The organism is Flavobacterium panici (assembly GCF_024499525.1).
In the GTDB taxonomy this organism is placed as follows: domain Bacteria; phylum Bacteroidota; class Bacteroidia; order Flavobacteriales; family Flavobacteriaceae; genus Flavobacterium; species Flavobacterium panici.
Genome location: NZ_CP100437.1, coordinates 5,075,087 through 5,132,757, shown reverse-complemented (window position 1 = coordinate 5,132,757; position 57,671 = coordinate 5,075,087). Strand labels below are relative to the sequence as shown.

Below are 57,671 nucleotides of genomic sequence, written 5' to 3'. Positions count from 1 at the left end.
TTGACGTTGAAAAGTCTTCGGATGACCTGTGGGTAGGGGTGAAAGGCCAATCAAACTCGGAAATAGCTCGTACTCCCCGAAATGCATTTAGGTGCAGCGCTGAATTAAGTTATATAGAGGTAGAGCTACTGATTGGATGCGGGGGCTTCACCGCCTACCAATTCCTGACAAACTCCGAATGCTATATAATGTTTCTCAGCAGTGAGGGCTTGGGTGCTAAGGTCCAAGTCCGAGAGGGAAAGAACCCAGACCATCAGCTAAGGTCCCCAAATATACACTAAGTTGAAAGAACGAGGTTTGTCTGCCCAGACAGCTAGGATGTTGGCTTGGAAGCAGCCATTCATTTAAAGAGTGCGTAACAGCTCACTAGTCGAGCGGACGAGCATGGATAATAATCGGGCATAAGTGTATTACCGAAGCTATGGATTTACAGTTTACTGTAAGTGGTAGGGGAGCATTCTAACAGGGTTGAAGGTGTATCGTCAGGTATGCTGGACTGGTTAGAAAAGAAAATGTAGGCATAAGTAACGATAATGCGGGCGAGAAACCCGCACACCGAAAAACTAAGGTTTCCACAGCTATGCTAATCAGCTGTGGGTTAGTCTGGTCCTAAGGCGAACCCGAAAGGGACAGTCGATGGCTAACGGGTTAATATTCCCGTACTACTAATTACTGTGATGGGGTGACGGAGTGATGAAAGCGCCGCGAACTGACGGAATAGTTCGTTAAAGTACCTAGCTATAGGCTCTGCAGGCAAATCCGCAGAGACTGGTGAAATACGATAGTACTCGGAGTCTTCGGACAAAGAGATAGTGCGCCTAAGGGCTTCCAAGAAAAACCTCTAAACTTCAGGTAATTAGTACCAGTACCGTAAACCGACACAGGTAGTTGAGGAGAGAATCCTAAGGTGCTCGAGAGATTCATGGCTAAGGAATTAGGCAAAATAGACCTGTAACTTCGGGAGAAAGGTCGCCCCGAGCAATCGGGGCCGCAGTGAAGAGGTCCAGGCGACTGTTTATCAAAAACACAGGGCTCTGCAAAATCGTAAGATGAAGTATAGGGCCTGACACCTGCCCGGTGCTGGAAGGTTAAGAGGAGATGTTATCTTCGGAGAAGCATTGAATTGAAGCCCCAGTAAACGGCGGCCGTAACTATAACGGTCCTAAGGTAGCGAAATTCCTTGTCGGGTAAGTTCCGACCTGCACGAATGGTGTAACGATCTGGACACTGTCTCAGCCATGAGCTCGGTGAAATTGTAGTAACGGTGAAGATGCCGTTTACCCGCAGTGGGACGAAAAGACCCTGTGCACCTTTACTATAGCTTAGTATTGACCTTGGATAAATGATGTGTAGGATAGGTTGGAGACTGTGAAGCGGCGTCGCCAGGCGTTGTGGAGTCATTGTTGAAATACAACCCTTTGTTTATCTGAGGCCTAACCCCGCGCTGCGGGGGACATTGCTTGGTGGGTAGTTTGACTGGGGTGGTCGCCTCCAAAAGAGTAACGGAGGCTTCTAAAGGTTCCCTCAGTACGCTTGGTAACCGTGCGTAGAGTGCAATGGCATAAGGGAGCTTGACTGAGAGACATACAGGTCGATCAGGTACGAAAGTAGAGCATAGTGATCCGGTGGTTCCGCATGGAAGGGCCATCGCTCAAAGGATAAAAGGTACGCCGGGGATAACAGGCTGATCTCCCCCAAGAGCTCATATCGACGGGGGGGTTTGGCACCTCGATGTCGGCTCGTCACATCCTGGGGCTGGAGAAGGTCCCAAGGGTTGGGCTGTTCGCCCATTAAAGTGGCACGCGAGCTGGGTTCAGAACGTCGTGAGACAGTTCGGTCTCTATCTACTGTGGGCGTTAGAAATTTGAGTGGATCTGATTCTAGTACGAGAGGACCGAATTGGACAAACCTCTAGTGTATCTGTTGTCCCGCCAGGGGCACCGCAGAGTAGCTACGTTTGGAAGGGATAAGCGCTGAAAGCATATAAGCGCGAAACCCACCACAAGATGAGATTTCTTTTAAGGATCGTGGAAGATGACCACGTTGATAGGCTATAGATGTAAAGGCAGTAATGTCATAGTCGAGTAGTACTAATAATCCGTAAGCTTATGTACAACCTTTTCCCCTCTCGTCCCAGACGAGAGGGGAGGAAACTTTCTAAACAAAAACTTATTTTTCTTTATCTCAGTATGTTAAAATATTTGCCCGTCGCGGGCAGTCTTTAAGTCGAAAGATTAAAGTCAAAAGTCGAAAGACTTTACAACTTTAAGACTTGTGACTTTAGACTAACAACCTTAAGGTGGTTATTGCGGCGGGGCTCACCTCTTCCCATCCCGAACAGAGTAGTTAAGCCCGCCTGCGCAGATGGTACTGCAGTATTGCGGGAGAGTATGTCGTCGCCTTTCTTTTGAAAAACCCTATCCCATATCGGATAGGGTTTTTTGCTTTACAATACTTTTGGAAACTAAATCAAAGTTGCCTTTTGTCATATTGACAAGCACAAATTGTTTTTTGAACCCCAGCAGGTAAATAGTCTATGGAATAGTGTGAATTGTTCATTTTGAATCTCCTTTTTGTGTTGGAATTTTGTTTCGAAATTTTAATCAGCATATATGAAGACTTTATTTGTTAATAGCCTGCGGACTACCTCACCATACCAGATTAAATCTTATATAACAGCTTACGGTCTTATTTTGTTAATGATATGGTATCGAAAAAAATGCTTCTTAGACAAAACACTGTAAACCATAAAAACGATCTAACAAATACAATAGTTACGATAGGATATTATGCTTTAATCGATATAAAAGACTGCAAGATAAACTGCAGCAGAATTAGTATATACAAAAGATGGAAGCATGCTGAAGAGGCAGGAGATTTAATTTTTGGCCACAACCAAATGTTAGATCTTGCCTTTTACCAGTTTAGTAAATCAGTTCGTGAATCACCAATTCTGTTTAGCTTATTGACTGAAAGGTTTACTTTAAATCAACTTTCTAAACTTACCAGCAAATTTTCGGGCTGGAAATCCATGAAATGCTATTATGCATGGGCTCCTGACTGTATTAAAAAAATGGTAAATATTATTTTTATTATCCGACAGATCAGGATAACATTGGTGTAGCCGTAATTAATCATCCATATGGGCCGTTTAAAAATCTATTAGGAAAGCCATTATTGTCACGAAAATCCAAAGGAGTTATTGCTAATAGGGATTTATTGACCTCAATGTATTTATTGATGATGATGGGCAAGCTTATCTGTTTGAAGGCCAGTTAGAGGTAAACGCTGTAAAGTTGAACGAGGAAATGATTTCTTATAAAGGTGATGTTACAATCATAAAAGGAACTGAAATACCCTGATCATTATTGTAGCAAGAAATATCTCGAATTTTTTACCGGATTATATCTCAGAAACAGCAGTTAAAATATTGCAATATATTCAGCAGAATATTTATAATCCTGAAAAATTAAAAGCGGAACAAATCAGCAATGTATTTTCTGTATCAATTGCTTATGTTGGAAGGTATTTTAAATAGCATACTAACGATACCTTACATTAGTATATCGCTAAATACAAGGTTAACCTGATCGAGCATAGAATTAGGTTTAGTGATAAACGTATGGATGAAATTGCATATGAATTTGGCTTTACGGATGTAAGCCATCTGAACAAATTTTTCAGAAAACAAAAAGGATATAGTTTAAGGGATGTAAAGAAACTTTAAACAAAAAATGATATTCATCGAATTGATTATTCAGATATTATAAACAAGAAATTATAATATTAAATTATACTCCTTGAACTCAATCAGGATTTGAACTTTCTTTTTCATTTTAATTAAGATTGCAAAAAAGTTTAAGTTTTTAAATAAATTAATCAACAAACTATTAATCAATATAATATAATTATTATATTTGTTTCATATTTTAATTTTACTAATGAGAAAATTTTACTTTTTAGCATTTTTATTATTAGGTTTTTTTATAATGCCTAGTAACACTTTTGCTTGTGTAAGTAAATCTAAAACAGGACATTCCACCACACAAATGTCTTCAACTAATAGTAAAAAAGATTGTTGTGCTGCTGGGCATATGGGTAAAAAGAATCATTGCTGTGATAATAATTGTAAAGATTCTAAATGCATTTGCGCACCATCTGCAGGTGTTTTTTTAGTATTTAATGAAACATCGTTAAAAACCAGAAATTATTATTTCGGCACTAAAAATCAAAAATTTAATCATCCTGAAAGTTCAATTTCTTCAGGTTACTCTTCTCTTTTTTTGAAACCAAAAATAGGTTAAATTCAAAAGTGACAGCCATAAGTGTATCAAATTAGCACTTAATATTCTACTGTCAAATCTTTTCTATTCAATTTTTTCAGTTAATTACTATTTACAAATTATAAGTATTTCTGTCAATATGTAATTTATTAACTTATTTGATTTTAAAAAAACAACTATATGTATTCATTAAAAAAAATAATGACAGCAATACTTTTATTGGTGTCAATCCTTTCGTTCAGTGCTAATTTTTTAAATTCAGCAAGTACATCAAAAATATTAAATAGTACTTCTAATAATATAATGATTAGTGATTCTCTGGAAAACAATCAGCTGCAGAATGTTTATGATTCCTATTTCCTTGTAAATGAATCTTTGGTAAAAACCGATAGTAAATCAGCTTCCTTAAACGCAGAAAAACTCAAAACAGCTATTACTGCTGTAAAGATGGAAAGTTTAAAAATGGAAGAACATACAATTTGGATGAAACTATCTAAAGCTTTATTAGCAGATGCCGAAAATATTTCTAATTCGCAGGATATAAATAAACAAAGAAAGGTTTTTAAATCACTATCAAAAAACCTGCACGATCTGATTAAAGTTTCAAAATCATCAGAGCCTGTTTATTATCAATATTGTCCAATGGAGGATGCTAATTGGTTAAGCAGAGAAAAGGAAATTAAAAATCCTTATTATGGAGCCAAGATGATGACTTGCGGAAAGACCATTGAAACACTTTAAAATATGAAAATACTCTATATATTATTGCTGTTTACTTTAACAGTAAATGCGCAGGGAGTCGTTCGTTATGATTTATATGTAAAAGACACTTTGGTAAACTTCACTGGTAAACCCAAAAGAGCAATTGCTGTTAATGGACAAATTCCAATGCCAACACTTACATTTACAGAAGGAGATACTGCAGAGATTTATGTACATAATGAAATGGATGAGGAAACTTCGCTGCATTGGCATGGCTTGTTTTTGCCCAATAAGGAAGACGGAGTTCCATATCTGACTCAGATGCCTATAAAACCTCATACGGTTTATAAATATACTTTTCCCATTATTCAGAACGGTACTCACTGGTATCACAGCCACAGTGGTCTTCAGGAGCAAATTGGTATGTATGGTGCATTTATAATAAACAAAAAGCTAAATGATAAAACCTTTAGAAAAGGTATAGATGATTTACCTTCAGTACCGATAGTTTTGAGCGAGTGGACCGACATGAATCCTGAAAATATCCACAGGCTTTTACACAATGCCAGTGATTGGTTTGCAATTAAAAAAGGTACTACACAAAGTTATACCGAAGCCATAAAACAAGGATATTTTTCAACCAAAGTGACAAACGAGTGGAAACGAATGAATGCCATGGATGTGAGTGATGTATATTATAATGCATTTTTAATTAATGGTAAAAATAAAAACCAGCTTTATCAATTTAAAGCTGGTGATAAGATTCGTTTACGAGTTTCTAACGGGGGAGCATCAACCAATTTCTGGCTCAATTATGCAGGCGGTAAAATAACTGTCGTAGCAAATGATGGTAATGATGTCGAACCTGTTGAGATTGATAGATTATTAATAGCTGTATCTGAAACCTATGATCTTGTGGTAACCATTCCGGAGCAAAATACATCTTATGAATTTTTGGCAACCCCTGAAGATCGTACTAAATCAGCATCTTTATATCTGGGGGAAGGAACTAAACATTCAAGTGTGCCATTACCGAAATTGAAATATTTTGAAGGCATGAAGATGATGAACGGTATGATGAAAATGAATGGCGATTTGGATGATATGGGCATGACAATGGCACTTAATCAGATGGATATGAACGCTGTTATGTATCCTGAGATAACTGACGGATCTGCTGAGATCAAGACATTAAACTATGCAATGCTGAAAGCGACGTCAAAAACTAACCTTCCTGAAAATGCACCTGTTAAAGAATTAAAATTTGAGCTTACCGGTAACATGAATCGTTATGTATGGAGTTTAGACAATAAAGTAGTATCAGAAACTGATAAAATCCTTATAAAGAAAGGAGAAAATGTTCGTATTATTTTACACAACGGTTCTATGATGCGCCACCCCATGCACTTACACGGACATGACTTCAGATTGGTAAACGGGCAGGGAGATTATGCCCCTCTTAAAAATGTGGTCGACATCATGCCGATGGAAACAGATACTATAGAATTTAATGCTAACGCAGACGGAGACTGGTTTTTTCATTGTCATATTTTATACCACATGATGAGCGGTATGGGAAGGATTTTTAGTTATGAAAATTCAAAACTAAATCCCGAAATTCCTAATCCAAAATTAGCCAAGCGTATGCTTTTTGCTGATGATAGAAAGTTTCATTTCATGGCAGAAAATGATTTTGCTACTAATGGCAATGATGGAGAAGCAATGTTTCAAAACACACGTTGGAGTATTGGAACAGAGTGGAGGTTAGGCTATAATAATATGCATGGCTACGAAACCGAAACACATATCGGCCGCTATATTGGAAAAATGCAATGGCTTATGCCATTTATAGGTTTTGACTGGAGATCAAGAAAAATGGAAATGAGCGAACAAGAGCAAAATTTATTTGGACAAACCAGCACTAAAGATAAAAGGGCTGTATTTTCTGCCGGTGTAAACTATACTCTTCCAATGCTTGTAGTAGCGCAAACGGAAATCTTTACAGACGGTAAAATACGTTTTCAATTAGAACGAAAAGACATTCCGGTTTCAAAGCGATTAAGAATGAATTTGATGTGGAATACCGACAAGGAATATATTGCAGGATTAAAATATATTGCCGGAAAGAACTTTGGAATTACAACACATTATGATAGTGATATGGGAATAGGATTTGGTCTTAACCTAAATTACTAAGATAACTTATCAACATAATTTAACTAAAAACAAGTAATTACATTTTAAATAAATTTTTAAAAATGAAATCAATAATATTAATGATAATATTTCGCGTGATACTGATGCTAAGTGCTTTTGCATGTCAGGCAAATATAAACCCTAAGGCAGATTATCAAAATAATAAAATACAAACATTAGACACTATACGAGATGAATTTAATTTAAAAAAGAAAAACATAAAAAACCTTATTAATGGTAAAAGCCCTGATGTTATGCTCAAATTTTATGAATATTATCTGCAGGAAAAAGACATAAGCAGAGCTGATTTGTTGATGGCAAGTATCTTAAAATCAAATGATGATGTTGCTTATAGATATAAAATCAGCTTGATTTCTTATAATTATACTTCAGATGCTAAATCAAAGACATTATTTGTCTCAGATGCGAATCATATAAAAGAGTATCGAGCCTACTTTTTAAAGTCTGGTATTTCATCATTAAAAACAAATAAGGATATAAGGGCTCACTACCTCGGTTTGGTTACTTTAGACTCTGCTTATTATAAAATTGCTCCTGATAGCTTAACAAAGAAACAAATGGGGATACATTATAATAGTTTGGCTTGGTACAGCATTGTAACTCAAAAATTAAATGATGTAGAGTACTATTTAAACCAAAGCATGAAGTATGATCCTGAGTCAAAATATCCGCTTTCTAATATGCCGCTCCTGCTTTTATTAAAAGGAAATTATAAGAAAGCAGAGGCTCTTTATATAAAATTAAAAGATTTGCCATTTGAAGGATCTACCTTAACTTTTAGAGATGAGTTTTTGGAAGATTTAACCTTAGTGGAGGCAGAGGGAATCAAGATCAAAAACGTAGAAAAAATCAGAAGGATATTAATTGCAAACAAAACTGTAGAAGTAAATATTAATTAGCGATGTAAAAGATGATAAGGTTTTGGTGACTGTTACAGTACCGGAAGTAAAAACTGACGAAGTCATTTATAGTATTCCTGAAACTCTTCCGGGATTTTGTGCTTTAACTGCTGTCATTACAACTAGTGATGCGAACAGGAAAAAATTTAATTTCATAATGTGATAATTGATTACTGTGATTGATTGACTATTTTTATTGGCTCACAGCGCGCACATCCGTTATAGAAAATTATTATGTTATAATGGACTATTTGAATCTAAATAGCATATATAAATATTTGTATTGTGCTATGTTTAAATTACATTGCAAATTTGTCCTATTATGAAATAAAAGGAAAGGTAGAAAAAAACCTTTCCATGATACTTTTACGCCAATTTGAGTTTTTCTCATTAATAATATTCAAGCCTAAATCTCTTTCTTGTTTTTATGGATTTTTACTTTTAAAAACACCATGAGCAGTTCCTGTTGCATGATATAACTATGGGAAATAAAAAATCACTATTTATAATGATTTTTTTGGACTTCAATACAGGTAGTTTTGAAAAAAATATCATCCCAGATCTGATGAGTATAAGTGAATGCGATGCTAAACCAATAGGAATTTTAAATATTCCCATTACTGTAATTATGAGCATTCCAAATTTTACTATAAGTATGCGTTTTGCTATGCCGTTTTTATTAAATAAGTTTATATAATATGTTAGTTGCAAGAAATTCAAATTCATTTAAACTTAAATCCAAAAAGGAGTTTTAGTTCCAAACCCGTTGTAATAACAAAACTTCAGCCGTAATGCCAAAAATTCCCCTTGAAACATTGACAGTCAAAAAAAATGAACGAAAATGAGACTACACGACTTTCACGACTGACTGCAATTTTAATACAATTGCAAACAAAACGACTTTTGACGGCAACAACTCTTGCAAACAAATTTAACGTAAGCAATCGGACAATTTATAGAGACATTAGAGCACTTGAACAATCGGGAGTTCCAATAATTACAGAAGATGGAAAAGGCTATTCACTAATGGAGGGCTACAGACTGCCTCCCGTAATGTTCACAGAAGCACAAGCAAATGCGTTAATTACCGCAGAACAATTAGTTCTTCAAAACAAAGACACTTCATTCATTAAAGATTATACTGAAGCTATTGAAAAAGTAAAAGCAGTCTTAAAATACAACATACTAGACAAAGCGAACTTACTTTCAGAAAGAGTACGATTTGACCAGAATAACAATCGGGAAAGAAACAGTAGTCATTTATCTGACTTACAATTTGCTTTGACAAATTTTCGTGTTGTAAAAATTGAATACACCAATGCAAAAAATGAACCCACAACCCGAAGCATCGAACCATTTGCCTTGTTGAGTACAGAAAATTGGTTGTTAGTTGCCTATTGTCGATTAAGAAGAAAGTTTCGTTTTTTTCGTTTAGACAGAATCAATGAATTAGAAATACTTACAGACAAATTTGAACCACACAAAATGACCCTGGAAGAGTATTTTAGCACCTATCACTAATTTATTTTTTGACCCCTGACATAAGGCTGTCACTTTCCAGATATAAGTTTGCATCATTAATAATCTTTAAAAGAATAAAAATGACAAACGTAATAAAGACAGGATTTAATCCCATCTCATTTCCTAAGGCTACAATGATTTCAGTTAATAGTGTAGTGCTGGAAGTATTTGAAGCAGGTCAACAAAATTCAGGAAAACCGATCATTCTCTGCCACAGTTTTCCAGAGCATGCATTTTCTTGGCGTTATCAGATACAGGCTCTTGTTGATGCTGGCTACCACGTAATTGTTCCAAATCAACGCGGCTATGGTAATTCATCTCGTCCGACCAAAATAACGGATTATGACATTGAACACTTAACAAGTGACCTTATTGCACTACTTGACCATTTTGGTTATAAGGATGCGGCCTTTGTGGGTCACGACTGGGGTGCAAATGTCGTTTGGAGTCTGGCACTATTGCATCCTGAACGGGTAAATAAAGTAATAAACTTGGCCTTACCTTATCAAGATCGTGGAGATAAACCATGGATTGAGTTGATGGAAGCAATATTTGGAGAGAACTTCTATTTTGTTCACTTCAATAGACAACCAGGAGTAGCAGATGCTATAATGAACAAAAACAAATCCCGGTTCCTTCGTAACATATTTCGAAAAAACATACCTCTCACACCACCTGAACCTGGAATGCTAATGATTAATCTTGCAAGAGAAGAAAAACCACTTGGAGATCCCTTGATGAGTGATAAAGAACTATCTGTTTTCATTTCTGCCTTCGAATCCTCAGGTTTTACAGGAGGTATAAATTGGTATAGAAACCTTGATAGAAACTGGCATTTAATGGCAGATATAATTCCAATCATTCATCAACCGACTCTTATGATATATGGTAATCGGGATACGATTCCAAAGTCTGAAAACCTAAAAAATATCGTTCCTAATTTAGAGGTTGTTACTCTTGATTGTGGTCATTGGATTCAGCAAGAAAAGCCTGAAGAAACTAACCAATCAATTTTAAAATGGCTGGAACAACAGGATCATTAATAAGGAAACAGAAACATATTTCGGGTATTTTATAAAGTTTGAAACTGTCTTAAATGAAAAAAGCCTGCGAATCTTACGATTTGCAGGCTTTATCACTTTTTTGAAGGTTTTCAAAAGATTGGAAAACTTTCGTTTTCACTTCTTTTACCCTTTTAGTGGGGAGAGCAGGATTCGAACCTGCGAAGTTCACACAGCAGATTTACAGTCTGCCCTCGTTGGCCGCTTGAGTATCTCCCCGATCTCAATTTGTTGTGCTTTGTTGTTCTAAGCGGTGGCAAAGATAGCAACGTTTTCTAGATTTGCAAACAAAAAAAGAACTTAATTTTAAGTTATTTTAAAGTTATTTTTTAATTCATTGGAATTGAATAAAATAAAAAAATCTCCACTAGGGAGATTTTTTAACTTTATTTAAAAAGTAGGATTATTTTGCTAATAATTCTACGATTTTTGCTTTCAATTCTGGACCTCTTAAGTCTTGAGCAACCACTTTTCCTGATGCATCAAGAATAAAAGTTGCAGGAATAGATTCAACATTATATTGTTTCGCAATTGGTTCATCCCAGAATTTAAGGTTAGAAACATGTGTCCATGTTAAACCATCTGCTGCGATAGCTTCTTTCCAGTGTTCAGCATCTTTGTCTAAAGAAACGCCAACAATGTTTAATCCTTTTGAATGTAATTCTTTGTAAATCGCTACAACGTTTGGATTTTCTTTTCTACATGGTCCACACCATGAAGCCCAGAAATCAACGATAGTAACTTTACCTAAACTTTCTTTAAGCGAAACTACTTTTCCCTGCGGATTTGGCGCAGAAAAGTCTGCTCTTCATTTAGCGCTGCCAACTGGAGGAGCTGATGCACCAACCGCAGGCAATTTAGCTTGACCTAGTCTAGTTTTGATTTCTTTACCAGGAGTTGTGTTTTTTACAGATTCGTCTAAAGCGTTGTATAAACTCTCTGTTTTTTTGATATCATTGCTTGGATCATTAATCATACTTTGAATGATCAAGGCAGAGATATAAGATTTTGGGTGTCCTTCAGCGTAAGCTAAATATTTCTTTTTAGTACTAGCTTGTACTTCTGTTTGGATTTCCATGTATTGTTTCATCAAGCTGTTGATAGTTGCTGTATCTTGAGCTTGCTGAGCTTGCTGCATTTTTTGAGTATTCTTTTTCTGAAAATCAATTAAGTTTTTTTGAGTTTTTGTAAGATCATCATTGAATTTTACATACTCGTCATTATTGTAAGTTCCAGAAATTTTAGATTTGTGGATGCTGTCTTTGTCAATTTCAATATTGATTTCTCCAGTTTCTAAGATAAATGGGATTGGTCCGTTAGCACCTTGAAGTATTAATGTATGGAAAGCTGGTTCTTTAACTTTTCCTTTAATTTCAAATTTTCCATTTTCAACTTTTACAGTATCTAACGCAATTGTCATTCTTGTAGCTGGATCTTGTCCTTGTAGAATGATAGTTTTTCCGTTTTCGATTCCTTTTGCAGTACCAGTAATTAGGTATTCTCCGTCTTTAACTTTACTGCATGAAATGATAGCTGCAGAAGCTGTAAGTAAAAAAAGTATTTTTTTCATTATAAAAAATTAATTAGTTAATTGATTTGTGCAACAAAAGTATCTAAAATTATAAAACATATAGAATTTTGTAACCTAAAATTTTGTTATAGTTTTTTCGTGTCTAAATGTCCTGTAATCAAGTGTTTTGAAGCGTTTAATTGATTTAAAACTCTTATTTATTTATTGTTTTGAATGCTAATATAGAGTTTTTTTAATACTAAGCCATAAAAAAAGCACTCTGTAAGAAGAGTGCTTTTTGAATTATTTTTGAATAAATTTATTCTTGATTTGTTTTCTTTCTCCAGGTAAAAGAGTTCAAAATGTGTCTTTTTGCGAATCTTCCAGGAGAATCAGCATTTACCATTTTCACGTAAGTAGCTTTAGGAACACTAATGTATTCGTAAACACTTCCGTTAGAAAAATCAATAATCAAACGCCCTTCTACAAATTTGTAATCTGTAATCGTGCAAGTTGAAATTGTTTCTGTATATTCAGGTAAATTAAGTTTAATAGTATCAGGGTGAATACTTACTAAAAAGTGGTAAGCTTCAATGATTGTTTTGCTTTTTTCTTCTGCCTCTTTTAAACCAGCGTCGTCTCCTACAAATTTATCAGGATGAGATTCTTTCATCGCATTACGATAAATTGTTTTTAAATCTTTTAACTCTGCAGTTTTTTCTACGTTTAGTAACTTGCGGTATTCAACTATTTTTTTCATAAATAAAAGGTAACTACTTGTCTATTAGTTTGAAATCGATATTAATTAGTTCAAATCGACAAATTTTTTGCAAAGGTACACTTTTTTTTAACTTTTCACTTTTGATCGAAAAAATATTCGGTAGAAGTTATAGGTTTTATAATGTTAGGACGATATTTTAACGCAAAGTACGCTAAGATTTTTTATTGTAGTGCGGATAGTGTTGAAAATAAAAGTTCGCAAAGCTTTATCAACACAAAGCTTTGCGAGCTTTGCAATTTTATAAAAATCAGACATTCAGAAAAAATCTTAGCGTACTTTGCGTTAAAATATTCTCATTTCAACTTGAAACATTAAACATTAAACCTGAAACAAAAAACTTATTCCGGCTTATGATTCGCCTTATCGAAGTTTTTAGATTTCTTTGGATATTTATCGTAGCTAATGTCGCTTGGATTCTCAATTACAGATTTAATGGTAACCCAGTCTCCAATATTAAAGTTAGTATGAGCAATTTTATAATCTAAAAGATATTCACCACAGAAATAATTGTTGTTTTCATCTTTTTCGATAATGCCGGTATAAACTCCTTTTTGCGGCATTTTTTCTTGTGAATCTTTAGACATAGTTTTTTATTTTAAAATTGAAGTCGCAAAGTTAATCAATTTAGGTTTGTTTTAGGGAGTTCGCGACAATCTCAGTATATTTGCACATGCAGAAAAATTTTAAGCCACATCCAAATTCTTTTAAGAATACCTTTTGTGTTTTTAATGAAGTGCTTCCAAATGAAATAGAAGGTTTAAAAAAACAGTTTGAAAGCAAGGCAGGAAGTTCTTATTATTATACCGAAGCCGGAATGTATCGCGTATCCAATCATTGGGGAAGATTAGCCAACAGTAAATGGCGTTTAATTGCGCGTGAACCGGAAACCGAATCGAAAACAAAAATTGGTTTTGCTGCCTGGGAAGAATTTTATCCTGATAATGCCGAAGAAAAACTATATTACATAGAAGCCGATTTTGAAAAGAATCTCGCCAATTATCAGCATAAAAATAACCCGAATTACGACGGAAAAGCAATTTTGAGAACAAGTTTTGAAACCACAAAACGCTTAAAACAAATTAGAAATCTGCAGCAATTAACTTCGTGGGCAAAATATTTTGATTATGAAGATATAGCCGATTTAAGAAAGCAGATTATCAACGAACTGATTTTTACTGAAAGGAGTTTAGAAGAAATTAAAAGAGAAATATAATGGGACGCAATAACGAACGAAATATCAAAATTCACAATGACAAGTTGCACAAAGCTCAGGCAAAGAAAAAACAAGCCGAAGTTTCCCGCAAAGAAAAACTGAAAGAAATTGTGAAGAAATTCAACGAAGATAAAAAGGAAGAAAACTAAATATATATTTTTTGCCACGAATTTCACGAATTAACACGAATTATTTTTTTAAGCTTTGTGTTCAATTCAAATTAAAAATTCGTGTTAATTCGTGAAATTCGTGGCAAACAAAAAAACACGCCTATATTATGAATACAAAATTTGAAAGTTTAAAAGCGAGTGTGCAGGAAATCATTGATTTAATTGCTGCGGGAGATTCCAGAGGAGCAAATAATAAATTATTAGATGTAAGTGAAGTATTAGACGAAATGATTGATTTTGCTGAAGAAGATGAAGAAGTTAGAGAAATAAGCAGATATCAGGTTTTATTAAACCAGCTTCATGTAAAACTTAACGGAGAAGAAGAAGTAGATGGCGACGCATAAATGCTTTTGCGATACAGGATTACAGTTTGAAAATTGCTGCGGATTGTATCTCGAAAATAACCAAAAAGCGCCGACAGCTTTGGCGTTAATGCGTTCCAGATATTCGGCTTATGCTACTCATAATGCTGAATATCTTTTAAAAACAACCTATATTTCAGAAAGAAAATATTATTCGAAAGCAGAAATTCTAAAATGGGCTACCGCAAATAAATGGCAAAAATTAGAAATTCTGAGTTTTACAGAAAATACAGTGAAGTTTAAAGCCTATTTTTTAAACTCTGATAATAAACCACAGACTCATTATGAGTTTTCAACCTTTAAATTTGAAAATAATGCCTGGTTTTATGTCGATGGAAAGTTTGAATAATTATTACATCTAACACTGTTAGCTGCGAATTTTGGTTAAATATTTTAACTAAAAATTAATAAACGTTTCTATTTTCATAATTCCAAAAAGACTTAATTTTAGAATTATGAAAAACGAATTTAAAAAAGGTTTTTATTTTAAGTCGTACGAAGCCCCGTTTCAGTCTCCGTTTGAAAAACTTTTTGGTATTTTCAAAGAGCTAATCACCCATACTTCGGGGGATTTTGACGAAGCAATCAACTGGCTTCGGGAATTAGATATAGAATATAAACTAACAGATGAGAACTACACGATCGATGATTTTATCGAAGATTTAAAAAAGAAAGGTTACATAAAAGACGAAGTCAAAGAAGATGGAAGCGGCGGTTTTGGAATCACTGCTAAAACAGAACGCGCAATTCGTCAGCAGGCTTTAGATCAAATTTTCGGAAATCTGAAACGATCCGGAAACGGAAATCATAAAACAAAACATGCCGGAAATGGCGATGAACATACGGGAGAATTTCGCGAATTTAATTTTGGCGATGGTTTAGAACGTATTTCATTGACCGAAAGTCTGCGAAATGCCCAAATTAATAATGGGGTTGAAGGTTTCATGCTGACAGAGAATGATTTGGTTGTCGAAGAAACGCAGTACAAAGCACAAATGAGCACCGTTTTGATGATCGACATTAGCCACAGTATGATTTTGTATGGCGAAGACCGAATCACACCAGCGAAAAAAGTAGCAATGGCTTTGGCGGAATTAATCACAACCCGTTACCCAAAAGATACGCTTGATATTTTGGTTTTTGGAAATGATGCCTGGACAATCCCAATTAAAGATTTGCCGTATTTGCAAGTTGGCCCGTATCACACCAATACAGTTGCCGGATTGCAATTAGCAATGGATATTTTACGCCGAAAACGAAATACGAACAAGCAGATTTTCATGATTACCGACGGAAAACCAAGCTGCGTGCGCGAAAGGGACGGTTCGTATTATATGAACAGCAACGGTCTCGACGAATATATTGTAGATAAATGTTACACGCAGGCACAACAAGCCAGAAAATTACACATTCCGATTACAACTTTTATGATTGCAAATGATCCGTATTTACAGCGTTTTGTCAATCATTTTACAGAAGCAAATCAGGGAAAAGCATTTTATACAGGACTAAAAGGTCTTGGTGAAATGATTTTTGAAGATTATGAAACGAATAGGAAAAAAAGGGTGAGGTAAGTGTTCAGTGTAGAGACGCACAGCAGTGCGTCTACGCAAAGTAATGACACAAAGTTGATTAAAAAAGGTTCAAAGAGGCAAAGGTCCAAAGTAACAAAGGCTTTAAAATAAATTTACACACAACGCAACAACACAATATTTGCCGTTAAAAAAAAACAATAAACAAAATAGATATTTCATAAAATGGAAATTAATAATATAAAAACATTAGGACAGTTAAAAGCTGCAGGATATAAAAGCATAAGTATAAAGGACGAATTGCGAAATAATCTTCGGGAGAAAATAAAATCAGGGAAGCCGGTTTTTGAAGGCGTTCACGGATTCGAAAATACCGTAATTCCAGAATTGGAGCGTGCGATTCTTTCTCGTCACAATATCAATTTACTAGGACTTCGCGGACAAGCTAAAACACGTTTAGCCCGTAAAATGGTCGAATTGTTGGATGAATATATTCCGTTTGTAACTGGTTCAGAAATCAACGACGATCCGCTGAATCCAATTTCACGTTTTGCAAAAGATTTAATCGAAGAAAAAGGAGATGAAACTCCAATTTCGTGGCTACACAGAAACGAACGTTTCTTCGAAAAACTGGCAACGCCAGACGTTACTGTAGCCGATTTAATTGGAGATGTTGACCCAATTAAAGCCGCAAATTTAAAACTATCTTATGCAGATGATCGCGTAATTCATTTCGGAATGATTCCGAGAGCAAACAGAAGTATTTTTGTTATCAACGAATTACCAGATTTACAAGCCAGAATTCAGGTTGCATTATTTAATATTCTGCAGGAAGGCGATATTCAAATTCGTGGATTTAAATTAAGAATGCCGCTTGATATGCAGTTTATTTTTACCGCAAATCCAGAAGATTATACAAACAGAGGAAGTATTGTAACGCCGCTTAAAGACAGAATTGGTTCGCAGATTTTAACGCATTATCCTGAAACGGTTCAAATTGCAAGAACAATTACACAACAGGAAGCAAAACTGGACGAAAACCAAAGCGACGTAGTTTATGTTCCAAATTTAGCGAGAGACATTTTAGAACAAATAAGTTTTGAAGCCCGTGAAAGCGAATACATCGATAATAAAAGTGGTGTAAGTGCGAGAATGAGTATTACAGCTTTTGAAAATTTAATTAGTACAGCAGAACGTCGTGCTTTAAAATCCGGAGTTAATAAAACAAATCTTCGCTTATCTGATTTTATCGGAATTATTCCGGCGATAACTGGAAAAGTAGAATTAGTTTATGAAGGAGAGCAGGAGGGAGCTGCTTTTGTAGCGCAGCATTTAATAGGAATGGCAATTCGAACTTTGTTTCCAACGTTATTTCCTAAAATCGAAAAATTAGAAAAACCGGGAGAAAAAACACCTTATTCTGATTTAATTGAATGGTTTTTTGCAGAAAGTGGTTTCGAATTATTAGATGACGCTACTGATGCTGAATATCAGGCTATTTTAGACGAAGTTACTCCTTTGGATATTCTATTGAAAAAATACCAGCCGCAATTAGATCAAAAAGATCAATATTTTGTAAAAGAGTTTGTGCTGTGGGCTTTGGTAGAATATAAAAAACTAAGCAAAGACCGTTTTGCACAAGGACACCAATTTAAAGATATGTACGGAAGTTATATTAGTAAATTATAAATTATTAGTTGTTAATTGTTAATTCAGCAGTAGTTATCAAACCCGGCAAGTTTTTAAAACCTGTCGGGTTTATTATTTATAAAAACAGCATTACCAGTTTTAAATAATCTACCTTGCTCCGTTGGCTGTATTTGCAGTTTGCCTAAAAAAACGATGGATGATAGTTTTGAGGATTTGATAGCAAGTTATATAGAGAATAAAATTGGAATTTCGGAACGGTTTATAAGTGATGAATTATCCAATAATCTCAAGCAAAACTTAATTGATTTAAATGCTGCCAGTTTGCTGTTGACGGCTGGAATTGGAAATTCTGAAAAACTTTCTTTTGACGGGAAAATTAGAAACGACGCTATTTATTGGCTCGATAAAAAGCATAATAATGTTTTTGAAAATGAATTTTTCGATAAAATCGATGCTTTTGTACTTTACTTAAACGAAAGCTGCTTTGCCGGAATTACAGGTTACGAATTTCATTATTCGTTATATGAAAAAGGAGATTTTTACCTCAAACACTTGGATCAATTCAAAAATAATTCAAGTCGTAAATATTCGATGATCAGTTATTTAAACAGTAATTGGAAAGAAAGTGACGGCGGAGAATTAATGATTCACCAAAACAACAGCGAGCAGAAAATATCCCCCATTCAGGGTAAAACCGTTTTCTTTAAAAGTAATGAACTGGTTCACGAAGTTTTAGTTACGCAAAATACCAGAATGAGTATTACAGGATGGTTAAAAAGTGACTAATATGTTTTTTAGGAACATTCATTATAAGGAGATAAACGTTATTTTTGTATTCAAAATTTAATCCTATGTTATTTCTTGTTTTAAGCATTTTATGCAGTGTAACGGTTGGTGTTATCTTCAAAATAACCCGTAAATACAATGCAAACCCAATTCAGATTATTGCGTTCAATTATATAATGGCAATATCGCTTTGCTATTTTACTTTTAGCCCGGATTTAAATGTAGTTCATACAGATGCACCGTGGAATATATACGCAGCGGTTGGTGTTTTACTGCCAATTGTTTTTCTGTTTTTATTCACTTCCATAAAACATATGGGAATTGCAAAAACAGATGCCGCACAGCGTTTATCTCTTTTTATTCCGATAATTGCGGCGTGGCTTATTTTTAAAGAAGAATTCAATTCGTATAAAGTTATTGGACTGATAATAGGATTTATAGCGCTGTTATTCATCTTAAAAAAACAATCAGGAAACGATCCAAACAAATGGATTTATCCGGCAGCTGTATTTATAGGTTTCGGGATTATCGATATCCTTTTTAAGCAAATTGCACTTTTTACCGCTTTACCTTACACAACTTCATTGTTTATTGTTTTTGATATTTCATTGGCTGTTTCTTTACTCGTTGTCGTTTATGATGTTGCTGCAAAAAAAGTAAAACTGAATTATAAAAATATTCTTTTTGGAGGTTTAGTTGGAATCTTCAACTTCGGAAATATATTGTTTTATTTAAAAGCGCATAAGGCTTTCGCCGAAAATCCATCTACTGTTTTTGCCGGAATGAACATGGGCGTGATCGTTTTAGGAAGTCTTGTTGGAATGCTTTTCTTTAAAGAAAAATTATCTAAAATCAATATTTTAGGACTTGTTTTAGCCTTAATTGCCATTGTTTTCATCGTAAAATCACAATTTTAGTACTTTTTTTAATTTCTTAAATCATTAATTTACAAGGGATATAATGTTAAATTTATATTTTTCTGAAATAAACCCGACTAATTCTATAGAGTTTATAAATATATTTTATAGATTTGCAATGACAATGAAAAACTATAGTCTAAATATCATCCCGTTTATGTGCAGTTTGACGATGTGCTGCATGTCGACCTATGCGATGAAATGGCGTTAATAGAGAAAGTACTTGTTAGTTATTTTTTTTTTAGCCTTTCATGCACCATGAAAGGCTTTTTTTAGGAACTATTAAATAAAAATAAAATGAGATCGAATAGAAACATAAATAGTATGATGCATTGCTGCCAGATGAAAATTCCGTGTTGCATGTGTTGTTGCTGATTTTATTCAGAAGAAACATTTTATTAAGCCCAAATCGATAAACCAAAAAATTAAAAATAAATACTATGAGTGCAGAAATTATAAAACAGAACCCCTTTCAATCTATGATTGACAGGTTTAATATAGCAGCCGATATTCTTAAATTAGATGAATCATTAAGACAAAAGCTGCAGCGTCCGGAAAAACAAATTGTGGTCAATTTTTCTATAACACTAGATAATGGAACCGAACAAAATTTTGAAGGATACCGTGTCATTCACAATACAGCTTTAGGCCCGTCAAAAGGCGGAATTCGTTATGATAATGCTGTTAATCTTGATGAAGTAAAAGCACTTGCCGCCTGGATGACCTGGAAATCTGCTGTAACCGGAATTCCGTTTGGAGGAGCAAAAGGCGGTATTATTTGTGATCCAAGAACACTTTCTAAAACAGAATTAGAAAGAATAACAAGAGCGTATACAAAAGCTTTAGCCGATATTTTTGGGCCGGAAAAAGATGTTCCGGCACCTGATATGGGAACAGGCCCAGACGAAATGGGCTGGTTAATGGATGAATTTTCATTAGTTCACGGCAAAACAATTCATGCCGTTGTAACGGGAAAACACCTGCATTCAGGAGGTTCATTAGGAAGAGTAGAAGCAACAGGAAGAGGAGTAAGCATTATTACGTTGCTTGCACTTGAAAAACTAAAAATAAGACCAGCAAGATCAACTGCTGCGATTCAGGGATTTGGAAATGTTGGTTTACATTCAGCTTTGTTTTTATATGAAAAAGGAGTTAAGATAGTTGCTGTAAGTGATGTTTCTGAAGCGTTTTTCAATCCTGAAGGAATCAATATTCCGGAGTTGATTTTATATTACAACCTGAATAACAAAACTATTAAAGGTTATCCAAACTCAGTTGCGATCAAACATGAAGATTTATTGCTTTTAGATGTTGATGTTTTGATTCCGGCTGCAAAAGAAGATGTTATTACACAAAAGAATGCCAAAGATATTCGTGCCAAAATAATTATTGAAGCTGCAAATGGACCTGTTTCTTCTGATGCTGATAAAATTTTACACGAGAGTAATGTTTTAGTAGTTCCGGATATTTTAGCAAATGCCGGAGGTGTAACCGTTTCTTATTTTGAATGGCTTCAAAATTCATTGTTAGAATCCTGGAGAATTCATCAAATTAATAAACGTTTAGAAGATATATTAGAAAAAGGTTTTGAAACTGTATTTAGGGTTGCTGCTAAACATAGTGTAACGCCGCGAATTGCTGCTTACATTATTGCTTTGAAAAAAGTGGCAGACACGCAATCTGTTAAAGAAGTAACTCTGGAAGCTGATAATTTCAAACAAAACTAGATTTTCTAAAGGAAATTCAAGACTATTTTCATCGGTTAATATCAATATATTTGTATCTGATATTGGTTGATGAAAATAGCTGTTTAGTTTAATTAATTGTAGTTTAGTTTCTTAAAATCGATAAAAAGTAATTTTTAAAAATGAAAAACATTAATTTTCTAGCCTTTGCAATGCCTGCTTTCTTTCTATTTTTATTCCTTGAATATAAGCTGGCACAACGAAAAAAGAGACCTGAAATTTTTAATTATGAAAGTTCTGTTTCTAATATTAGTATTGGAATTGCAGAACGATTGATTAATTTGTTTGTTGCCGCAAGCTTTTACCAATTGTACTATTTGATTTATGATGATTATAGGATTTTTGAAATTCCGAGTAATTTTCTAGTCTGGATTGCCTTAATTCTTGCCACAGATTTTGTGTGGTATTGGTATCACAGATTAGGACATGAAGTCAATTTTTTCTGGGCAGCACACATTGTACATCATCATAGTGAAGAATTCAATTTTACGGCCGCAGCCAGAATTACCACTTTTCAAGCCATAGTTCGAACGGGATTTTGGTGTATTCTTCCTTTTGTTGGGTTTCATCCCACAATGGTAATTACCATGCTTATTGTTCACGGAGCGTATTCTTTCTTTACGCACACGCAGCTCGTAGGAAAAATAAAATGGCTCGAATATATTTTTGTAACGCCTTCTGTCCACGGTGTTCATCACGCATCTGACGAAAAATACCTTGATAAAAATTACGGCGATATGTTTACGTTTTGGGATCGCCTTTTTGGAACTTTCCAGGAAGAAGAAGAAAAACCAAAATATGGATTAACGCATCCGCTAAAAAGTTATAGTTTTCTTTGGCAGCATTTTCATTATTATTTTGAAATATATGAATTGTGGAGACGCTCAAAAGGATTTAAAGCAAGATGGAAAGCCGTTTTTGGAAGTCCGGCGCACATGGATCAGGATATTCGTCCAACTTTAGAAAAACGCTTTCTGCAGGATAAAAGCAATCCGCACCAAAGACTTCGGTTTAGAAATTACCTTTATATTCAATTAGGAATCTCTACTTTATTGCTAACCGTTTTTACCTATTATTTTGATCATTTAGAGGCGTACGATAAGATTTTTGTATTGTCGATTATCATTATCACTTTGATAAATTGCGGCGCTATTTTAGAGCAGCGCAAATGGATTTATTATCTCGAATATACCCGTATTTTTATGATAACGACGTATTTTTTATACGAAAGAGATCTAACCATATTTTTCTTCGTTCCGCTGGCCGTTATGATTTTTGCTGAGCAATTATTCTCGTTGAGTAAATATTATCAAAATATGATTTTGCAGTTAGAATCTGCAGAGTAAAAAAAGTTAGCCACGAATTACACAAATTTCCACAAATCAGTATGCTCAATTCATTCGTGAATTAGTGACGTTTTTTTTGCCACAGATTAAAAGGATTAAAAAGATTTTAACTGTGTGTGTATTTTTGCTCGAATTGTACGAATCTTTTTTATCAATTTACAGCATAAAAAATTAGAGGAAATTCGTGTAATTCGTGGCAAACCTTTTTAGTAAGTACACTCTACATAAAAAAATCTTTTTAATCCTTTTAATCTGTGGCTAAACCTTTTTTTATATCGTTTTTATCGCCATAATTTTCTCTTCAAAAGTATCTTTAAAGTCTGATTTGCTTTTAATTCTGGTTTTGTATGTATAAATGGTAGCTACAGAAAGTTCCAGAAATTCAGCCATTTGACTGCTGTCCTGAATTCCTAATCGGTACAAAGCAAAAATGCGGAGTTCCGTATTCAAAAGCTCACCTTTCTTTACAATACACTTATGATCATTCGGAAACAAATGATTAAAATCGGTCACAAAAGTGGGGAATAATTTTAGGAAAATTTCATCAAACTGATGGAATAAATTTTCTCTTTCTTCCTTTACATTATAGCGTTTTAAACTCGCAATAACTTCATCTGTTTTCTTGGTGATGATTTTATGAAGCGTACTTTTTTGGATATGATCAATCTTATTAATGAAAGCCGAAGTTGCTTTAATAAAATATGTAATATATTCCTCTTTAATAGCATTTGCCTCGCTCAAACTAATATTCATTTCCTGAAGCTGAGCATACGACGAAGCCATTATTTTTCTCGCTTTATTTTTCTCCTTTAATTGTTTGAAAATAATAATCGAGAACAAAATGATTATCAGCGTCAGGATCGTCAATAAAATAATGATCTTTTCCAGTTTATCATTTTTATCTTTTACGTTATTTAACTGCGCTTTTTCGATAATAGGTAATATGGACGAGATTTCAATTTTACGATGCCTGGCGTTGTAAAAAGTAGCGTCATCCATTGCGATATTAATATACTCGTTTGCTTTATCCAGATAACCCATTTTAAAGAGTTCATTGGCAAGATTTCTGAGTGCGACAGTTTCTTTCGTCGCATTTTTAACATCGGCAATAGCGGCGAGTGCGAGATAATAAATCGCTTTTTTAGTATATCCTCTTTCAGAATAAATATAACCGAGACTCGAAGTAGCGATTCCGTAATAATCCGGCGGTAAATCGTAATTGTTAATCCAGTAGCTGAAAGCAAATTCGGCGCCGCGCCAATCTTGTTGTTTTAAACGTTTTAAACTTTCGGCGGCCCAATATTCATTAGAATTAGTTCCAATTAATTCTAAAGCCTTTTTAAGGAAATGATTTCCCTGCTGTACATAATGAATATTAAAACGCTGATCACGGTTATAATCGGCTAAATCATAGTATGCGCGGGCTTTGATGTTATAATATTCAAATTTGTTTTTCTGATCCAGTTTTTGATCGTCAATGACATTAAGCGTATCAATAGCTTCTTTAAATAATCCAGAAGAAAGAAGTACAAAACCTTCCTTAATTCGGCTTTTAGCCAAATATTTAGGATCTTTTAAAACGATGGCTTTGATTTTAGCTTCTTCTAAATAATAATAAGCTGAGTCATATTTGAATGATTTGTATTCTTCAAACAATGACATATAGGTATGATACAATTGCTCATTATTTTGGCTGACAGTAAATTTTGAAACATTCTTTTTTAAAGTTTCAATTTTGCGATATTTCTGTTTTAAGTAAACTTCTTTTTTTAGCAGTACATTGTCTAATTCTTCAAGAATTGGATTTGTCTCTTTCGCAGTTAGAGAAAAACCCGCAATGAAAAAATACAGTACAAATATTTTTTGCATGGTTTGGTTGTGGTTTTAAGGTAAGGTAATTTATGGTTGAGTTAATTCGTTTAAAAGCAAAATTAATTAAAAACTGATGATTAACAGTTTTAGAAATAGGAGAGTACTGATTTAAGATTTTTTTTCGAAATGCCTTAGTGTGAGTATCTAAAAGGCCTTAAAATGTTAAAAGTACTCTAATAATTTGCAATTATACAATAAAAAGCGGTTATATATATGTATAGTGAAAAAATATTCACATAAAATTTCCATATTGTCATATTTACCATTATTCTATAGGTACTTTGCGTCTATACAAGACCTTGATTTTTGTGTTTTTAGTAAAATTTTAAAGCATTGATAATCAATTGATTATTTACGAAAACGTTTGAATTATATCTTGATTTTTTACAGATATTTTTTTTTAGATTTATTTAACATCTAGTTTCGTACTGTCCTTTTTAAGGGATGAAAAACTAACAAAAACCAAAATTTATGAGAAGTAAAAGTTATTACTGGTTAGCTCTGTTTATTTGTTTTTTTGCCATTAGCTGCGATAATACAGAAGACGGAAGCTACGTTGATCCAATTACGATTTATGAAAAAGTAAACGGAAATTGGGGATTAACAAATCTAAAAATGGTTGACGAATTTGCAAAGGCAAATAAGATCGAACCAAGCGAGGAAAACTTGAGTACTTTTTTTAACTACGAAGATTTTAAAATCAATTTTAGCGTAGACGAAAAAAACAAACCTACAAGTTATGAAGTGACGGGCAATGTTCCTCCTTTATTTGCTCCAAAAGGCTATTGGGAATTAAGCTCAGATTTTCAACAGACTAATGCAAGCGCAGTAAGAATCTACTTGTACAGCGACGCCGCAAAAACTCAAAAAACAGACGAACTTAGAGTAACATCTGTTCCTGGAAACAATGACGAAATGGAATTTCAGTTAGTGCATTCTTCAGGAGGAACTCCGTTTGTGACTTATGTATTTAAATTAAATGCTATTAATTAAAAGTAATATGAAAAAATTTCTATATACAATTTTACTTGCCCTTTTGATGGCTCCAACATTTACAAAGGCACAAGAAAACGCGGGAGCTGTGGGACCTATGTCATCATTTCCGGTTGTTTACAAATATGATGAGCAAGTTACATGGTACTTTGATCTTTCTGGAACTACGTTTGCAGAAAATCAGGATTTATACATCTGGATTTGGTCACCATCTGAACCAGATGCGGGAAATTGGGAGAATTCATCTGATTTCGCAAAACTGCACTATGAAGGAAATAAAGTGTGGAGTTTTACTTTAACTCCAACAGTATATTTTTCTAAAACCCCGGCTGAAATTGCAGCAAGCGCAGGATTTTGGTTTCGTTTAAAAGACAAAACGGGATCTAAACAAAGCGACGTGGCCAATATGCCATACACTGATTTTTCTTCTTTTTATACTGCGAATGAGCTGATCAGAGCTTATCCAACAAAACCAACTTTAGACAAAGGAGTAAGTATTTTATTTAATGCCAATTTAGCTCCGGGATTTGCAGGCGCAACAAGCGTTCACATTCACAGCGGATTGAACAACTGGGATATTAAACAAGAATACCAATCATGGTTACCGGACATTGTTGAAAAAACCAAACTAAAAGATTTAGGAAACGGATTCTACAAAATGGATCTTGTTCCAAAAACATACTACAATGCACCAGACGGTTATGTGATGGAAAATTTAGTTTTCCTTATGGTAAAAGACGACTGGGCAGGAACAATTCCGGATCAGGTTTTATATGCAGGAGCTTATGAGCCGCCGCCGGCACCAATATTTGGATTTTTTCCTTTACAAATCAGCCAGAAAGATTTCTTAGGTATCTACAGAAAAAACAACGAGCCGGGAGTAAACAAATTGCTTTACACGATTACGGCTGGTGCAAAAACAATTTCTGGTGAGTTTAGCGGTGGAACTGCAGAGATAAAAGGATTTGTCAATTTGGTTTCAGAACTTAAGGATTCTCCTGTTTTAAGTGAAATTCATGTTTTAGTTAAAGACAACAAAGACAAAACAATTTCAGATACGACGATTCCGCTTAAAACCTTAGACAAATAATTCACTATCAAATTAAAACATCATTCTAATGAAATGAGCATAATCCTAAAATTAGTCATTGAACAAATAATGGATATGCGAATTACATATGACTGATAGAAAAACAATAAATAACTACATATGAATAGTAAAAATAAAAGAATAGTCCTGCATCAAATGTGGACTACTAAATCGCTGGTATTCATGATTTTCATGCTTTTTCTTTCGGCAGGAATGTTTGCTCAGGGAAAAAAGCTGGTAACGGGTACCGTTTATGACAATACAGGCACTGTGTTGCCGGGAGCTTCGATTATCGAAACTGGAACAAGAAATGCAACAACAACAGATTTTGACGGAAAATTTAGTTTAGAGGTAGCCGTAGGAGGTTCAATCGAAGTTTCATTCATCGGTTCAACCACTCAAAAAGTACAGATAACAGCATCTTCTTCAAAGTTAGAAGTTCGTTTACAAAACGACGGTTATCAATTGGCAGAAGTTCAGGTTGTTTCTGTTGGATACGGGACACAAAAGAAATCTGATTTAACCGGAGCTATTTCAACTGTTACGGCAGATAATTTAGTAAAAGGAACAATTTCTTCTACAGAACAGGTTTTGCAAGGAAAAGTTGCCGGATTAAATATCATTCGTCCTTCGGGAGATCCTGCTGCGGGTGCAACACTTCGTTTACGTGGAGGAACTTCATTAACAGCAAGCAACAGTCCGCTTATTGTAGTTGACGGAATTGCTGGTGTTGATATTAATGTGGTTCAGCCGGCAGATATTAAATCGATTGACGTTCTTAAAGATGCTTCGGCGACAGCCATTTATGGTTCAAGAGGAGCAAACGGAGTTATCATTATTACAACAAAATCCGGGACAAAAGGAGTTTCTGTAGTATACAGCGGTTTATCAAGCGTAGGTTATGTTGCTGATAATTTAGACCTTTTATCGGCAAACCAATGGAGAGGTTATGTTCGTCAAACCGGAAACATGGATGCTGTTGATTACGGCGGAAATACAAACTGGCAAAAAGCAATCGAACAAACGGCTATTTCACAATCTCATACTTTAAGTATTAATTCTGGAAAAGTGGACAGCGGTTTTAGAGCTTCAATCGCTTACTTGAATAACGAAGGTGTTATTAAAAAATCTGGTTTAGAAAGAATTAGCGGAAACGTTAGTGCATACCAATATCTTGGAGACAATAAAGATGTAAAATTTGATATGGGTTTATTTGCTAATATCGACAAATGGCATCCTATTGATTACAGAATTTTTGAACGTGCTTATAACTTAAACCCAACAATTCCGGTTTATGATGCTAATGGAAACTTTACATCTGTAGGAGGAAATATCTACGAAAACCCTGTTGAGATTTTAACTAACAGAACGGTTGATAACGAAAGACACAGACTTTTAGGATACTTTAAAACTGAGGTTAAATTCTTAAACGATTTTCAGGCAGTTGCTAATATTTCATTAGAACATAATGCAGTAGCAGGTGGAACTTACAAACCAACTTACGCTATTATGGAAGGTAGAACTGAGGCTGGATATGCGCAAAGAACATACGCAGAATATACAAACGCACAAGGCGAACTTTATGTAAATTATTCTAAAGTATTTGGAAAACACAGCGTTAGTGCATTGGCAGGTTATTCTTATCTGGAAAATATTTATCAAGGTTTTGGAGCACAAAGAAGCGGATTTGTGAGTGATGCTTTTGGCTACAATAACTTAGGAGCAGGTTACAACTATCGTTTAGGAGACGTTTATTCTTATAAAGGAAAATCAAATTTAGTTTCTTTCTACGCTCGTGCAAACTACAATTATGATGGAAAATATTTGCTTACTGCAACAGTAAGACGTGATGGTTCAAGCCGTTTTGGAGAAAACAATAAATGGGGAACTTTCCCATCTGCATCTGCGGCGTGGAAAATTTCTAACGAGGATTTTATGAGCGGTACAAAAGACTGGTTAGGATCTTTAAAATTAAGAGTTGGTTATGGAGTTACAGGTAATCAGGACGGAATTGGTGAATACAAATCACTTTCTATTTTAGGAGTTGGAAACGATAGTTACTACGATCCGGTTACAGGAACCTGGAGTTTAGCTTATTCTCCAAAACAAAACCCAAATCCTGATTTGAAATGGGAATCTACAAGACAAATCAACGTGGGTATTGATTTTGGTCTTTTTGACAGAATCACAGGTTCATTTGAATGGTACCAAAAAAACACAGACGATTTATTATACACTTATGAAGTTCCTCAGCCTCCATATTTAGTAGGAACAATGTTAGCAAACGTGGGTGAAATGTCTAACAAAGGAGTTGAACTTACTTTGAATGCTGATATCGTAAGAGGAGATAAATTTACGTGGAATGCTAATTTAACACTTGGACACAACATCCAAAAAATTGAAAAATTATCAAACCCAACCTATAAAACTGATGTTATTTACAGCGGTTCATTACACGGTTTAGCAGGTATGTCTGGTCAATATTCTCAGGTTATTGCAGAAGGATATCCGGTTGGAACTTTCTGGGGATTCAGAAATGCTGGTCTTGATGAAAACGGAAAAATTCAGTACTACAATGCAGCAGGAAATGTTGTGGCAGAAAGTGCTTTAGTTGACGCTGACAAAACAGATTTAGGAAATATTCAGCCAGATTTGACTATGGGTATCGGAATGAATTTTACTTACGGAAATTTTGATCTTGGTATTACAGGTTACGGAATGTTTGGACAAAAAGCGTTGAATGCTACAAACATGATGTTGAACGATCCAACAAGATTACCATCTTACAATGTGCCGGATGATTTCTTAGGAAGCGGAATTACTTCTTCTCCTAAATATTCAGATTACTGGATCGAAGATGCGTCTTTCTTTAGATTACAAACACTTTCTGTTGGATACACAATGCCATTAGGCTTCAAAAATTCAAAATTGAGAATGTACATCATGGGAGAAAACCTTGCTGTATTTACAAAATACAAAGGAGTAGATCCGGAGATTGGTTTAAATGCACAGGATGGTGTTGACCAAACAGGATTAGCAGCGCCTGGTATCGATAAATACAACAATTATCCAAGACCGACTACAATTTCTGTAGGATTAAATTTCACGCTGAATAACTAAGCGATTAACTCAAAAATATAAAAAATGAAAATCAAAATAACAGCAGCAATATTAGTAAGCATGCTTTTTACGATATCATCATGTACCGATCTGGATGAACAATTATATGATAGAGTAGAAGATGGAAATTTTGGAAATACTCCAAAAGAAATTGATGCATTAGTGGGCGGGGCGTATTCTTCTTTAAGAGGTTTTGCAGATGGAATTTCAAACAATTATCCAACCTGCGAATACGTATTCTTTTTGAACGAAACGGTTTCTGATGAAGCTACAATTCCTACCAGAGGAACAAACTGGTACGATGGCGGGCAATATCAGGATGCACAAAAACATACCTGGAAAGCAGACAACCGTATGATTCTTTCGGCTTGGCGTTACAACTATACCGGAATTGCAAAAATCAACTCCATCATTTATCAAATCGATAAATCGTCGTTGACAGCTAATGCAAAAGCACCAATTTATGCAGAATTAAAAGCGTTAAGAGCGTATTACTATTACAATCTTTTAGACTTATTCGGAAATGTGCCAATTGTTGTAGATTTTGCAGATACAGCACTTCCAACAAATTCTACAAGAAAACAAGTTTACGATTTTGTTGAAAAAGAATTAACAGACGCCATTCCGCATTTAACTGGAAATGTAGTGTATTCAAAAATGACAAAAAATGTGGCTTATGCTCTTTTAGCAAGATTATATTTGAACTCAAAAGCTTTTATAGGAACAGAGCGCTGGCAGGATTGTATCGACATGTGTCAAAAAATTTCAGGTTACACATTAGCTCCTGATTTCTTTGCCAATTTTGCAACTCAAAATGAGAAATCTCCTGAAATTATTTTCGCAATTCCTTACGATTCAAAAGCAGGAACAGTTGGAAATTACATGAGTTCAATGTCTTGTCATTACCTTCATAAATTGACAATTTCTCCAGTAGGGGATTATCCTTGGAGTGCAAACGGAATGTGCGCGCAGCCGGGAGTTTATTCTGAATTTGCGGATACAGACAAAAGAAAAAAATGTATGGTTGCCGGAGATCAGATCAACTTAGCAACTGGAACTGTAATTACAATGGACAACGGAGAACCGTTAACCTATACAGAAACAGTTACAAGTGTTGCCGATGCTAAAGAAAATGAAGGTGTTCGTTTAGGAAAATACGAAATGAAAGCCGGAGAAACCTGGGAACGTGACCACGATTTAGTAGTAATTCGTTATGCCGAAATTTTAATGATGCAGGCAGAATGTTACGTTCGTTTAGGATCAGCAGATTTAGCAAAACCATTTGTACAACAAGTTACAGCACGTGCCGGAGAAGAAATGCCGGCAACAATCGATCTTAACTTTATAGATAAAGAATTGCTTAAGGAATTTACTTTTGAAGGAAGAAGAAGAACAGACAACATCCGTTTTGGAACTTTCTTCCTGCCATGGTGGGAAAAAGGAACAACAGAAGCTTACAAAGCAATTTTCCCTATTCCAAGTACCGTTTTAACAACAAATAAAAACCTGAAACAAAATCCTGGGTATCCTTTGAATTAGGTTCTAAAATGTCAGTCTTCCATGTTGGTTAGTCGTGGAAGGCTGACATGTTTATAAAAATAATTTTTGCCACAGATTAAAAGGATTAAAAAGATTAAAAAAATGTTTCACGCAGATTTTGCAGATTAAAGCAGATCTAATTTTAATGTATAATAAATCTGCGCGATCTGCTTAAATCTATTTAAATCTGCGTGAAATAATTTAATCACAGATAGTGAGCAAATAAAAATGCCATAAAAAAATCATTTTAATCCTTTTAATCTGTGGCAAAAAATAAAAATTAAATCAATATGAAAAGATATATCACATTATTGTTTTTTGGGATACTGAACATTGTAATCGTTTCCGGATGCAGCAGCGATGACAAAAGTCCCAATGAACCAGTAAAACCAGAAGTACTTAAACCCGTTGCCGTTGAAAAAACAAACAGCACCAAAATTTATGTACACTATATGCCCTGGTTTGAAACCAATGAAAGCAGTGCCGATAAAAAATGGGGATACCACTGGACAATGGCAAACAAAAATCCGAATACTATAGGCGCAAACAACCGCAGGGAAATTGCCTCTTACTATTATCCTCTAATTGGTCCATATCATTCGGGAGATAAAAATGTGATTGAAAATCATTTATTATTGATGAAATATTCAGGAATTGATGGTGTTTTGATCGACTGGTACGGAACTTACGATGTCAACGATTACAGAATGGTAAAAGAAAACACAGAACAGCTTATTGCCATGCTGGATAAAGTGGGATTGGAATATGCCATTGTTTATGAAGACAGAGTTACAACAAACGTTGTCAATGCCGGAAAAGCAATTTCTGTAACCAGTGCAGCAAAAACAGATTTAGCTTATATGGAGAAAAATTATTTTGTTGATGCAAATTATATCAAAGTAAACGGAAAACCATTGTTATTAAATTTTGGACCAATTGTATTGCAAACGCCTGCCGAATGGACAAACGTTTTCAATAGTATAACGACAAAACCAACTTTTTTAACCCTTTGGGACCAATCTGTAGAAGCCGGAGCAAATGCATCTGGAGAATATGCTTGGGTTTATAAAAACAGTACCTATCTAACAAATTTTTATACCAATACAAAACCAAAACTTTCTGTATCAATTGGAAGTGCTTATCCTGGTTTTAAAGATTTTTATGCCGAAGGCGGAGGCGGAGATGCAATTGGATGGACAATTGAACACAACAATGGCGCAACGCTTGACGAAACACTTTCTATGGCTAAAAATGCCAATTTAAATTACCTGCAGTTAATTACCTGGAACGACTTTGGAGAAGGAACCATGTTTGAGCCAACAGTTGAATTTGGTTACTCGTACATTGAAAAAATAAAAGCATTTGCCGGAGTTAAAAATACCGAATCTGTATTTCCGGATATAAGCAAAATGTACAACCTGCGAGTAGAAAAGAAAGGCAATGCCGATGCTCAGAATAAACTGGATCAGGCTTTTAATTATTTTGTTTCCATGCAGCCCGCAAAAGCAAAACAGTTAATAAACGAAATAAAATAAGAGTTGTAATTAATACAATTAAATAATGAAAAACATAAGATATAGATACTGTATAATTGCTTTAGCGTCAATATTGATTTACGCCTGCAGTGCTGGTACTAAAAAAACATACAAAATTAATTCGCCGGGAAAAGTAACCGAATTAGTTTTTGAATTAACTGTTTCAGGTCAGCCTCAATATAGTTTTACTTCTAACGGAAAATCGGTTATAGAACCTTCGTTAATGGGATTTGAATTTCAGGGAATTCAAAAAATGACTGAAGGTTTTGAAGTGGTTTCGACTGAAGAAAAAGCTGCCGATGCAACTTGGGAACAGCCTTGGGGAGAATTCAAAAAAGTTCGCGATCACCATAACGAATTGATTGTTCACTTAAAAGAAGCAAAAGGAGAAGAGCGTTTAGTTGATATTATTTTCAGGGTTTTTGATGATGGTGTAGGATTTAGATATGAATTTCCAAAACAGCCTAATTTAGGAAAAGTGAAAATTTCAAACGAAATCACGCAGTTTACTTTTAAATCAAATAATGATGTTTGGTGGATTCCGGTGCACCGCGAAAACAGTTATTATGAAAGTGAATACCGTAAAACGCCAATCAGCAAAACAGATACAATAAATACTCCGGCAACTTTTGAAACAAAAGAGAATTTATACGTTGCGATTCATGAAGCCAACTTAACTGATTTTGCTTCGATGACACTTTTAAAAACAAGTGATAAACAATACAAAAGTGATTTAGTGCCTTGGGCTGATGGTGTAAAAGTATATGCCGAAACGCCTTTTAAAACGCCTTGGAGAACGGTTGTTGTAGGGAAAACTCCGGGAGAAGTTGCAACTTCGACTATTATGCTGAATTTGAACGAACCTTCAAAAATTGAAGATCTTTCGTGGATTACGCCTTCAAAATACATTGGAATTTGGTGGGGGATGCATTTGGAGAAATTCACTTGGGGACAAGGCCCAAAACACGGTGCTACAACAAAAAATACAAAAGAATATATTGATTTTGCTGCGAAAAACAATTTTGACGGCGTTCTTGTAGAAGGCTGGAACGAGGGCTGGGACGGCGACTGGACTGCCGATGGCAGCGCCTTTAGTTTTGTAAAAGCATATCCGGATTTTAATCTGGAAGAAATTACAAAATATGCTGCCATAAAAAATGTTCGATTAATAGGTCATCATGAAACGGCTGGTGCTTCTAAACATTATGAAGGCCAGCTTGAAGATGCCTTTAAATTGTATCAAAAAATGGGTGTAAACTCAGTTAAAACGGGTTATGTAAATAAATATTTGGATAAAAAAGAATGGCACGACAGCCAGTATGCGTCTCGCCATTACAGAAAAGTAATCGAAACGGCGGCCAAATATCACATCATGATCGACAATCACGAACCGATAAAAGGAACCGGAATTCAGCGTACGTATCCAAACTTTATGTCACAAGAAGGCGGAAGAGGTCAGGAATATAACGCTTGGTCTGTAGACGGCGGAAATACGCCTCAGCATTTAACAACATTGCCGTTTACAAGAATGCTTTCTGGTCCGTTTGATTACACACCGGGGAATTTCAATTTTGATTATAAAACGCCTTCTGGAGCAAGAGTACAAACTACTTTGGCAAATCAGCTGGCATTGTATGTGATTATTTTCAGTCCGTTGCAAATGGCTTCAGATTTACCGGAGAATTATGTTGATAAACCTGAATTTCAGTTTATAAAAGATGTTCCGTGTACGTGGTCTGATACTAAAGTTTTGGATTCTAAAATTGGAGAATACACCACAATCGTTCGTAAAGATTGGGACGAGAAAAACTGGTATTTAGGTTCTATTACAAACAAAGATGCAAGAGATCTTAAAGTTACATTATTTTTCTTAGACAAAGGAAAAGAATACGAAGCCGAAATTTATGCCGATGGAGCAGGAGCAAACTATAAAACAAATCCTTATCCGGTTAAAATTTCAAAACAAAAGGTAAATAACCAAACCGTTTTAAATATCAAATTGGCAGCTGGCGGAGGAACAGCTATAAAATTCACTCCAATCGAGAAATAAGAAAGTTTAGATTATTTTGAGTTAAGTTTGAGTGGATGAACCCGATATCTTGAAAAAGGTGTCGGGTTTGTTTTTTTAAACCATATAAGTTATATAAGTTCATTTAAATGTATTGCGGTTTTTTTTAACGCATAATTTTTTTAACGCAAAGAGCGCTAAGTTTTTTTGATATAGATTGCGTTTAGAATGCCCAAAGTTCGCAAAGCTATATCAACACAAAGCTTTGCGAACTTTGGTTTTATAAAAACCTACCTTATTAAAAAAACTTAGTGCTCTTTGCGTAAAAATCTTTGCGTTCTTTGCGTTAAAAAATTACCCGCATAGATCAAAACCTGAAACAAAAACTCAATGTTTATAAAACTTTACATGATTTCCAAAGCTGTAGGTTGCCGCCAAAGTAGGACCATTATAACCCCATTTAAAGAAACCGTCTATTCTTGGTTTAGTTACATCGAGCCTGAAATTTAAACCCGTATAACCTGCCGTAAGACTGAAATTTTTATAAACGTTATATAAAACCGATAAATTATAACTGATAATTCGGCCGTCGATATCATTTATTTTAAGAGCAAAATAATTTATATTCGCATATAAACCCACTTTTTTTCCAAGTACAAATTCACCCCAGATTCCAACATCAGGTAAAGGAGCGGTGAAATCAACATTATCTCTGTATGATGCTTCTATCGTGTTTCCTACAAGTCCTATTCCAACATCAGCAAGCATTACGTGCGCACCAATTAATAAACCAAGTTCGTATTTTGGTTTAGATATTATGGCATATCCATAAGCAAATCGAATCATTTGATTGTCTAAAAAAGCAGAAACTCTTGCGTCAACCGGATAAGTATGGTCCTGAAATTCAATTTCTTTTTGAAGTGTTTTTTCCGAATTTCTTTTTAAATAAAAATACTCGAGATTAAAGCGGGATCTTCGGGAAGCGCGCCATTCAAAAGCGCCAAAAAAGGAAACCGTATTTGTTTCAAAACCTAAATCTTTTTCAAAATCAATATCAGTTCCAATTCTTCCGCCTGTTCCATTAACTTCGACTTCGGTATTGTTTACGGGAAAAAATACACCAGCGGTTGCTTTAAATCGCCTTCCATGCCACGGAAGATCATCTGCAGCATAATTCTGGAATTCATCTGAACTATTTTTTACAGTAGTTAAAGTATTTTCGTCTGTTATTTCGGCGGTTGTCTGTGCATTTGCCGAAAAAAAGGAGAGAGGAATTATCAAAAAATAAACTAATTTTTTCATGGTATTGAGGTTTTAGGTTTATTAATGAGATTACAATCATTAAAGTTAACAAAAAAAATCATGCAAATTATTTTTATTGAATTTTATTGTTTTGATTTTCAGGTATGTATAAAAATATTTATCAGATAATACTTATTTATAAAGGAGATTTAAACACCTTGTACAGACCAAAAATTAAGATTGAGTCTTGTCATTGCCATTGCGATTGCTTATATTTGAGTATAACCCTTAAGATATGAACAAAGCTTTAAAGCAATACCTCGTTAAGTCTTTTATAATTTTAGCAGTAATTCATTTAGCCTATTTTTTATATGGCTATTTTACTTTTGAAGGAATTAAGAAAATTGATATTTATTCAGAGTTTTACCGATTTAAGTTTTATGATGATGTATCGATTTCCCACTTTTTTATAAGCGGTTTATTTTTGCTTTTCTTTCTTATTTTTTTATTGAAGAATCATGCAAGACAGCGTTATTCTTTTGGAAAAGTGCTACAGATTGGTTTTTTCTTACTGCTGATTTCGTTTGTGAGTTTAACCTTTTTTATCAGTTTTAGTTTTGGGCAAAATGCAAAGCTGAAAGGAGAATTATCAGAGAAAAGTTATAACAAAGACAAAGAATTACTGAATGTTTTGAATCCGTTTTTATATAATTCAAGCTCCTATTATTCAGAGAAACTATTTAATTACGAGAATATCTTATATCCAAAACCTTATCCCGTAATTAAAGAAGAAAAACAAGAATTGATTTATCACGATCAATTTGGAACAGTAACGACTTATTACAGTATTGATACGCTAAAAGTTTTAACCGAAACTTATAATAAAGTTTCTAAAAAGGCAGATTCAATTTTCGATTTTGTCGGATTGGATGTAAATATTGTAAAAGACAGGATAATCAAACAAACAGTTGTTGGAGACAGTACACAAATCGTATTTAAAGGAACCGAAGTCAGCCCGGAATATGATAAAGATATTTGTATTTTCATTGAAAACAAATCGCTTTATAAGCCTGTTAACGGTGAACCAATTGATAAGCAGCAATATGAAGCTGCTGTAAAACGATATAATTTGTTGTATAAATTCAAGCAAGATTCGTTGACAAAACAGTTTCAAAAACTCGATACTTTATTTAAAAAATATAATATCGAGACACATATTGTCCCTAAAAAATTAACGTCTCAAGTTTTCTATTACACCAAAAATCAGGAAAGACGTTTAGAAGGAATAGAAAATTATTTCGACAGAAAAACCCTGAATGAAAAATTCCAGACTTTAGAACGTTATTTTTATCAGCCAAATTATCTTCATCCTAATATTTTACCCCTATTTATTGTTGTAGTGTTAGTGGTTTGGTTAGGCTTGTTTTTATTTTATATTCCATTTAATTATATGAAGGGTAAAAAGTTATGAGTTATGAATTATAAGTTATAAGGCTTTTAAAATAATTTAATTCATTGACGTTCCTGCAAGGTTTTCAAAACCTTGTAGGTTTCTATATCAGATCAATTTACGTGAAATATTTATACCTACAAGGTTTTGAAAACCTTGTAGGAAACGAAAAACCGTAATCAAGAGAATCTAAAATCTGCAATCTAAAATCCCTTCCTAAACTCTATTATAATCTGCGCGCCAGTGCACGATAGCTTTTTTTATGGCGTCGCCTGTCAGGTTATTTTTTAATGCATCCTCAAGTAACGGAAGAAATTCGTCATCTGGAGCAAATCGTAACGCAAATATTTGATCATCGGTTAATTTGTGTTCAAATTCTTCCAGTCTTTTACCCGTTAATGTAAAGTAGCGATAACGAAGTTCTAAGCGTACAATTCGGTTTTGTAAAATAAGCGCATAATGCTGGCGAAGCATATAAGCAAGGAAAAATAAAAACACAAAAACAACGCTTATAAAAGACCAAATAAGAGTATCATTTGTAGTAGAAGCAAAGTAAATACTAAATACAAGAAATACCGTTAAAACAGGATAATACACAAAATGGTGCGGAGTGTAAAACCGAATATGATTGTAGTAAGTTTGAATTTTCATAATTGGAATTTTATGTTAAATGTAAAAAAAAAGAAAGCTACCCTAATAATTTAGAATAGCTTTTTTCTCAAAAATAAACTAACATAACCAATGTTCTCTTTATAATCTAAACTTGTAAAAAGTTTGTCTTAATAATATCTATAATTTTTAAAAAGCCTCTTCTTCATCAATCCTTTTAAACCGGGGCTTTGATTTCTAAATTGTAAAATTATAGCACGTTGAGAAATTTCGTGTTATATTTTAAAGTTCAAAAGTTATATTATTTCAATATTTAATGTTTTTTAAATAATTTCTTCAATAACTTTCCATTCCTCTAATTTTGACTGAAACGATTTGCCAGCGTTTGCCGGACTTGTGGACGGAAGTGTAATTAAGGTATATTCTTTTTTTAAGTGTACATATTTTTTAAAGAACGCTGCCGCTTTTTGTCCGTTAAATAATATCGTATTTATTTTTGGATGTTGTTTCAGGAATGTCTCAAAATCATTGGCAATTTCATTTTTTATAGCACTGTCTAAACTTCCTACGCGGTCGCAATATTGCAAAACATCCCAAAGCGCAATTTTGTTTTTCAGCAAAAGCGCTTTTTTGGTTTCATAATCATTTGAGAAATCCTCATTAAAAATAGAAAACAAAAACTTCCAGAAATTATTCTGATTGTGTCCGTAATACTGATTGAGTTCTAACGATTTTGTTCCGGGCATTGTACCTAAAATCAGAATTTTAGAATCATTTGAACTTATAGGAGAGAAGGAATAGCTTTTCATTGATTGAATTAAGAAATATTTTATTTGAGTTAAACTTATATAGATAAGTAATTATAAAACAATTGTAGAAAATTATATAACATTTTTGGTTTGTGATTGAGCGAACTTTGAACATCTGCTTTTTTAAACAAATGTGTTGGTTTAAGAATCATTTAAAATTACAGAATTTAAATCGAAACAAAATGAAAATAGTTACTATACATACAGAGAAAATTCAAAACATATTTGAAGAGTTGAATAAAAACTTCGGCGGAAAAGTAACTTTTGACGTTGATGAATATACACTTGAAGTAAATAATAATTTTGCAAAAGGCTTTATTAGCGGTGCTTCTTTTAATGACAATATTTCTTATGTTCAGTTTGATATGACTTTTTCAGTTGATTTAAAACTGAATATTAATAACGGAATTTCATCACCATTATATTTTGCTTATTGTTCTAAGGGAAATCTTTCGCATAGTTTTGGGGTTCATGGTGAAGAACATAAACTAAAAACTTTTCAAACAGCGATTGTAACTTCAAAATTAAACCAGGATAATGTTTTGCTTTTTGAAAAAGATAAAAAAACAAAATTCACTTTAATAATTGTGGGAACACAATCAACTCAGGCAAATTCTTTAAACCAAATGGTTAGGGAAACATTTTTTGAAGAAAACCTTAATGGAGAATTCTTTTATGCCGGTTCATACAATTTAAAAATTGGTGAAAAAATCGAACAGTTAAACGCCGTAACACAAACCGGAGTAGTTAGAAATTTATTGAAAGAAGGTATTTTAAGAATCATTCTGGCAATGGAAATCCAACAGCATACAGACGACTTAAATTCATTTTCTAAAGAAGCAAACTGCTTAACTTTAAGAGAAATGGAAGAAATAAAAGAACTTTCAGAAACTATAAAAGCAAATCCGGAAGAACCTTTTACCATTAAATCATTAAGTAAAAAATCAGGTTTATCGCCAAATAAACTTCAGGAAGGTTTTAAAATGATTCACAACAGAACCGTAAACGATTATATCACGCACATGCGCGTTCTAAAAGCTGAAATCCTAATAAGAACATCAGACTTAAATATTTCTGAAATTGTGTACTGCATTGGTTTTACAAGCAGAAGTTATTTCTCTAAAATCTTCAAACAAAAATTTAACTGCAGTCCAAAAGAGTATAAATTTAATTTGAATCCGTTGGCAGTAACAGCCTAATAAAGTTGCTGAGGTTCTAAGATACTAAGGTGCTAAGTTTTTTTTCTTAGCAACTCAGAAACTTAGCCACTTAGCATCTTAAAAAAAATAATGTCGTTAGCTATTAAGCAAGATATATATACAAAATGCTAAGATTCTGAGTCGCTGAGGTTTTAAGTTAACTTAAAGGCTCCAACCAAACTTAGAATCTTAGTTTTTTTTATAAAGTTACAAAGGTTCAAAGGAGCAAAGTGACAAAGGTTTAAACTTTGAGCCTCTGCACCTTTGAACCTTTGTCCCTAAATAAATTTTTGCCAAAAAAGATTTTTTTTATACATTTGCATAACTGGTTATATAATTAATTATTATATGGAATTTTTCAACAAAGTAGGTAAAGCGGCTTTAGGAAGTCGTTTACGATTAATGACTGCGGTTATAACAGATGATGCTTCTAAAATTTATGAGTTATACGGTGCAGATTTTGTTCCGAAGTGGTTTCCTGTGTTTTATACGCTGGCAGAAGAAAGAGAATTAACGATTACAGAAATTGCAAATGAAATTGGACATTCGCAGCCTTCGGTAAGCAAAATTATTCAGGAAATGACAGCTGCGGGATTGGTTCAGGAAAGTGTGAAAACAGATGATAAACGAAAAAACAATGTCGTTTTGACTGCGAAAGGACTTTTGCTAGCGAAAAATATCCAGCAGCAATTAAAAGATATTGATGTTGCGATAGACGGTTTAATTGCCGAATCTAAACATAATCTTTGGGCCGCGCTTGAGGAATGGGAATTTCTATTGGAACAAAAATCAATGTTTAAAAGAGTAAGCGATCAGAAAAAAATCCGCGAAAGCAAAGATGTCAAAATCGTAGAATACAAACCAGAATATCAGGAAGCTTTTAGAGCCTTAAATGTAGAATGGATTTCAACGTATTTTGAAATGGAAGAAGCAGATTATAAAGCGCTGGATAATCCCGAAGAATATATCTTAAACAAAGGAGGAAAAATTCTTGTGGCTTTATATGAAAACGAACCCGTAGGAGTCTGCGCTCTTATCAAAATGAATAATCCGGAATACGATTTTGAAATGGCAAAAATGGCCGTTTCACCAAAAGCACAAGGTAAAAATATCGGCTGGTTATTAGGACAGGCAATTGTTGCAAAAGCAAAAGAACTTGGAGCAAAAAAGATTTATCTGGAAAGCAACACGATCTTAAAACCCGCCATAAACTTATATTATAAATTAGGTTTCGAGAAAGTATTTGGTCTGGAAACACCTTATAAAAGATGTAATATTCAAATGGAACTTAAAGTAGAGTAGCTTTAGAGGTGCAAAGGTTCAAAGCGACAAAGATTTAAACTTTGTGCCTCTGTACCTTTGAACCTTTGTACCTTTGTACCTAAATCAGCGTCCAAACCTATAAAAATCTAAATCCGGATTTTTTTTATTTTTTATGGAATCAACAATAGAATTCATTCCAATTACGCTGAAAGTGATTCCGTTGCCTCCGAAACCTAAAACGTAATGAATATTTTTTTTCGGGTCTGGTTTTCCAAAATAGGGAAGGCCATCTTTAGTTTCGCCAAAAGTTCCCGCCCAGGAATAATCTAATTTGAATTGTACATTCGGGAATCGTCTTTTAAACTGGCGCATTAAAGAAGCTTCTTTTTTTGGAATCAGTTTATCACGTTTTTTGGCATCTCTGAATTCTTCATCACCGCCGCCCATAATAATTCGGTTGTCTGCGGTGGCGCGATAATAATAATACGGAGAAGAAGTATCCCAAATAACCGCATTTTTTAAAATTGTAGGTAATTCAGGAACGATTTCAGAAGCCAGCGCATACGTACTTTTTAAATCAACGATTTTTTCTTCAATAGTTTCAGTGCTTTCATAACCGCTGCAATACACAACATGATCTGCAGTTATCGTACATTTATTTTCGGTGTGTGCAATGCATTTTCCTTTTGTAGTCTGGACAGAAGTAATATTCGTTCTGTCAAAAATCTGCATTCCGTTTTGATGGCAGTAAGACAATAAATCGTTTGCCAGTTTAAACGGATCCATAACTGCGGCAGTTTTAGATTCGATTGCTGCAATGGCGTTTAAACCCATTTTTTCGAGCTCGTATTTATTGAGCCAGGTTACATCAAAATCGCGCTGTTTTCTGGCTTTAAACTCGTTCTTTAAAAACGGTATATCTTTTTTATAGGATGTAAAATAAATACTTTTTTTGAACTCAAACCCGCAGTCGCTTTCTACGGTATCAATTATATTTCGCAAATCAAAAATAGCTTTCTTACCATTTCTGTAACTGTCTACGGCACATTTTTCGCCTCGCAGTTTAATCAGTTCGTGTAACGGAACATCAATTTCATATTGAAGCAAAGCGGTACTGGCGGCCGTGCTTCCATTTGCTACGTCGCGGCGGTCAACTAATACTATTTTTTTTCCTGCGGTAATTAATTTATAAGCCATTAAAGCCCCTGTTATTCCTCCGCCAACAATCAAAATCTCAGTTTTAATATCAGAATCAATGGAAGGATAACTGGTATTCATGGCACTTATAAGAGGCCAAAAGGTTTCTGTAGAGCGTAATTTCATTTCTTAGTCGTATTTCGTGAAGCACGATGTTTAGTTCTGTTTTTATCTTTGTACTCATGCTGAGAATGCGCTTCGGTCAGCGAATGAGAAGTGCGGATGCTTTCGTCTTTCTTTGCAAGTTCAGCCAGGTGGCGATAAAACTTCTGGACAATAATCATTTCTTCTTCTGTCATATTTTCAATATCAACCAGACTATTGCTTGAATGTTCATTTGAAGCCACGAGTTCGTTTAGTTTTAACTGAATTGCCAGTGAATCTTTGTTTTGTGCTTTTTGAATTAAAAAAACCATCAAAAAGGTTATGATTGTTGTTCCGGTATTAATAACCAGCTGCCATGTTTCAGAATAATCAAAAATAGGTCCCGAAACTGCCCATGCTAATACAATAACAAAAGCACTTATAAAAGCTGTTGTGCTTCCGGCAGCTTTAGACGTTTTTGATGCAAATTTTTCAAATGTGCTTCCGCCATTTTGTTTTTTCTTTTTCATTGCCTTAATAAATTAGGTTTTCTTTTTGCTGACTTTTTCTTTTTTAATCACTTTATTGTTCTTTTCATCATAAACAGCATCATAAATTTTCTGCCCTGTTTTACTGAAAATTTTAATTTTAGGATCTTCATGAGTTCCGGTTATTACGATTGGAAAACCAATTATTCCGCCCGGCGGAAGTCCTAAACGCATTCGTAAATCCAGCAATCCGTCAAAACTGGTAGTTCCTTTTATGGTAGGTCTAAAACTCGCCACACTAAAAGTAAAAGGCTCAATATGAATTAAATTATTATCAATGTTTGATTTGATTTCGATTCCTTCCATTTTGGGATCGCCTAAACCATCTTGTCCTGTTTTAGAACTTACACCTTCAAATAATTTTAAACCTTTAATTTTTACATCACGCAGATTAATAGTTCCGCCGCCTTCAAGCGATTCATAAATAGGTCCCATATTTCCGTTTAAATCACCTTTAATTTTATAATCAACAGAAATAATTCCCTGCGCTTTTTCTGCCGCCGTAACCATATCATGAAACATTGGAATTTCTTTGTATGCACGCTGAACGCTGAAATCTTTGGCATTAAAATGTGCATCAAAATGAGCTGTTGTTGGCGTCTCATCTTTGTATCCGGCATTAATGCCAACAATACAATCGATAATATTAAAAGTGGTATTTTCTAAATATAAAGCGCCTTTGGAAATCCCTACTTTTCCGGTAAGCTTATTTAAGTTCAATCCGTTATATTCTACTTTATCAGCATTTGCGGTAAGCGAAACATTTAAATTTTTAGGAACCAAAACTACACCGCTCATTTTTGGGTGGTCTTCTTTAGCATATTCTACTTCGAGTTTTCGGTCTTTATTTTCACCTTTTTCCAGTGCCATAAATTCATCAACATTGATCAGTTTTGATTTTAGGTTGAAGTCTCCGCTTAAAGTTCCATGAGATTCAAGGAAATAATTAATCGTATTGAGAAGATATCCGTTAATATCAAAATCAGATTTCCCATATGATGCATAGAATTTTTCAAACCACATTTTTTCATTTTGAAAACGGAAATTTCCCTGTTTAATAAAAAAGGATTTCGGAAATAATTCTGATGTTGCTTTTATGTTTTTCAACAGAATTGTTCCGCGATTATCCAGTTTACTATATTGTCCTGTTGTCGCGTAACTTTGTTTTCCTTTAAGAGATAAATCAGCTTTTGCATAACCCGTTACATCAAGGCCTTTTTGAGAAAATACCTGATAGATTCGGCCAACATTCAATTCGCCTTTAATTTTTGCATTATAAGCCAAATCACTAAAATCAGATAAAGTGGCGTTTACATACATTGGATTTCCTTCAAAAACAAATGATGCAGGCGCAACGGCAACGATCAAATCTTGAAAAGTTCCGGCTTTGTTCAACACATTGGCAATAAAAGTAATATCAGTAATTGGGTTAGGATAGGAGTCTGTTTTCAGCCAGCCATTTCTAAGCGAAATACCGCCAATTGTTTTAGGAAATAATTTTTTTGAAGTACTAAAAAGTCCTCTCGCCTGAATATTGGTTTTTAAAAGCCCTTTTAATTCCACAGTATTTAAACCTATTGCAGCATCGACAACGGCAAGATCAAGCGCACCTTTTACACTTGCGTTGATGTTCATTTCGCTTAACCCTTTACTATGTAAATAGGCGTTGAAATAATCTTTTTCGCCTACTTTAAATCGTAAAGTCCTAAGATTTACCAATAATTGTTCTGTATCAAGAGAAGGCAGAATCGCGTTCAAATCCATTTGAAAATCAGTTAACGGAACGGGCGCGTTTTGATAATTAATCGCTCCATCTTTAACTTTTAGATTGAAAGCTAAATTGGGTTTCTGTTTTTTCGAAACGTTATAATCTCCTTTAAAAGAAAGTACCAAATCACTTTTTCCGGAAATTTCGGTTTCATCCAGCCAGGTTAAATATTCCGGTGGCATTACAGAAAGTAAATCTTTTACAGTTGTATTTTCTGAAGCGGCTTTAATATTTATTTTATAACCGTCTCTTAAAATGGTAAATAAACCGGTAAAGGTTAAAGGCAGTTTATTAATCTGCAATTCATTTTTTTGAAGAATAAATGAAAGTGCGTGTGTGTTGATTCTGGTAATTAAATCAGCGCGTACGGCTTTTTTTCTAAGATAAGCTGTTCGGTTATAATAGAAATCTAAGGTGTCAATTTTAGCATCGGTATTTAAATCAAAAATATCTTCGCTTAGATTTCCTTTTCCGATATAATTAAAGCCTTTTGCGTCGACCAAAATCTTAGCCGAGCGATCATTGTATTTAACATGACAATTTTCTAAATCAATTCGTTCCAGTTTTATTGCCGTTCCTTCTTCGGGAGCATTTGGATCTTTTTTTTCGTCTTTTCTGTCTTCTGGCGCGACATAAATATTGTAATTGGCTTGTCCTTTTTCGTTGACCATTACATTTATCAAAGCATTCGAAACGTATAATTTGTTGATTTTAACTTCACTGTCAAAAATCAGTCTTTTTAAATTTATCCCAAACGCAACCTGATCAGCTTTTAGTAAAGTATCATTGCTAAAAGGTTTAGAACCTGTCATCGATATATCATCAAGTGAAACAGTAAGCGATGGGAAATGGGTAAAAAACGAAAGTTTAGATTTCGAAAACTCGAGTTTTGTGTCTAAACGTTCGTTGGCAATTTTTTTAACTTCTGAGGCTACTTTTCCGGGAAATAGTAATGGAACCAAAAAAAGTAACAGCAGGATTCCTGCTATTACTATTCCCGTCCATTTGAGTATTTTAAGGCTTATATTTTTAAACGAAGTTTTCATGGCGTAGAGTTTTACTATTTCTTTTCAGCCTCTTTCTTGGCTTCTTCAGCTTTTTGCTTGTCTTGCTTTTCTTTCTCTTCTTTGGCTTTTTCCTGTTTTTCTTTTTCTTCCTTGGCTTTGGCTTCTTTTTCTTTAGCCGCTTTTTCCTGCTGTTCTTCTTTTTTCTCTTTTATTTCTTCTTTCTGTTTTTCTTTTTCCTTTTCTTTTTTCTTAAAGTAACCTCTAAAAAGGAAATTGCTTTTTGCGGCTTCCATATTTTCGCTGAAACCTTTTGTTCCGGTTTCTAAATTTGAAAGCGTATTCGAAACGCTGTTTGCCATTTTATCATCGCGGACTAATCGTGCCAATGCTCCGTTTCCGTTATTCATACTATGGCTGAAAATCGCAAGTTCATCAGATATAACGCCTACATTATCAACGCTCTTTTTAACGCTTTTCATAAGGTCAGCCATTTCTATTCCGTTTACAGAAGCAATTGCTCCGCCATTTTCAACAATTTTCTGGGATTTTACTCCCGGAGAAATGGTTAAAACTTTATCGCCCATTAATCCGTCAGAACCAATGCTGGCGCGCGCATCTGTTTTTATAAATTCGCGGACTTCATCTTTTATGACCATCGATACTACAACCGATGAATCATTTATTAATCTGATTTCTTCAACGGTTCCTATATTGATTCCTGAAAAACGGACATTGTTTCCAACTTCTAAACCGCTTACGGTTTTAAATTTTGAGGTTAGGTTAAATGTTGAGCCAAACAGATTTTTTTGTTTTCCGATGAAATAAATGGCCATTATAAAAAGCAGCAGCCCAACTGTTACAAACATTCCTAATTTCCAAGTATATCCAGATTGCTTCTCCATGATTTCTAGTTATTTATTTTTGCTGTTTATTCAAAAAATGAGCGTACCCATTCGTCTTCGTCTTTTTCTAATTCTTCGTAGGTTCCTTCGGCGTGAATTACGCCGTCTTTAAGCACCATAATTCTGTCGGCAGTTAATTTGGCGCAGGCCATATCGTGCGTAATAATGATTGATGATGTTTTTTGTTTGTTTTTGATATCCAGAATTAATTCGCTGATTTCTCTTGATGTAATGGTATCTAAACCCGTTGTAGGTTCATCATACAAAATGATTTCCGGTTTTAAAATCAGGGTTCTTGCTAAACCAATTCTTTTTCTCATTCCGCCTGATAATTCTGCAGGCATTTTTTCGATTGCATCGCCTAAACCCACACTTTCAAGTGCTTCCAGAACTTCTTTTTCTACTTCTTCTTCGGTTAAATCTCTTTTGTGTGCACGAAGCGTAAAAGCAAGATTTTCTCTAACCGACATAGAATCGTATAAGGCGCCACTTTGAAATAAGAATCCAATTTTGACTCTCATTTTGTTTAATTCGTCTTTAGAAAGAGCAAGTAAATCTTCGTCAAAAACTTTTATTTCGCCTTTGTCAGGTACAATTAAGCCCACAATACATTTTATGGTTACCGATTTCCCTGAACCGGAACGCCCTAAAATCACTAAATCTTCTCCTTTATTTACGGTAAGACTTACGCCTTTTAAAACCGTATTATCTTTGCCAAAAGTTTTATGTAAATCCTTAATCACAATGATTGGAGTCTTTTTTTTATCTTTTGATTTTGGTTCGATATTTTTTTCTTCTTTAATCATTTCAAATAAATTAAATCGGTTAATTGTACTGCCACCATATCAATAATAAATATGCTTAAAGAAGCTGTAACTACGGCAGAGTTTGCAGCGCGTCCCACACTTTCTGTTCCGTTTGCGGCATTAAATCCTTTATAGCATCCAATCATTCCGATGAAATAGCCAAAGAAGAAAGTTTTTACCGTTGCCGGAATTAGATCTGAGAATTCTAAAGACTGAATAATCTGCGTTAAATAGCGATAGAAATTAACGTCGCCGTGAATGTTTATTCCGGCGTAACCGCCAACAATTCCAACTGCATCAGCAAAAATTACTAATAGCGGAACCATTAACGTACAGGCTAAAATTCTCGTTACGACCAAATAATTATAAGGATTAATAGCCGAAACTTCCATAGCGTCTATTTGCTCCGTTACTTTCATAGAACCTAATTCGGCTCCAATTCCCGACGAAATTTTTCCGGCGCAGATTAAGGCCGTAATAACGGGTGCAATTTCTCTAATTAAGGACAGTGCCACCATTCCGGGAAGCCAGCTTTCGGCACCAAATTTCACTAAAGTTGGTCTGGATTGAAGCGTGAGCACTAATCCCATAATAAAACCTGTAATTGCCACCAAAGGCAATGACTTGTAACCGATGATGTAACATTGTTTCAAAAACTCTTTAGCCTCATAAGGAGGAACAAAAACCTCCTTAAAAAACCTCTTGGCAAACAATGTTGCGTCTCCAATTTGTGCGAATGTATTTTTTAGGCTGAGAATCAAAATGTTTAGTTTTTATAGTTAGGTGTAATTTGAAAATCAATTATTTAACAGTTTATGGTACTTTTTAAATTATATATGAAAGTTACTTCTATACTTGTTAAAATACTTTACACAACTTTTTTTGAGGCTTATATAATTTTCATAAAATCACAATATTTTTATGAATGCTGCGTTACAGGAATTCTATAGAAAACAAAAGGGCTGTCTCAATTTTAAGACAGCCCTTTTATGTATCCGGTTATTCATTCCATAGGAATGTTTCGTAGGTAGAAAAAAATAAAGATCAACCAAATTTACGTTTCGTAGGAACGTTTGATTTTGAAATCGTTTTTAATCTGGCGTATCAAACGTTCCTACGGAACGTAAACAATAATAATATAATTTTTCTACCGATGAAATGTTCCTACGGAACAAAAAAACATATAGAATAAATGTGACTGTCTCAATAATCGAGACAGCTCTTTTTGTATATCCAGTTATCATTCCATAGGAATGTTTCGTAGGTAGAAAAAAAATGCAAATCAGCGACATTTACGTTCCGTAGGAACGTTTGATTTTGAAATCATTTTTAATAATCTGGCGTATCAAACGTTCCTACGGAACGTAAATAATAATAACAATATATTTTTCTACCGATGAAATGTTCCTACGGAACAAAAAAACATATATAATAAATGTGACTGTCTCAATAATTGAGACAGCTCTATTTGTATATCCAGTTATCATTCCATAGGAATGTTTCATAGGTAGAGAAAAAATGCAGATCAACGACATTTACGTTCCTTAGGAACGTTTGATTTTGAAATCGTTTTTTAATAATCTGGGCGTATCAAACGTTCCTAGGGAACGTAAATCATGGTAACAATATTATTTCTACCGACGAGATGTTCCTATGGAACATGAAAAAATATAAAATAGAATGGGCTGCTCTAAATTTTGAGACAGCTCTATTTGTATATCCAGTTATCATTCCATAGGAATGTTTCGTAGGTAGAAAAAAATGCAAATCAGCGACATTTACGTTCCGTAGGAACGTTTGATTTTGAAATCATTTTTAATATCTGGCGTATCAAACGTTCCTACGGAACGTAAATAATAATAACAATATATTTTTCTACCGATGAAATGTTCCTACGGAACAAAAAAACATATATAATAAATGTGACTGTCTCAATAATTGAGCAACCCCTTTTTTAAATGAAATATTTGTAATTTTTTATTCTTCGAATTTTTTAAAGATGGAACTGGCAACGTGACCTCCAAAACCAAAAGTATTGCTCATCGCATAATTCACTTCTCTGGATTGTGCTTTACCAAGTGTCAAATTAAATTTATCTGCAAATTCCGGTTCTACATCTTGTGTATTTATTGTTGGCGGAACAATATTTTCCTGAACCGCTTTTATACATGCAATCGCTTCAATTGCTCCGGCACCGCCAAGTAAATGTCCGGTCATTGATTTTGTAGCACTGATATTCGCATTAGGATTTGCACCAAATACTTTTTCCACAGCTTTAAGTTCACTTAAATCTCCGGTAGGAGTTGAAGTTGCATGGGCATTAATGTAATCAATTTGATCTGGAGAAATTCCGGCTTCTTCAAGCGCAAGTTCCATTCCTAAAACAGCACCTTCACCTTCAGGATGTGTTCCTGTTAAGTGGTAAGCATCTGCTGCTAAACCTCCGCCTACAATTTCGGCTAGAATTACTGCGTTTCTTTTTACAGCATGTTCGTAGCTTTCTAATATCACAACGCCGGCTCCTTCGCCCAAAACAAATCCGTCTCTTGTTGCATCAAAAGGACGTGAAGCTTTGCTGTAATCATCATTTAAGGTAGACAATGCTTTTGAAGCGTTAAAACCGCCAATTGAAGATTCTGTAACCGAAGCTTCAGAACCGCCGGTGATCATCATATCTGCTTTTCCCCAACGAATATAATTAAAAGCATCTATAATGGCGGTATTGCTGGCAGAGCAGGCTGCAGCCGTTGTATAGTTAATGCCGCGAAGTCCGTATTTAATAGAAATAACGCCTGAAGCTATATTCACAATTCTTTTCGGAATAAAAAACGGACTAAATCTTGGTGTGCAATTTCCTAATTTATATTCTCCAATTTGTTCTTCAAAAGTTGAAATACCGCCATCGCCGCAGCCCCATATCACTCCAATTCGGTTTTTATTTAAAGAATCAAAATCGATATTGGCATTTTTTACGGCTTCGTCTGCGGCGTACAATGCGTATTGGGTAAAAAGATCGTATTTTCTGATTTCGTTTTTTTCAAAAATAGCCGAAGCATCAAAGTTTTTAACCTCGCATGCAAATTTAGTTTTGAATTGTGTGGTGTCAAATCTTGTTATAGGAGCAGCACCGCTGACTCCGTTAATTAATGAATTCCAAAATTCCTGAACATTATTTCCAATAGGAGTTACTGCTCCTAATCCTGTTACTACAACTCTTTTCATTATTTTTTAGGTCTTAATTCTGTTAATATTGTTTGTCTTACCAAGTCAAAATCACTATCGTTAGTAAGTCTTGAAAGCTGTACAATCGCAACCATATTGGTTATAATCATTATGGCTTTTGTTCTTGGTTCCATTTCAAAATCAAATATTTTGAGTTCTTTTCCTTCAATTAAAACTTCCGTCAGCCAGGTAATTACGATTTGTGCAAAACCCTGCAGTTCTGTTTTTATGGATTCGTCGAGCGTATTTAAATCTGTTGCTAGTGAACCTACAATGCAGACTTTATTTTCTTTTTTTATTTGTGCCTGTATCTCTAAAAAAGCTTCCAGTTTTATTAGAGGAGATTCATTGGCTACTCTTTTCTTTAAAGCCTCTGTTCTGGCAATATGTTCTTTTATGGTCGCTACGCCAAGATCAGATTTAGTAGGGAAGTGGTAATGAATAGAAGCGGTTTTTATGCCAATATCATTTGAAATATCTTTAAAACTAAAAGCATTGTAGCCTTTGTTTCGAATAAACTGATCTGCTTTTTCTATAATATTTTCCCGTGTTGTCATGGCTGTAATTTTTTTGACAAAGATACTACCTATTAGTAGATAGGCAAATTTATTTAATTTATTTTTAAGATTAATTATTGCTGTAAACAAAAAATCCCTTTCATTAAGAAAGGGATTTTCCGGGTTTAATAGAATTTTGGTCAGTCTATTACGTTATAAAATTACAAATTTTAAATTTCAAATCCCAACTTTGGAATTTGGAATTTTTCAATTGGAATTTTTCTATAATTTTTTTAAGAATTGATCGCTACTCCGGTTCTCAATTTATTTAAAGGAATAACTTTAGATTCGTCATGAGCAAATTTTTCCATTATTAATCTTGCGGTTAAGTAACATACGGTTGATTCTGCTCCTTGATTTAAGTTTACATTGTTTTTTTCAAGACCGTCGTAACCGCCGCCGCTTACGGGATTATACATAATTTGATTTAAATGATTTTTTCCTAAAAACCAGTTAAATGCAATTTTCATTTTCTTTCTGTATTCCGGAGTTTCAAATGTGTTATAAAAAGCATTTAATGTCTGAATTGTATAGGTAACATCAATTGGCTGTTCTCCATATTCCTGTGGTTCTGAACCTTTGTGATACCAGCTTTGATTTGAGATTGCTTTAAAATTCCCGTCAACAAATGTTTTCGACAATAAGAAATCTAATGAATCTAAGGCTACTTTTTTGTAAACTGGTTTGTTTGTAATTAAATATGCGTACAACATAGATTCTGGCAGAATTCCGTTTCCGTACGTTAAATAATTTTCAAACCACTGCCAGTCTTCAGTAGCTGTATCTTCGTAATTTGCCAGCAGTTTTGCATTTAGCTTATTGATAATGGCTGCCACATATAAATTTGGAACAGCATTATGATACAAATACAATCCTTTTGTTGCAAAACCAATAGAACGAGGCGATTGAATATTTTCTGCCCATTTTAAGGAATTAAGGAAACATTTTGCTGCTTTTTTAGAAATGTTTTCAGGAAGGATATCTGAATTTGAAACTACAGTTCCTAAAGCCCAGATTGCTCTTGCATTTGAATCTTCTAAATTAACTTCGGCATTTTGCTCAATATGTTCACGGTTTTCCTGATCAACATAATTGATGAAATTTCCTTTTGGTTTTTGGCATCTTTCAATAAAATCCAAATAAATTAAAATATACGGAAGATCGTCTTTGTCCCTGGTTAATTTATAGTGTGCACAAAATGCGATTAAAGCGCGGGCATTGTCATCTAAAGTATAACCGGAATCCAGATCCGGAACTGAAATTTTACTAAATTGAATAATTCCAAGATCTGTAGTTAATCTTTTAATATGTCTTAACTGAATATCAGGATAACTGTATTTTACATCTGATGGGTTTTCGATTAACTTTTTATAAGTATTCATGAGTGTTAATGCGGCATTTTCCCAAGATGAAGCTCTCATTTTAGTGAATGCATTGATTCCCATTTCACGTCTTAAATTTTCATCAGAAATCAATTTTAAGGTTTCTTCTGCAAATTGATCCACATTTCCAATATCAACGAGAACACCACAGTCTGAAGTTAAAACTTCTTTTGTATGTGCAATTTTTGATGCGACCATAGGGCAGGCACAGCTCATTGCATAAGCAAAAGTGCCGCTTACAGCTTGGTTTGGATCTTTTGAAGTAAACAAATAAATATCAGTTGCTTTTAAATATTCTAAAAGTTCATCTGTATCTAAATATTGATTAATGAAACGAACATTGTTGTGTAAATTTAATTCGTCAACAAGTGCTTCCAGTTTATCTCTATAAGTATCAACTCCGTCTTTAATTAAATTAGGGTGTGTTTTGCCAATAATTAAATACAATACATTTGGTTCTTTTTCGACAATTTTTGCCAAAGCCTGTAAACCTGTTTCGATATTTTTTCCTTCGCCCAAAAGTCCAAAAGTTGAGAGTACAATTTTGTTTTGAATATCAAATTTTGCTTTTGCTTGTGCCGGTTCTTCATAAATTACAATATGCGTTCCATGCGCCACTGTTGTAATTATATCTTCGTCAATGTTGTAGTCTTGTATTAAAATTTCTTTTGACTGATTTGTCATTACAAAAACAGAATTGCTGTAGCTCAAAAGTAATTTTACAAAAGTTTTCAATTCGTTATTCGGGTTTGGAATAACGGTGTGAAAAGTATAGGTTATAGGTTTTTTTACTGCATTTAAAAAATCTAGTAAATGATCACCATAATTACCGCCAAACAAACCGAATTCATGCTGAATGTGAACTAGTTTCACATTTTTATCTTTATTAATTTCTTCGGCAACTTTTGTGTACTCTGCTCTTTCTTTTGTGTTTAATGTAAAGGCCTGTGTCGAATTTGTCTTTGGATTGTCTACTAATTCACAAATTTCACAAGTTATTGATTTACCAAAAATGTCGGTAATTCCTTTAATCGTATCCTGAGTATAAGTTGCTATTCCACATTGTGTTGGAGGAAATGTTGAAAGAAAAACAATTTTCGATTTATTTGATATCTTCTTCATGGGGATTCTGTTTTAGTTCTGTTAATAAGTCGTCAAGGTTCAAAGTAGCCGCCACAATTTTTTATTGGCGACACCATAATAATGTTATACTATTAAAAATGACTTTTTGTTAAGAAAAATACCTAATTTATATAACAGTATCTTTTATAAGATTCAACTGAGCCAGTTTTTAATTTTGAATAAAATTACCTTGGGAACGCAGCGGTAATTAACTCAATCGATCAAAAAATTAACTCTAAAGCTTTTGGATGGGAATTGTATAACGTTGAGGCCAAAATTCTAAAAGAGGCTGATAAATTTATGATTTGTAATGGATTGCGATAATAAATATACCGTTTGAGTTAATTGTTTTTGTAAGTAAAAGAGAACTTTGAGAGACAAACAAATCAGACTTGTAAAAGTCACATTTTATAACTTAAATTTTAATATTATGTTACGTTGGACAGTCACATTTATTATTCTAGCTATAGTAGCCGGAATTTTTGGTTTTGGAGGAATTGCTGCCGGAGCCGCTAGTATCGCAAAAATTTTATTCTTTATATTCTTAGTTTTATTTATTATCTCATTAATAAGCGGAAGATCAAGAGTTTAAAATTTCAAGTTTATTAAAAAAAGCGAAATTAACTGTTGTGTTGATTTCGCTTTTTTTTTGTTTTTAATCTATACTTATAATTTTAACGCAAAGCACGCTAAGATAGTTTTAACGCAAAGCACCCTAAGATTTTTAATAAGTTAGTTTTTTACTAAAACTCAAAGTTCGCAAAGCATGATGAACACAAAGCTTTGCGAACTTTAGCATTGAAAATGCAGCCTTTCAAAAAATCTTAGCGTGCTTTGCGTTAAAATTATTGCGTTAAGCTCATAACTCATAACTCATAACTTTTCTTAGTTACAAAAGCAATTGGCAAACCAATGCAGACGATTAAAATTAAAACAGAAATGATTAAGGGAAGATCAAATTCTTTTGATGGAAGTTTTGGAAATACAATTGGAAGCACAATAAGGTTCATTACAATCCAGACAAAAATTCCATAGACAATTCCCGAAATAACAATATTCTTTTTCAAAATAGGAACGTGCGGATATATCTTATAATAAAAATAGGCAAAAGCAAATGCGATAAAGTAATGCAGTAATAAACCATAGAAAACCATTTGTGTGCCGCCTGTATATGCATGCTGTTTAAAAATGCCACTTGCAATAGACTGGAGAATTTTTTCGGCAGTTGTTTGATGTAATATAACAGAGTAAACTAATATTGCCGCAAGAATATCTAAAGTTCCTGCCAGTAAACCAGAGAATAAAATAGTTTTAGATTTTGATATCATTAATTTAAAGCTTAGTTATGTGTTGAAAAATAGAATTTAATTGATGCGTATGTCTTTGGGTGTGAACTAATGCAAAATCAATCCATTCGTACATGGTGAATTTGTCAAAGCCCGGAACCTGAAAATCTAAGCAGGTTAGGGTTAAATCGTATTTTTCGGCACAATCTAATAACTCAGATTCAAGTCTGAGTAATTCTATGTTTAATGCATTTTTATTGTATTCTTTTTTCTCAGGTTTCAGAAATACAGGAGCATCCATTTTTATGTTGAAGTTTAAAAACAGCCCTTCAATATCTTTAATTTTTTCGTCGGGTTTTCGGGTTGTTTTTTCCGTATTTCCGGCAAATAATTCGGGAAATCCGGAACAGGCTAAAATAATATGCTGCACAACTTGTCCGGGAGTCCAGCTTCCTTGAAACGGAACCTGATTTAATTCGTTTTCAGAAAATTTTGATAGAATATCATTTAATTTTTTGAATGTTTCAACAATATCTTTTTGAACGTCTGTCTTCATATTATTGATTTTTAAAGTTTAATTTACGGAAGTAATCCACCAGACATTTCCAAAAGGATCTGTTACGCCGCAGGTTCTGCCGTAATCCTGATCGCTTAATCCCATTAAAGAAACGGCGCCGTTTTCTAATGCTTTTAGGTAGGTTTTATCGGCATTAAGAACATAAACAAATAAGTTAGCCGTTTGTTTTGACCAGTCTTCGGTTTCATCGGTTACCATAATTGTGCTTCCGTTTAAAGTGATTTCGGCATGCATTATGGTTCCGTCTTCGCGGACTGCCTTCGAATGTGTCTCTGAAGCTCCGAAAACATTTTTTGTAAAATCTATAAATTGCGATGCGCCTTTCAGGATAAGGTAAGGCATTACGGTTTGATGTTCTGCAGGTAAATTCATTTTTTATGGTTTAGATGTTAGTATCTCAAAAGTACGATTTTTATTGCAATATTTTGTAAATCAATAAATTGTGAATTTACGGAAGTGCTTCGCAATGAAAACCATGCGAATTTAGAAGTTCAATTATTTTATGGTTTGCAATAGAAGCAGCGTGAACCCGAAGAATTTTATCGCAGTCTTCGAGATCAAAATTGACGATGCTGTTTGGGAAATGTTCAAGAAGTTTCCCAACAATCATTACTGATTGCTCAACTTCCTGAACATTTGTTTTAAAAACTTCTATCATCGCAGGAATGTTTTACAAAGCAATATTTTTGTATCGCTCGATTTTATGATAATAGATATATGAGATTGCCAAAATCACTAAAAAGATTAACGGAAAGAAACTTTGAAAGTTAATGCCATCAACCGCAAAATGACTTATAGAAGCAAATATAAAATCGAAACCAAATCCGGCGTAAGCCCATTCTTTTACATTTTTAGGAACAGACGGAATTACTAAAACGAGAACTCCCAGAATTTTGAAAATCACCAATGCATTTCCAAAATACTCAGGATAACCTAAATGTCTGATTCCTTCTTTAGCCATTTCAGACTGGGAAGTCAAAGCCGGCATAACGCCTTCGAATAGAAAAATAATAGTAGTTGCAATCCAAAAAATAATTTTTGCTTTTTTCATGTGGTATATTTTAAATAGTTATTAGTTAATGTATTACAAATATACTATTCTTGTTTTTTCATGAAATAGTTATTTACGACTATTTTAGGGGCATTTGGGACAAGTTTTTTGATTTTAGATTATTTGCCACAAAGGCGCGAAGGCGCAAAGTTTTCTTTTTTGACTTGTATGAGACAGAAAGTATGTCTTTGCGAGGGCTTCGACTTCGCTCAGACTGACAAAAAATGAGAATAAAAAAGCTCTCGCAGATTTTGGAGATTAAGCAGATAAAAATCCTTTTAATCTGAGTAATCTGTGGCATAAAAAAAATCTGGTCAATCTGCAAAATCTGCGAGAAACTTAAAAAAACTTAGCGCCTTAGTGCCTTAGTGGCAAAAAAAAAACTAAAAAACGCCATGAAACCTAAGTCTCACAGCGTTTTCCTCTCAAAAAATAAATAATTAACGGGTAATGTAACAGGGTATTATTTCCAGCCTCCGCCTAGAGCGCGGTACAATTCAGTATTAGCTGTAAGTTGTTGTCTTTTAACATCAGCAAGTTCCAGTTCGCTTTGCAATAAATTTGCCTGAGCGGTTAAAACTTCAAGATATTCTGCCATACCATTTTTGAATAAAAGGTTAGCATTTTTAATTGCTTGCTGTAAAGTTTTTACTTTTTCTTTCAAGAAAGTTTCCTGTTGTTGTAATTTCTCTACTTTAACTAAAGCATCAGAAACTTCGCTTACAGCAACCAAAACAG

General features: G+C 34.1%; 51 protein-coding genes, 1 tRNA gene, 2 rRNA genes and 1 pseudogene (2 of these 55 running past the window's edge). 31 read left to right on the top strand and 24 right to left on the bottom strand.

The annotated features are described in order from the left end of the window. The 11 genes from NLJ00_RS21465 to NLJ00_RS21420 form a co-directional block, all read left to right on the top strand. Positions 1–2,114 (top strand): 23S ribosomal RNA (locus tag NLJ00_RS21465); it begins 768 nt to the left of the window's first position. Between the two features lie 181 nt (positions 2,115–2,295). Then, positions 2,296–2,405 (top strand): 5S ribosomal RNA (gene rrf / locus NLJ00_RS21460). A gap of 314 nt (positions 2,406–2,719) precedes the next feature. Further along, positions 2,720–3,124, top strand: coding sequence for a hypothetical protein (locus tag NLJ00_RS21455; RefSeq protein ID WP_123924591.1), 405 nt, complete (start codon positions 2,720–2,722; stop codon positions 3,122–3,124). A 441-nt stretch (positions 3,125–3,565) separates the two neighbouring features. Beyond that, positions 3,566–3,727, top strand: coding sequence for a helix-turn-helix domain-containing protein (locus NLJ00_RS25130; RefSeq protein WP_408611653.1), 162 nt, complete (start codon positions 3,566–3,568; stop codon positions 3,725–3,727). Between the two features lie 214 nt (positions 3,728–3,941). After that, positions 3,942–4,304 carry a hypothetical protein gene (locus NLJ00_RS21450; protein WP_256635349.1) on the top strand — a complete coding sequence of 121 codons (363 nt, stop codon included), beginning with the start codon at positions 3,942–3,944 and terminating at the stop codon, positions 4,302–4,304. 159 nt (positions 4,305–4,463) lie between these two features. Further along, the gene (locus tag NLJ00_RS21445) at positions 4,464–5,024 is read left to right on the top strand and encodes a DUF3347 domain-containing protein (protein WP_256635348.1); all 561 of its coding nucleotides are present in this window, start codon (positions 4,464–4,466) and stop codon (positions 5,022–5,024) included. 3 nt (positions 5,025–5,027) lie between these two features. Further along, on the top strand, positions 5,028–7,181 hold the full coding sequence (locus NLJ00_RS21440) for a multicopper oxidase family protein (protein WP_256635347.1): 2,154 nt from the start codon (positions 5,028–5,030) through the stop codon (positions 7,179–7,181). A 62-nt stretch (positions 7,182–7,243) separates the two neighbouring features. Further along, positions 7,244–8,101, top strand: coding sequence for a hypothetical protein (locus NLJ00_RS21435; protein ID WP_256635346.1), 858 nt, complete (start codon positions 7,244–7,246; stop codon positions 8,099–8,101). Positions 8,102–8,582: 481 nt separating this feature from the next. Beyond that, positions 8,583–8,798 (top strand): hypothetical protein, encoded by a 216-nt coding sequence (locus tag NLJ00_RS21430; protein ID WP_053474410.1) that lies wholly within the window; start codon positions 8,583–8,585, stop codon positions 8,796–8,798. A gap of 134 nt (positions 8,799–8,932) precedes the next feature. Then, a complete protein-coding gene (locus tag NLJ00_RS21425; RefSeq protein WP_053474411.1) occupies positions 8,933–9,622 on the top strand; it encodes a helix-turn-helix transcriptional regulator in 690 nt (229 codons plus the stop codon). 80 nt (positions 9,623–9,702) lie between these two features. Then, on the top strand, positions 9,703–10,665 hold the full coding sequence (locus NLJ00_RS21420; protein ID WP_256635345.1) for an alpha/beta fold hydrolase: 963 nt from the start codon (positions 9,703–9,705) through the stop codon (positions 10,663–10,665). Between the two features lie 156 nt (positions 10,666–10,821). Here the strand turns inward: NLJ00_RS21420 and NLJ00_RS21415 are convergent. The 5 genes and pseudogenes from NLJ00_RS21415 to NLJ00_RS21400 all read right to left on the bottom strand — a co-directional run bounded on the left by NLJ00_RS21415 (position 10,822) and on the right by NLJ00_RS21400 (position 13,558). Continuing rightward, a tRNA-Tyr gene (locus tag NLJ00_RS21415) sits at positions 10,822–10,902 on the bottom strand. Positions 10,903–11,086: 184 nt separating this feature from the next. After that, a pseudogene (locus NLJ00_RS25125) lies at positions 11,087–11,473 on the bottom strand (peroxiredoxin family protein); the annotation flags it as partial. Between the two features lie 18 nt (positions 11,474–11,491). Further along, positions 11,492–12,253: a DUF4369 domain-containing protein gene (locus NLJ00_RS21410; RefSeq protein WP_053474413.1), complete on the bottom strand. Its 762-nt coding sequence runs from the start codon at positions 12,251–12,253 to the stop codon at positions 11,492–11,494. Between the two features lie 259 nt (positions 12,254–12,512). Then, positions 12,513–12,953: a KTSC domain-containing protein gene (locus tag NLJ00_RS21405; protein WP_053474414.1), complete on the bottom strand. Its 441-nt coding sequence runs from the start codon at positions 12,951–12,953 to the stop codon at positions 12,513–12,515. Between the two features lie 359 nt (positions 12,954–13,312). After that, the gene (locus NLJ00_RS21400; RefSeq protein WP_053474415.1) at positions 13,313–13,558 is read right to left on the bottom strand and encodes a hypothetical protein; all 246 of its coding nucleotides are present in this window, start codon (positions 13,556–13,558) and stop codon (positions 13,313–13,315) included. 86 nt (positions 13,559–13,644) lie between these two features. Between NLJ00_RS21400 and NLJ00_RS21395 the strand changes: the two genes are divergently transcribed. From NLJ00_RS21395 to NLJ00_RS21350, 10 genes are all read left to right on the top strand, one after another. Beyond that, positions 13,645–14,187 (top strand): hypothetical protein, encoded by a 543-nt coding sequence (locus NLJ00_RS21395; protein ID WP_180856777.1) that lies wholly within the window; start codon positions 13,645–13,647, stop codon positions 14,185–14,187. Further along, on the top strand, positions 14,187–14,336 hold the full coding sequence (locus NLJ00_RS21390; protein ID WP_256635344.1) for a hypothetical protein: 150 nt from the start codon (positions 14,187–14,189) through the stop codon (positions 14,334–14,336). The genes NLJ00_RS21395 and NLJ00_RS21390 overlap by 1 nt, the downstream gene beginning before the upstream one ends. Positions 14,337–14,464: 128 nt before the next feature. Further along, the gene (locus tag NLJ00_RS21385) at positions 14,465–14,701 is read left to right on the top strand and encodes a hypothetical protein (protein ID WP_180856776.1); all 237 of its coding nucleotides are present in this window, start codon (positions 14,465–14,467) and stop codon (positions 14,699–14,701) included. Beyond that, positions 14,688–15,068 (top strand): YchJ family protein, encoded by a 381-nt coding sequence (locus NLJ00_RS21380; RefSeq protein ID WP_256635343.1) that lies wholly within the window; start codon positions 14,688–14,690, stop codon positions 15,066–15,068. The genes NLJ00_RS21385 and NLJ00_RS21380 overlap by 14 nt, the downstream gene beginning before the upstream one ends. Before the next feature lie 106 nt (positions 15,069–15,174). Next, positions 15,175–16,293 (top strand): vWA domain-containing protein, encoded by a 1,119-nt coding sequence (locus tag NLJ00_RS21375; RefSeq protein ID WP_256635342.1) that lies wholly within the window; start codon positions 15,175–15,177, stop codon positions 16,291–16,293. A gap of 183 nt (positions 16,294–16,476) precedes the next feature. After that, a complete protein-coding gene (locus tag NLJ00_RS21370; RefSeq protein WP_256635341.1) occupies positions 16,477–17,940 on the top strand; it encodes an AAA family ATPase in 1,464 nt (487 codons plus the stop codon). Positions 17,941–18,093: 153 nt separating this feature from the next. Further along, a complete protein-coding gene (locus NLJ00_RS21365; RefSeq protein WP_256635340.1) occupies positions 18,094–18,687 on the top strand; it encodes a 2OG-Fe(II) oxygenase in 594 nt (197 codons plus the stop codon). A gap of 65 nt (positions 18,688–18,752) precedes the next feature. Next, positions 18,753–19,604 carry a DMT family transporter gene (locus NLJ00_RS21360; protein WP_256635339.1) on the top strand — a complete coding sequence of 284 codons (852 nt, stop codon included), beginning with the start codon at positions 18,753–18,755 and terminating at the stop codon, positions 19,602–19,604. Between the two features lie 440 nt (positions 19,605–20,044). After that, complete coding sequence (locus NLJ00_RS21355; protein WP_256635338.1) at positions 20,045–21,331, top strand: Glu/Leu/Phe/Val family dehydrogenase; 1,287 nt, start codon at positions 20,045–20,047, stop codon at positions 21,329–21,331. 140 nt (positions 21,332–21,471) lie between these two features. Continuing rightward, positions 21,472–22,695 (top strand): sterol desaturase family protein, encoded by a 1,224-nt coding sequence (locus NLJ00_RS21350; protein WP_256635337.1) that lies wholly within the window; start codon positions 21,472–21,474, stop codon positions 22,693–22,695. Between the two features lie 270 nt (positions 22,696–22,965). Here NLJ00_RS21350 and NLJ00_RS21345 read toward each other — a convergent pair whose 3' ends face one another. Beyond that, positions 22,966–24,564, bottom strand: coding sequence for a DUF6377 domain-containing protein (locus NLJ00_RS21345; protein ID WP_053474425.1), 1,599 nt, complete (start codon positions 24,562–24,564; stop codon positions 22,966–22,968). A gap of 474 nt (positions 24,565–25,038) precedes the next feature. Here NLJ00_RS21345 and NLJ00_RS21340 point away from each other — a divergent pair, with 474 nt between their 5' ends. The 6 genes from NLJ00_RS21340 to NLJ00_RS21315 all read left to right on the top strand — a co-directional run bounded on the left by NLJ00_RS21340 (position 25,039) and on the right by NLJ00_RS21315 (position 34,894). Continuing rightward, the gene (locus NLJ00_RS21340; protein WP_073488350.1) at positions 25,039–25,560 is read left to right on the top strand and encodes a DUF5004 domain-containing protein; all 522 of its coding nucleotides are present in this window, start codon (positions 25,039–25,041) and stop codon (positions 25,558–25,560) included. A gap of 7 nt (positions 25,561–25,567) precedes the next feature. Next, positions 25,568–26,650, top strand: coding sequence for an antibiotic biosynthesis monooxygenase family protein (locus tag NLJ00_RS21335; RefSeq protein ID WP_180856768.1), 1,083 nt, complete (start codon positions 25,568–25,570; stop codon positions 26,648–26,650). 120 nt (positions 26,651–26,770) lie between these two features. Then, the gene (locus tag NLJ00_RS21330; RefSeq protein WP_256635336.1) at positions 26,771–29,770 is read left to right on the top strand and encodes a SusC/RagA family TonB-linked outer membrane protein; all 3,000 of its coding nucleotides are present in this window, start codon (positions 26,771–26,773) and stop codon (positions 29,768–29,770) included. A gap of 24 nt (positions 29,771–29,794) precedes the next feature. Beyond that, positions 29,795–31,309: a RagB/SusD family nutrient uptake outer membrane protein gene (locus NLJ00_RS21325; protein ID WP_180856766.1), complete on the top strand. Its 1,515-nt coding sequence runs from the start codon at positions 29,795–29,797 to the stop codon at positions 31,307–31,309. 290 nt (positions 31,310–31,599) lie between these two features. Then, complete coding sequence (locus NLJ00_RS21320; protein WP_256635335.1) at positions 31,600–32,844, top strand: glycoside hydrolase family 71/99-like protein; 1,245 nt, start codon at positions 31,600–31,602, stop codon at positions 32,842–32,844. Positions 32,845–32,869: 25 nt separating this feature from the next. Then, complete coding sequence (locus tag NLJ00_RS21315; protein ID WP_256635334.1) at positions 32,870–34,894, top strand: glycoside hydrolase family 97 protein; 2,025 nt, start codon at positions 32,870–32,872, stop codon at positions 34,892–34,894. 345 nt (positions 34,895–35,239) lie between these two features. Here the strand turns inward: NLJ00_RS21315 and NLJ00_RS21310 are convergent, their stop codons facing one another. Next, the gene (locus tag NLJ00_RS21310) at positions 35,240–36,154 is read right to left on the bottom strand and encodes a hypothetical protein (protein ID WP_180856763.1); all 915 of its coding nucleotides are present in this window, start codon (positions 36,152–36,154) and stop codon (positions 35,240–35,242) included. Between the two features lie 235 nt (positions 36,155–36,389). Here NLJ00_RS21310 and NLJ00_RS21305 point away from each other — a divergent pair, with 235 nt between their 5' ends. Next, positions 36,390–37,565, top strand: coding sequence for a hypothetical protein (locus NLJ00_RS21305; protein WP_256635333.1), 1,176 nt, complete (start codon positions 36,390–36,392; stop codon positions 37,563–37,565). A gap of 195 nt (positions 37,566–37,760) precedes the next feature. Here the strand turns inward: NLJ00_RS21305 and NLJ00_RS21300 are convergent, their stop codons facing one another. Together NLJ00_RS21300 and NLJ00_RS21295 are read right to left on the bottom strand one after the other, a co-directional pair. Then, positions 37,761–38,195, bottom strand: a complete 435-nt coding sequence (locus NLJ00_RS21300) for a DUF6526 family protein (RefSeq protein ID WP_053474433.1) — start codon at positions 38,193–38,195, stop codon at positions 37,761–37,763. Between the two features lie 281 nt (positions 38,196–38,476). Further along, positions 38,477–38,962, bottom strand: a complete 486-nt coding sequence (locus NLJ00_RS21295; protein ID WP_256635332.1) for a DNA-deoxyinosine glycosylase — start codon at positions 38,960–38,962, stop codon at positions 38,477–38,479. 182 nt (positions 38,963–39,144) lie between these two features. Here NLJ00_RS21295 and NLJ00_RS21290 point away from each other — a divergent pair, with 182 nt between their 5' ends. After that, positions 39,145–40,161, top strand: coding sequence for a helix-turn-helix domain-containing protein (locus NLJ00_RS21290; protein ID WP_256635331.1), 1,017 nt, complete (start codon positions 39,145–39,147; stop codon positions 40,159–40,161). Between the two features lie 348 nt (positions 40,162–40,509). After that, complete coding sequence (locus NLJ00_RS21285; RefSeq protein WP_256635330.1) at positions 40,510–41,463, top strand: bifunctional helix-turn-helix transcriptional regulator/GNAT family N-acetyltransferase; 954 nt, start codon at positions 40,510–40,512, stop codon at positions 41,461–41,463. 84 nt (positions 41,464–41,547) lie between these two features. On the opposite strand, the gene NLJ00_RS21280 is transcribed toward NLJ00_RS21285, so the two are convergent. The 9 genes from NLJ00_RS21280 to NLJ00_RS21240 all read right to left on the bottom strand — a co-directional run bounded on the left by NLJ00_RS21280 (position 41,548) and on the right by NLJ00_RS21240 (position 54,019). Further along, on the bottom strand, positions 41,548–42,747 hold the full coding sequence (locus tag NLJ00_RS21280) for an NAD(P)/FAD-dependent oxidoreductase (RefSeq protein WP_256635329.1): 1,200 nt from the start codon (positions 42,745–42,747) through the stop codon (positions 41,548–41,550). Beyond that, the gene (locus NLJ00_RS21275) at positions 42,744–43,235 is read right to left on the bottom strand and encodes a low affinity iron permease family protein (protein WP_180856758.1); all 492 of its coding nucleotides are present in this window, start codon (positions 43,233–43,235) and stop codon (positions 42,744–42,746) included. Before NLJ00_RS21275 ends, NLJ00_RS21280 begins: the two co-directional genes overlap by 4 nt. A gap of 12 nt (positions 43,236–43,247) precedes the next feature. Then, on the bottom strand, positions 43,248–46,067 hold the full coding sequence (locus tag NLJ00_RS21270) for an AsmA family protein (RefSeq protein WP_256635328.1): 2,820 nt from the start codon (positions 46,065–46,067) through the stop codon (positions 43,248–43,250). Between the two features lie 14 nt (positions 46,068–46,081). Then, on the bottom strand, positions 46,082–46,930 hold the full coding sequence (locus NLJ00_RS21265; RefSeq protein ID WP_053474440.1) for an MlaD family protein: 849 nt from the start codon (positions 46,928–46,930) through the stop codon (positions 46,082–46,084). Between the two features lie 26 nt (positions 46,931–46,956). After that, a complete protein-coding gene (locus tag NLJ00_RS21260) occupies positions 46,957–47,736 on the bottom strand; it encodes an ABC transporter ATP-binding protein (RefSeq protein WP_053474441.1) in 780 nt (259 codons plus the stop codon). Further along, entirely contained in the window at positions 47,733–48,497 is a 765-nt protein-coding gene (locus NLJ00_RS21255; protein WP_053474442.1) for an MlaE family ABC transporter permease, read from the bottom strand. The genes NLJ00_RS21260 and NLJ00_RS21255 overlap by 4 nt, the downstream gene beginning before the upstream one ends. A gap of 1,216 nt (positions 48,498–49,713) precedes the next feature. Continuing rightward, positions 49,714–50,958 carry a beta-ketoacyl-ACP synthase II gene (fabF, locus tag NLJ00_RS21250; RefSeq protein WP_256635327.1) on the bottom strand — a complete coding sequence of 415 codons (1,245 nt, stop codon included), beginning with the start codon at positions 50,956–50,958 and terminating at the stop codon, positions 49,714–49,716. Beyond that, the gene (locus NLJ00_RS21245; RefSeq protein ID WP_256635326.1) at positions 50,958–51,515 is read right to left on the bottom strand and encodes a TetR/AcrR family transcriptional regulator; all 558 of its coding nucleotides are present in this window, start codon (positions 51,513–51,515) and stop codon (positions 50,958–50,960) included. Before NLJ00_RS21245 ends, fabF begins: the two co-directional genes overlap by 1 nt. A 233-nt stretch (positions 51,516–51,748) precedes the next feature. After that, positions 51,749–54,019, bottom strand: a complete 2,271-nt coding sequence (locus tag NLJ00_RS21240; RefSeq protein WP_180856754.1) for a glycosyltransferase — start codon at positions 54,017–54,019, stop codon at positions 51,749–51,751. A gap of 430 nt (positions 54,020–54,449) precedes the next feature. On the opposite strand from NLJ00_RS21240, the gene NLJ00_RS21235 reads away from it, so the two are divergent. After that, entirely contained in the window at positions 54,450–54,611 is a 162-nt protein-coding gene (locus NLJ00_RS21235; protein WP_071638579.1) for a DUF1328 domain-containing protein, read from the top strand. Between the two features lie 274 nt (positions 54,612–54,885). On the opposite strand, the gene NLJ00_RS21230 is transcribed toward NLJ00_RS21235, so the two are convergent. The 6 genes from NLJ00_RS21230 to NLJ00_RS21205 form a co-directional block, all read right to left on the bottom strand. Next, a complete protein-coding gene (locus tag NLJ00_RS21230; protein WP_256635325.1) occupies positions 54,886–55,347 on the bottom strand; it encodes a DUF1440 domain-containing protein in 462 nt (153 codons plus the stop codon). 4 nt (positions 55,348–55,351) lie between these two features. Next, entirely contained in the window at positions 55,352–55,861 is a 510-nt protein-coding gene (locus NLJ00_RS21225) for a DinB family protein (protein ID WP_053474482.1), read from the bottom strand. A gap of 18 nt (positions 55,862–55,879) precedes the next feature. After that, complete coding sequence (locus tag NLJ00_RS21220; RefSeq protein ID WP_053474483.1) at positions 55,880–56,254, bottom strand: VOC family protein; 375 nt, start codon at positions 56,252–56,254, stop codon at positions 55,880–55,882. 76 nt (positions 56,255–56,330) lie between these two features. Then, positions 56,331–56,540: a hypothetical protein gene (locus tag NLJ00_RS21215; RefSeq protein WP_256635324.1), complete on the bottom strand. Its 210-nt coding sequence runs from the start codon at positions 56,538–56,540 to the stop codon at positions 56,331–56,333. 12 nt (positions 56,541–56,552) lie between these two features. Continuing rightward, entirely contained in the window at positions 56,553–56,933 is a 381-nt protein-coding gene (locus NLJ00_RS21210) for a DoxX family protein (RefSeq protein WP_053474485.1), read from the bottom strand. Between the two features lie 463 nt (positions 56,934–57,396). Then, a protein-coding gene (locus NLJ00_RS21205; protein WP_053474486.1) for a TolC family protein crosses the window boundary here: on the bottom strand, positions 57,397–57,671 show its 3' end. Its footprint extends 1,144 nt past the window's final position; only the last 275 of its 1,419 coding nucleotides appear in the window; its start codon lies off the right edge, out of view; the stop codon is at positions 57,397–57,399.

Coding starts and splice junctions, on each gene's coding strand:
- NLJ00_RS21395 (WP_180856777.1), top strand. CDS start 13,645: ATGCAGAAAAATTTTAAGCCACATCCAAATTCTTTTAAGAATACCTTT.
- NLJ00_RS21280 (WP_256635329.1), bottom strand. CDS start 42,747: ATGAAATTACGCTCTACAGAAACCTTTTGGCCTCTTATAAGTGCCATG.
- NLJ00_RS21260 (WP_053474441.1), bottom strand. CDS start 47,736: ATGATTAAAGAAGAAAAAAATATCGAACCAAAATCAAAAGATAAAAAA.
- NLJ00_RS21320 (WP_256635335.1), top strand. CDS start 31,600: ATGAAAAGATATATCACATTATTGTTTTTTGGGATACTGAACATTGTA.
- NLJ00_RS21325 (WP_180856766.1), top strand. CDS start 29,795: ATGAAAATCAAAATAACAGCAGCAATATTAGTAAGCATGCTTTTTACG.
- NLJ00_RS21370 (WP_256635341.1), top strand. CDS start 16,477: ATGGAAATTAATAATATAAAAACATTAGGACAGTTAAAAGCTGCAGGA.
- NLJ00_RS21350 (WP_256635337.1), top strand. CDS start 21,472: ATGAAAAACATTAATTTTCTAGCCTTTGCAATGCCTGCTTTCTTTCTA.
- NLJ00_RS21265 (WP_053474440.1), bottom strand. CDS start 46,930: ATGGAGAAGCAATCTGGATATACTTGGAAATTAGGAATGTTTGTAACA.
- NLJ00_RS21240 (WP_180856754.1), bottom strand. CDS start 54,019: ATGAAGAAGATATCAAATAAATCGAAAATTGTTTTTCTTTCAACATTT.
- NLJ00_RS21380 (WP_256635343.1), top strand. CDS start 14,688: ATGGCGACGCATAAATGCTTTTGCGATACAGGATTACAGTTTGAAAAT.
- NLJ00_RS21310 (WP_180856763.1), bottom strand. CDS start 36,154: ATGAAAAAATTAGTTTATTTTTTGATAATTCCTCTCTCCTTTTTTTCG.
- NLJ00_RS21385 (WP_180856776.1), top strand. CDS start 14,465: ATGAATACAAAATTTGAAAGTTTAAAAGCGAGTGTGCAGGAAATCATT.
- NLJ00_RS21360 (WP_256635339.1), top strand. CDS start 18,753: ATGTTATTTCTTGTTTTAAGCATTTTATGCAGTGTAACGGTTGGTGTT.
- NLJ00_RS21305 (WP_256635333.1), top strand. CDS start 36,390: ATGAACAAAGCTTTAAAGCAATACCTCGTTAAGTCTTTTATAATTTTA.
- NLJ00_RS21440 (WP_256635347.1), top strand. CDS start 5,028: ATGAAAATACTCTATATATTATTGCTGTTTACTTTAACAGTAAATGCG.
- NLJ00_RS21290 (WP_256635331.1), top strand. CDS start 39,145: ATGAAAATAGTTACTATACATACAGAGAAAATTCAAAACATATTTGAA.
- NLJ00_RS21375 (WP_256635342.1), top strand. CDS start 15,175: ATGAAAAACGAATTTAAAAAAGGTTTTTATTTTAAGTCGTACGAAGCC.
- fabF (WP_256635327.1), bottom strand. CDS start 50,958: ATGAAAAGAGTTGTAGTAACAGGATTAGGAGCAGTAACTCCTATTGGA.
- NLJ00_RS21335 (WP_180856768.1), top strand. CDS start 25,568: ATGAAAAAATTTCTATATACAATTTTACTTGCCCTTTTGATGGCTCCA.
- NLJ00_RS21230 (WP_256635325.1), bottom strand. CDS start 55,347: ATGATATCAAAATCTAAAACTATTTTATTCTCTGGTTTACTGGCAGGA.
- NLJ00_RS21330 (WP_256635336.1), top strand. CDS start 26,771: ATGAATAGTAAAAATAAAAGAATAGTCCTGCATCAAATGTGGACTACT.
- NLJ00_RS21215 (WP_256635324.1), bottom strand. CDS start 56,540: ATGATAGAAGTTTTTAAAACAAATGTTCAGGAAGTTGAGCAATCAGTA.
- NLJ00_RS21445 (WP_256635348.1), top strand. CDS start 4,464: ATGTATTCATTAAAAAAAATAATGACAGCAATACTTTTATTGGTGTCA.
- NLJ00_RS21210 (WP_053474485.1), bottom strand. CDS start 56,933: ATGAAAAAAGCAAAAATTATTTTTTGGATTGCAACTACTATTATTTTT.
- NLJ00_RS21405 (WP_053474414.1), bottom strand. CDS start 12,953: ATGAAAAAAATAGTTGAATACCGCAAGTTACTAAACGTAGAAAAAACT.
- NLJ00_RS21450 (WP_256635349.1), top strand. CDS start 3,942: ATGAGAAAATTTTACTTTTTAGCATTTTTATTATTAGGTTTTTTTATA.
- NLJ00_RS21220 (WP_053474483.1), bottom strand. CDS start 56,254: ATGAATTTACCTGCAGAACATCAAACCGTAATGCCTTACCTTATCCTG.
- NLJ00_RS21410 (WP_053474413.1), bottom strand. CDS start 12,253: ATGAAAAAAATACTTTTTTTACTTACAGCTTCTGCAGCTATCATTTCA.
- NLJ00_RS21315 (WP_256635334.1), top strand. CDS start 32,870: ATGAAAAACATAAGATATAGATACTGTATAATTGCTTTAGCGTCAATA.
- NLJ00_RS21435 (WP_256635346.1), top strand. CDS start 7,244: ATGAAATCAATAATATTAATGATAATATTTCGCGTGATACTGATGCTA.
- NLJ00_RS21390 (WP_256635344.1), top strand. CDS start 14,187: ATGGGACGCAATAACGAACGAAATATCAAAATTCACAATGACAAGTTG.
- NLJ00_RS21245 (WP_256635326.1), bottom strand. CDS start 51,515: ATGACAACACGGGAAAATATTATAGAAAAAGCAGATCAGTTTATTCGA.
- NLJ00_RS21420 (WP_256635345.1), top strand. CDS start 9,703: ATGACAAACGTAATAAAGACAGGATTTAATCCCATCTCATTTCCTAAG.
- NLJ00_RS21270 (WP_256635328.1), bottom strand. CDS start 46,067: ATGAAAACTTCGTTTAAAAATATAAGCCTTAAAATACTCAAATGGACG.
- NLJ00_RS21300 (WP_053474433.1), bottom strand. CDS start 38,195: ATGAAAATTCAAACTTACTACAATCATATTCGGTTTTACACTCCGCAC.
- NLJ00_RS21400 (WP_053474415.1), bottom strand. CDS start 13,558: ATGTCTAAAGATTCACAAGAAAAAATGCCGCAAAAAGGAGTTTATACC.
- NLJ00_RS21345 (WP_053474425.1), bottom strand. CDS start 24,564: ATGCAAAAAATATTTGTACTGTATTTTTTCATTGCGGGTTTTTCTCTA.
- NLJ00_RS21355 (WP_256635338.1), top strand. CDS start 20,045: ATGAGTGCAGAAATTATAAAACAGAACCCCTTTCAATCTATGATTGAC.
- NLJ00_RS21285 (WP_256635330.1), top strand. CDS start 40,510: ATGGAATTTTTCAACAAAGTAGGTAAAGCGGCTTTAGGAAGTCGTTTA.
- NLJ00_RS21225 (WP_053474482.1), bottom strand. CDS start 55,861: ATGAAGACAGACGTTCAAAAAGATATTGTTGAAACATTCAAAAAATTA.
- NLJ00_RS21455 (WP_123924591.1), top strand. CDS start 2,720: ATGCTTCTTAGACAAAACACTGTAAACCATAAAAACGATCTAACAAAT.
- NLJ00_RS21235 (WP_071638579.1), top strand. CDS start 54,450: ATGTTACGTTGGACAGTCACATTTATTATTCTAGCTATAGTAGCCGGA.
- NLJ00_RS21425 (WP_053474411.1), top strand. CDS start 8,933: ATGAACGAAAATGAGACTACACGACTTTCACGACTGACTGCAATTTTA.
- NLJ00_RS21430 (WP_053474410.1), top strand. CDS start 8,583: ATGGGAAATAAAAAATCACTATTTATAATGATTTTTTTGGACTTCAAT.
- NLJ00_RS21365 (WP_256635340.1), top strand. CDS start 18,094: ATGGATGATAGTTTTGAGGATTTGATAGCAAGTTATATAGAGAATAAA.
- NLJ00_RS21275 (WP_180856758.1), bottom strand. CDS start 43,235: ATGAAAAAGAAAAAACAAAATGGCGGAAGCACATTTGAAAAATTTGCA.
- NLJ00_RS21340 (WP_073488350.1), top strand. CDS start 25,039: ATGAGAAGTAAAAGTTATTACTGGTTAGCTCTGTTTATTTGTTTTTTT.
- NLJ00_RS21295 (WP_256635332.1), bottom strand. CDS start 38,962: ATGAAAAGCTATTCCTTCTCTCCTATAAGTTCAAATGATTCTAAAATT.